Genomic DNA, 56546 nt, shown 5'->3' with positions numbered 1-56546 from the left:
GGCCTCGGCGAACAGGCGGTTGACCTCGCGGAAGGTGGGCCAGTCCACCGCGTCGTAGTTGTAGCGCTCGGGGAAGGAGTGCAGGATGGGCCACAGCGCTTCCTTGGACGTGACGTGATAGAAGCTGCGCACCTGTTGCGCGGTCAGCGCCAGTCGCGAGACGCTGTAGCTGCCATAGGAGTCGGTGATGTTCACCACGCGCTCGAAGGGCTCGCGGGCTTCGGCCTTGCCCTTGCGATCGCCCGAGCGGCTTTCCACCTGCTTCCAGGCCACCCAGGCGCCGTGCTCCACCGCGCCGAAGAAGCTCTTGAGGGTCGGCACGATGCCGTTGGGGCTGGCGTGCTCCCGGTAGACCACCTGGCCGTTTTCCACGTGCTCTTCGTAGGGCTGGCGGTGGTACACGATCACCAGGTCGGAGAGTGGGGTTTGCTTGTCCATGTAGGGGGTCCTTTCTTTTCTTGAGATTCAGGCTTCGGTCGCCGAGCGGGTCGGCCGCGTCGCGAAGCCGTGGTGGCACACCGCATCGAGGATGCCGGCGGCGCCAGGGAAGGGGCTGCGGTAGGTGCGGGGCAAGGGCCTGGCGCGCAGGCGGCTCAGCAGCGCGGCTTCGGCGTTGCCGACCGCCACGCCGCGCAGGCCCGTTTCGAACAGCGACAGGTCGTTGAGGGTGTCGCCCGCGACCAGCACCTGGTCTGGTGCCAGGCGCAGGTGCGCGATGAGCTGGCGCAGCGTCGGACCCTTGGAGACGCCCCGCGGCAGCACGTCCAGGAAGGTGTCGGCCGACAGGAGGCCGTCGTAGCCGGCGGCCCTGATCTTGGCGAGCGTGCCCGACGAGAGCGTCGCCGGTTCGTACCAGTAGCTCAGGCGGTGGCGAAACGGTGTGTCCTGCTCGCGCAGGCCCGGCTCGTTCGCCAGCAGGGCGCGCAGGGCCGAGCGCGCGTGCTCGTCGGAGGGGGCGCCACGCCGCCAGCGCGCGGCGATCTCGCGCTCCAGCTCGGGCAGGGGCTCGATGTCGGAGCCGCCCGCGATGGTGGTGCCCACGTCGCCGATCACGTAGTCCGGCCGGGGCACGGGAACGCCCGCGACCTGCTGCCTCACGAGCCCGCGCACGAAGGGCAGGTCGCGCCCGGTCACGAAGATGAGGGTGAGGCACGCCGATTGCCGCTCGCGCACGGCGTGCAGCCAGCGGTACAGCGCTGCGCGCTCGGCCTCGCTGCCGCCGAGAAAGGTGCCGTCCAGATCGGTGGCGAGCACGAGCGGGCGCTCGAGGGCGAAGTGCGGGGCGGCGGGGGTGTCGGCCGGCGTGATCAGGCCGGCGGCGGTTCGGGCAATCGCTTGGGTCATGGGCTGCAGGTTCCGGATGCGAATGCGCCAGCGCCCGGGCGCTGCGACAAGGCAGGTCCGGGGGGGCGACGTCGGGGGGCTGGGCAGGCGAGCGCTGTCGTGCGCTCGGGTCACGAGGCGCTCAGCAGAGCGGAGGCTCGGATCGGCGGTTGGTGGCGTAGCGCAGCACGGCGAAGTGCTCGCCGGGCAGGGGTGGCGTCAGCGTGCTGCTGCTGGCGCGAACCATGCCCCGTGCGATGGCCCCACCCAGGCGCGTGTTCATGCGCGCGCTGTACCGCGCCGGCGGACGCGGCGTGTCGATGTGCGGTGGAGGAAAGGGCGTGGCTTGCATGAGGGGGCGGTGACGCCGGTGCGCCGCCAGCGAATCACCGGGGCCGGTGACTTGAATCAAGGGGTATCTTACCCGGGCCCCGTTTTTGCCCGGCTGCCGGCGGGACAGGCCGGCGCGTCACGCGCCTCAGGGGGCCGCCTCGTGGCCATCGCCATCGTCCATGTCCCATTCGAACGCGCAGCGCTGGCAGCACACCGGCACCAGGTGAGGGCGCTGCTCGCGGTCGCGGCGCGCCGGGCGCTCCGACAGGCGCAACTGGCCATAGGCGTGGCAGCGCGGGCAATTGGCCTGGTTGGCCAGTTCCTCCGCGTGCATCAGCAGATAGACGTAGCGGTTGAGTGCCCAGAGCGTGACGCCGCCCGTGAGCACCACGAAGGCGGTGTTCAGCAGCTTCTCGCTCGCGCTGGCGCCGTTGAAGGCTTCGAAGCTGGCCAGCATGGCCACCGCCGCCACCACCGCCAGCGCCATGTGGGCGTGGCTGGACAGCAGCTCGCGCTCGTACCACTTGCGAAAACCCAGGCGCCGGATGCCCTCGGCGAGCGGCGGGTTCAAGGGATTGGGTGAGGACATGGCGGCCTCCGGCGGTGGGGGCAGCCATGGTGGCACCGACGCGCCCGGCGGCCAACGCCGTCCGGAAATCCTGCGTGCGCCGCTCGGGCAATCCGGCGGGCGATCGACCCGCGCAGCGGCGCAGTGTGGGATCGGTCAGTGCTGCGCCACCTGCTGCAGGGGAAAGGCCGGCGCCTTGCCCGCCCGATCGACGCCCGCGTACACCGTCAGGTGCGGGTAGGGGATCTCGATGCCTTCGGCGTCGAAGGCGGACTTCAGGCGCCGCATGTACTCGCGGCGCACGCCCCACTGTTCCAGCGGCTGGGTGCGGAAGCGGCAGCGGATGATCACGGCCGAGTCGGCCCACTGGTCGACACCGGCGATGTCGAGGTCGTCGAGGATGCGCGGGCCGAAGCTCTCGTCCTGGCGCAACTGCTGGCCCACGCGGCGCATGACGGCCATCACCTCGTCCACGTCCTCGCGGTAGGCCACGCCGATGTCCATCACCGCCTGGCTGAAGCCGCGCGACATGTTGATGACCGTGGTGATCTCGCCGTTGGGCACGTAGTGGACGTTGCCGTCGTAGTCGCGCAGTTGCACGTAGCGCAGCGTCACCTCTTCCACCGCGCCGGCGTGCTCGCCGAGCTTGACCACATCGCCTTGGCGGATCTGGTTCTCCAGCAGGAGGAAGAAGCCGGTGATGACGTCCTTCACCAGGCTCTGCGCGCCGAAGCCGACGGCCAGACCGACCACACCCGCGGCGCCCAGAATGGGCGCGACCGACACGCCGAGTTCACCCAGCACCAGCATGCCGGCGATGAGGCTGACCACCACGGCGATCAGGTAGCGGATCACGCGGCCCAGGGTTTCGGCGCGTTTGGCGGCCTCGCGGTCGTCGAAGCGGCTGGCGATGCGCATGCGCAGGCTGCGCACGGCGCGCTGCAGGATGCCGATGGCGATCCAGGCGCCGATCAGGATGAGCACGATGCGCAGGCCGGTGGTGGCGAGGGTGCCGAGCCCTTCCCACCAACCGGTGGCGATGGCGATGAAGTTGTCGTTCATGCGGGTTTCTCCATTTCCTGTGTGTCCTGCAAGGCGCGCAGAAAGCTCTCGCGCCACCAGTGCACGTCCTGCGCGCGCAGCCGCGCCAGCAGGGCCTGGTGGCGCTGCTGGCGCTCGGCCAGGGGCATCTGCAGCGCGCGCTGGATGGTTTCGGCCGTGCGGGCCGTGTCGTAGGGGTTGACCAGCAGCGCCTCGCTCATCTGCTCGGCGGCACCCGCGAAACGCGAGAGCACCAGCACGCCCGGGTCGTCCGGGTCCTGCGCGGCCACGTACTCCTTGGCCACCAGGTTCATGCCGTCGCGCAGCGGCGTGACCAGCGCCACCGAGGCAGCCCGGTACAGGCCCGGCAGGCGCTTGCGCGCCACGTTGCGGTGGATGTAGCGCAGCGGCATCCAGTCGAGTTCGCCATGCTCGCCGTTGATGGCGCCCGAGAGGCTTTCCAGCTCCGCGCGCAGCGCGGCGTAGGCGTCCACCGACTCGCGGCTGGGCGAGGCGATCTGGATCAGCGTGGCGCTGCCCTGGTTCTCGGGGTAGTTCTGCAGCAGCGTGCGAAAGGCCTTGAGCCGCTGCGGCAGGCCCTTGGAGTAGTCCAGGCGCTCCACGCCCACCAGCAGCCGGCGGCGCGCGTAGTCGCTCCGCAGCTGCGCGAGCATGTCGCGCGCCTCCTTGCCTTCGGCCAGGGACTGGAACTCCTCCACATCGATGCCGATGGGAAAGGCGCGCACCTGCAAGGTCTTGCCGAAGGCGTGCCAGCCGTGCTGGCCCACCCACTGCGCCTGCAGCTCGTCGCTGGCGTAGCGCTCGAAATGCGTCACGTCGGCCTGGCTCTGAAAGCCGACGAGGTCGTAGGCAAAGAGCGAGCGCATGAGCCAGTCGTGCTCGGGCAGCGCGGCCAGCAGCAGGGGCGGTGGCAGCGGCACGTGCAGGAAGAAGCCGATGCGCTGGGCGCAGCCCATGGCGCGCAGCTCGGCCGCGAGCGGAAAGAGGTGGTAGTCGTGCACCCAGACGATGTCGTCGGGCCGCAGCAGCGCCTTGAGTTTCTGCGCGAACAACTGGTTCACGCGCCGGTAGCCGGCAATGCCGCCGCTGTCGAAGTCGGCCAGATCGAGCCGGTAGTGCAACACCGGCCACAGCACGCCGCTGCTGTAGTTCAGGTAGTAGCTGTCGTGGTCCTCGCGGCTGAGGTCCAGGGTGACCAGCTGCACCGCGCCGGCCTGCTGGTGGTTCACCTCGCCCTGGCCCGGTGTGCCGTCCTCGACGATGCGTCCGCTCCAGCCGAACCACAGTCCGCCGCTGGCTTCCAGCGCCTGGCCCAGCGCCACGGCCAGTCCGCCCGCCGCGGTCTTGCGAGGGTCGGCGATGCGGTTGGAGACCACAACCAGTCGGCTCATACGACGGAGTCCCAGTGGGCCGAGAGTCGCACGGCGGCGTTGATCAGGCCCACCATGGAATAGGTCTGCGGGAAATTGCCCCACATCTCGCCGGTGGTGGCGTGCGTGTCCTCCGACAGCAGACCGAGCGGGTTGCGCACCGCGAGCATGGCCTCGAAGACCTCGCGCGCTTCGCGCACGCGCCCGGTGCGCGCCAGCGCGTCGATGCGCCAGAAGGTGCAGATGTTGAAGGCCACCTCGGGCTTGCCGAAGTCGTCGGCGCTCTCGTAGCGGCGCATGTAGGGGCCGTCGCACAGGTGCGCTTCCAACGCCCGCAGCGTGGTCACGAAGCGCGGGTCCTTCGGGTCGATGAAGCCGATCTCGGCCATCAGCAGCACGCTGGCGTCCAGGTCGCGGCCGCCGAAGCTTTCGGCGAAGGCCTGGCGTTCCTCGCTCCAGGCTTCCTTCAGGATGCGCTCGCGCATGCCGCTGGCGTGTTCGCCCCAGTACGCCGCGCGCTCCGGCAGGTGCAGGGTGCGCGCGATCTTGGCCAGGCGGTCGCAGGCCGCCCAGCTCATCAGGGCGGAGGACGTGTGCACGCGCATGCGGGTGCGCAGCTCCCACATGCCCGCATCGGGCTGGTCGAAGACGCGCCGCGCTTCTTCTCCCATGGCCTCCAGCCGCTCGAACTCGGCCCGGCCGGGTGGGTGCAGCAGGCGGTGGTCGTGAAAGGCCTGGGAGGCGGCGAGAACGATGTTGCCGTACACGTCGTGCTGGAACTGTTCGTGCGCCTGGTTGCCCGCGCGCACCGGACCCATGCCGCGGTAGCCCGGCAGGGACGGAACCACGCGCTCCGGCAAATGGCGTTCCAGCCCCACGCCCAGCAGGGGCTGCAGATGCCCGCTGCCGCCGCGCGCGCTGCCGACCACGGCGTCCTGCAGCCAGCGCAGGTAGTCCTCCATGGTGCCGATCTCGGACAGGCTGTTGAGCGCGCGCACCACGAAGAAGGCGTCGCGCAGCCAGCAGTAGCGGTAGTCCCAGTTGCGCCCGGTGTGCGGCGCCTCGGGGATGCTGGTGGTCATGGCGGCGACGATGGCGCCGGTGTCCTCGAACAGCGAGAGCTTGAGCGTGATGGCCGCGCGGATGACCGCGTCCTGCCACTCCAGCGGCAGCGCCAGGCGCTGGCTCCAGGTGCGCCAGTAGGCGCGGGTTTCCTGCTCGAAATGGCGCGCCACGTCGCTCACGCTGCCGGCGATGGTTTCGTCCGGGCCGAGCAGGAAGTTGTGCTCGTGCACCAGCAGGAAGGGCTCGCCCGAGAGCACGTGGCTGATGGGCGCGTCGGTGTACAGCCGCAGCGTGAGGTGATCACCCACGTAGCGCACGTGGTTGCTGCCCGAGGTGATGGTCGGCGCCTGCGAACCCCATTCGAAGCGCGGCGCCAGGTGCACGCGGATGCGCGGCGTGCCCTTGAGCGCGCGCACGCGCCGCGTGATCTGCATCGGCCGGAAGAAGCGTCCACGGGAGGCGAAGCGCGGCGCGAAGTCGGTGACCTGCAGGCCCTGGCCGTGGCGGTCCCACAGCTCGGTCACGAGCACGGCGGTGTTGGGTTCGTAGCGCTGGCGCGTCTCGGCCAGGTCCTCGACTTCGATGGCCCAGGAGCCGCTGGCGCCATCGGCGCCGCCCAGCAGGGAGCAGAACACCGGGTCGGCGTCGAAGCGCGGCATGCAGCTCCACACGATGCGCGCGCGCGAGTCGATCAGCGCGCTGATCGTGCAGTTGCCGATCACGCCCATGTGCAGAGAGGCCGGCTCGGGTGATGCAAATCCGTCGGCGGGGGTCATGGCTTCACCTCTTCGGTTTGTTGTCGCAACCAATCGCGCAGCGCCTGCGGGCTGTCGCAGCGCAGGCGCGCGGCGCTCTGGCCATCGCCCACCTTCACGCCTTCGCCGCCGTGCGATTGCACGACCGCGAAACCGTCCTCGTCCGTCACGTCGTCGCCCGCGAACACGGGCCGGCGGCCCACGAACGGCGGCTCGCGCATGAAGCACTCGATGGCTGCGCCCTTGCTGGTGTGCGCGGCCTTCACCTCGACCACCGCCTTGCCGTGCAACAGGCGCAGGCCGGGGTGCTCGGCCACGGCCTGTTCCAACAGATCCACGCAGGCCGGGCCCAGTTCGGGCGCCAGGCGGTAGTGCAAGGCCAGGGCGGTCTGCTTGACCTCCAGCAGCAGCGCCGGGTAGCGGGCGGCGAAGGGCTGCACCGCCATCACCACCGGGCCCAGGTCGGGCGTCACGGCGAGACGGTCGATGCCGTCGGCGCCGACGCGCAGCGCGCCGTGCTCGAAGGCGCCGGGCCAGTGTTGCACCGGCAGCCAGCGCTGCAGGTCACCGCGCGCGCGACCCGTGATCAACGCGAGCGCACCACCCAGCCGCTCGTGCAGGGCGTCGAGCAGGTTCGGCAAATCGGGAGGGATCCGCACCGCATCGGGGCGGCTGGCCAGCTCGGCCAGGGTGCCGTCGAAGTCCAGAAACAGTGCCGACCCGTGGGCCGACAGAGTGGGCAGCGTCGTCATCAGCCCAACACCGTACCGCAGGCAGGGTCTTCGGGGCAAGCCGCGCGCCCCTTTGCCCCCGCCCGACGGTGTGGGACTGGCCCCGGGCTTGACGAGCGCGCCGTCAGTCGTTCCATATGTCGCAGTGCAGCAGATGCTGCAAGCGCGCGGTGTGCAGGCGCTCACCTATCTGCTCGCCCCGCGCGCCATCGGCCTGGGCCTGGCGCACCGCGCCGGCGGAATCGAAGTCCAGCAGGGCCTGCAGCGCCCGCTCCAGGCGCCGGGTGCTGCGGCGCACCGCCGCGCCGCCGTCGGCGTGGTTCAAGGCTTCGCCCTCGATCACCCGGAGCATGTCGCGGCAGCGCGCGGGTTTGCGCAGGGCGTCGCAGCGTTGCAGGCGCCGCAGTGCCTCGGCGGCGTCCAGCGCCTCGGGCGCGGGCCAGTCGGCGCGCTCGCGCTGCGCGACCTGCGCCAGTTCCTGCAGGGCGTTGGGCACGCGCCAGTGCGCGCCCAGGAGCTGCTGCGCCGCCCCGTCCAGCGCGCCCACGAGCCAGGCCCAGCGCACCGGCAGCGGGGCAGCGGTGAACAGCGCCTGGGCGCCCGCTTCGCCGGGCAGGCTGGAGGGGAGGGCATCCGCCTGCGCACGAACGGCCGGCGGCAGCAGACGGGCCAGGGCGCCGCAGTCGCGCAGCGTCTCGACCATGCGGCCCGGCCGCGCTTCCTGAAGGCCGCGCGAGAGTTCCTGCCACACGCGCTCGGGCACCAGGTGGTCGACCTCGCCGCGCTCGACCATGGCGCGCATCAGCGCCTCGGTCTCGGGCGCGATGCCGAAGCCCGGCCAGCGCGCGCGAAAGCGCGCCAGCCGCAGGATGCGCACCGGGTCCTCGGCGAAGGCCTCGGTGACGTGGCGCAGCGTGCGCGCGCGCAGGTCGGCCAGGCCGCCCCAGGGGTCGATCAGCGGGGCGCTTTCGGGGTGGCCGGCGTCCTCGGCGGCCACGGCCATGGCGTTGATGGTGAGGTCGCGGCGGGCCAGGTCCTGCTCGAGCGTGACGTCGGGCGCGGCGTGGAAGGCGAAGCCGTGGTAGCCGGGCGCGGTCTTGCGCTCGGTGCGCGCCAGCGCGTACTCCTCGTGCGTCTGCGGGTGCAGGAAGACCGGGAAGTCCCGCCCCACGGGCTCGTAGCCTGCTGCCACCATGGCTTCGGGCGTGGCGCCGACGACGACCCAGTCGCGGTCGGCCTGCGCGGGAGGCGGCAAGCCCAGTTCACGCGCCATCAGGGCGTCGCGCACCGCGCCGCCCACCAGATAGATCTGCATTTGGCGAGTGTAGGTGGCGGGGGGCGCCCGCCGCGCCGCGCGGGCGGCTGTTTCGTATCAGCGTGTCGCGGGGCGCAGGCGGTAGGGCTCGTCGAAGTCGATGAAGTCGCGCTCCGCGAGCGCGTCGCCGATCCAGGCCTTCACGCCGGGCAGCGCGAGCACACGATCGACGTAGGCGCGCACCGTGTCGGATACCGGCAATCCGTAGGTGCGAATGCGCGTGCACACCGGCGCGAAGAAGGCATCGGCGATGGTGAAACCGCCGAAGAGCAGGCCGTCGGCGGGCTGCGTGGCGAGCAGCTCGCCCCACATGGCCTCGATGCGGGCAACGTCGGCGCGCAGCCCGGCCTGGTCGCGCCAGAGCAGGGCGCCGGTGTCGGACAGCGAGGCCTCGATGTTCATGGGGCAGTGGTTGCGCAGGGCCGAGAAACCGCTGTGCATTTCGGCGCAAACGCTGCGCGCGCGGGCGCGCTGGCGGGCGTCGGCGGGCCAGAGCCCTTTGTCCGGGAAACGCTCGGCCAGGTACTCGGCGATGGCCAGGGAGTCCCATACCGCGAAGCCCTCGTCGACCAGGGCCGGCACCTTGCCGAGGGGGTTGACGGCCTTGGCCCTTCGCTTGAACTCCGAGTCGGCCTCGAACGAGTCGAAGCGGATCAGGACTTCGTCAAAGGGAATGCCCGCCTGGCGCATGAGCACCCATGGACGCATGGACCAGGACGAGTAATTCTTGTTGCCGATGAACAGTTGCAGGGGCATGCGGGTCTCCGTGAGAAGACCGCATCCTAGGGCCGCGCGGCGCCGCCATCGATGCGAAAAAAAGGCCCGATGGATGCGGGCCGGTCATGAATGCCCTGGGCGGGTCGCTCAGGCGTATTTTTCAAGGATGCGCGTGGAGCGCTCCACGTCGCGCATGGCCGAGCCTTCCACGTCGGATTCGGCCACGGCTTCCATCAGCGAACAGGCCATCATGCGATAGAAGGCCTTGTCCATGGCCTTGCGGGCGGCGGCCATCTGCTGGGCCACCTCCTCGCAGGAGCGCTCGGTCTGCACCATGTCGATGAGCCCGCGGATTTGCCCCTCGATGCGCTTGAGGCGGTTGACCACGTCGCGCTGGCTCTCGTTGCGCGGCAGGCTGGCGTGGCGGGAAGGTTGCGAAAAGCCGTCGTGCTGGTTCATGGTCCACCTATCAGTGAAAGGTACTCATTTCTGAGGCGCGAGTGTGCCCCGAAACACCACGCCCCGTACAGTTCGGCGGGTGCGATTGTGATCAAGATCCGATCAACGTCGTGCCTGCTTCCGCAAATGCAGTAGGCGGGTGCGCGCATTGCGCTCGCCCAGGTAGGTCGGCGCAATGGCATGAACGCTGGAGGGCGTGATGCCCAGGCTGTCCAAGCCGGGGAGGGTGCCGCTGGCCACGTTGGGCACCGACAGCGAGGCGACGTTGTCGCGGCTCATGAGCGGTTCGCCGGGGAGCAGCTCCAGCAGGGCGGCCTGCCAGCGGCCCACCGCCAGCGGCAGGCCGATCACGGGGCGCTCGGCGCCGCTGAGCCGTCCCGCCAGCTGCACCAGTTCGCGCAGGCTGAGCACCTCGGGCCCCGCGCACTCGATGGTGCGGCCGATGCTTGAGCGCCCGGTGGCGCCGCCGTCCAGGCAGACCGCGATCGCCTCGGCCACGTCTTCCACCCACACGGGTTGCAGGCGCGTGTCGGCGCCGGCCAGAGGCATCACGGGCGAGAACCGCTGCAGCCGGGCGAACAGGTTGAGGAAGTGGTCGCCCCGGCCAAAGACGACGCCGGGGCGCAGCAGGGTGAGTGCCAGGCCCGTGGCGCGCAGCACCTCTTCGCCGCGCGCCTTGCTCCGCTGGTAAAGGGAGGGGCCGTCAGCGGAAGCGCCCAGCGCGCTCACGTGCACCAGCCGGCAGGCCGCGTCGGCCAGGCAGGCCTCGGCGATGGCCAGGGGCAGCTCCACGTGCACGCGCTCGAAGGCCTCTTCATTGCCGTGCAGGATGGCCACCAGGTTGACCACCGCGTCCTGCCCTTCCATGAGGCGCAGCAACTGGCGCGTGTCGTGCACGTCGGCCTCCACCACCGTCACCCGCGGCAGGGGCAGCACGGCGTTGGCCTTGGTGAGCTGGCGCGTGGGCACCGTGATGTGCCAGCCGCGCCGCTGCAGCTTTTCACAGACGTGGCGGCCGACGAAGCCGGTGCCGCCGAGCACGAGGACCTTCTTCATGACGCACCTCCTGGAGCGCTGGCTCCCTAGGGTAGTTCGGTGTTTTCGGCCGGCGCAGCCACGCTGCGCGGGCCCACGCTGCCCAGCCGCTGGCGCAGCGACTGCGGCGCGCCGCTCATGAGCGCCGCGTAGTTCACGGTGTTGGTCAGCACGCGCTGCACGTAGTCGCGCGTTTCCTCGAAGGGGATGTTCTCGGCCCAGATCTCGCCCGGCAGCACGGGCCCGTTGCGCCAGGCACGGGCGCGCGAAGGGCCGGCGTTGTAGGCCGCGGCGGCCAGTGGCAGCGAGCCCTCGAAGTCGTCGAGCGCGAACTTGAGGTAGGCGGTGCCGATCTGGATGTTGGTGTCGCGCTCGTTGATGTGGTGGGGGCGGAAGTCGCTCAGACCGATCTTGCGCGCGGTCCAGCGCGCGGTCGCGGGCATCACCTGCATGAGGCCGGAGGCTCCCACGTGCGAGCGCGCCTCCACCACGAAGCGGCTTTCCTGGCGGATGAGGCCATAGACGTAGGCCGGGTCGAGGCCGATGTCGCGCGTGCGCGCCACCACCTGCTCACGGTGCGGGGTGGGGAAGCGTTGCTGCATGTCGATGGCCTCGCGCGTGCGTTGGCTGGTGTTGATGCATCGGTCCCACAACTGCTCGCGGCAGGCCAGGTCGGCGGCGGCGAGCAGCTCGCGGTCGGGCATGCCACCGGGCGTGTGCAGCGCCACCTGGTAGTTCCACTCGCGCACGCCTTCGCCGCGCAGGCCAAGTCGCATGGCCGCGAGCGCGCGCCGCAGGCCGGGGTTCTGCTCGGCGGCGCGGCGCTCCTCGGCCGTCAGTGGCGCAGGCGGCGTGGGCGCCACGATCGGCAGGCCCAGCGACTCCATGGCCAGCATGCCGTGGAAGTCGCGCGGCGAGGCGATGGCCTCGTAGATCTCGCGCGCCTGGGCGCGCGCCACGGCGGCGTCGGGTTCCTGCAGGGCCTCGATCGAGCGCGCGCGCCAGTAGGTCCAGCCGATCTCGCTGCGCTGCGCGGGGCTCATGGCGTAGATGGCGTCGCGCACCGCGTCCCAGCGGCCCAGGCGCAGGCCGGCGCGCGCCATCCAGCCCAGGTGGTCGTCGGTCATGAAGCGCAGCTCGCCCTTGGCGAAGTACGACAGCGCATCGGACTGCAGGCGCTGTGCGGACCGCTTGCCGATCACACCCCAGAGCCAGCCGCGCTCTTCGGCCGTGAGTTGTGCGCGCCACTTGAGGCTGTCGAGCTCGTCGGCCGCCAGCGCCGGGTCTTGCGAGGCCAGGCGGATGATGGCAAGCGTGACCAGTTCCTTGGTGCGCGGGCGGATGGCGGTGATCTTGTCGTCGAGGTACTTCGCGGGGTTGGCCGCGATGGCGTCCACCGTGGGCACGGCTTCGGGCTGCACCAGCCCCACGGCCTGGCTGGCTGCGCGGCCCCGCCCGACTTCCATCATCAGGCGCGCGCGCTGCCAGGCCACGGCGGGACGCAGGTGGCCGCTGGCCAGCAGGGCCTGCGCGGCGGTGGCGCAGCCGTCGTCCACGTCGCGCTGCGCCAGCCAGAGTTCGCGCACGCGTTCGGCCGCCACCTCGGGCGGCAGACGGCTGCCGGCGGCGTCCAGCATGACCGTGTAACAGGTGATCTGTCGGTCGTCGTTCATGCGGAACAGGGGCCGCTCGGCCTCGAAGCGCGCCCAGTCGCGGTTCTTGCCGAGCTGCAGCAGCCAGTCGTTGCGCAGGCGGTCTTCCCAGTAGCTGCCGGCCATGGCGTCGAGCGAGGCGCGGATCTCGGTGGCGGGTGCCGTGTCCAGGCGCGCGCGCATTTCCCAGTAGCGCGCCAGCGGTTCCAGCACGTGGCCGCGCGCAGCGGGCAGCAGTCGGGTGAGTTCGCTGGTCTGTCCGCGGCGGTAGGCCTCGCTCATGGACAGCAGCGTCTGGTCGGACGCGGTGTTCTGCGCCCACACCAGGGAAGGCAGCAGCAGCGCCGCCATAATGAGCCGCGCCCCGGGAGCGGGGCGGGCCGCGAAACGCGCCAAGCAGCGCTTGCGAAATCCCTGCATATCGACCTTCGTGACGTACAGCCGATTATGGACAGCAACGACGGCCAGAGTTCCCCTTCACCCACGAACAGGACAGCCGGCGGTTCGCCGGGCGAGCAGAAGGCGCAGTGGCGCAAGGCGCTGGTGGACAAGCGCCAGCGCCTGTCCGATCGCCTGTGGCGAAACGATCAGTTGCAACGGGTGATGCGCGTGTGGCTGGTGAACCGGCCCGACACCATCATTGGCGCCTACTGGCCCATCAAGGGCGAGTTCGACCCGCTGCCCGCGCTGTTCCGCTGGCAGGAGGCCGGGCTGGAGGAAGACGCGCAGGGCCAGCAGCAACACCGCCGCATCGGCCTGCCGGTGGTGAACAAGATCGACAAGACCCTGACCTTCTACACCTGGTATCCCGGCTGCCCGATGGAGGAGGACGCCTACGGCATTCCGAAACCGAAGGACACCGAGATCGTGCACCCCACGCTGATCTTCGTGCCCTGCGTGGGCTACGGGCCCGGTGGTTACCGGCTGGGCTACGGCGGGGGCTTCTACGACCGCACCCTGGCCACGCTGCGCCCCAAGCCCTTCACCGTGGGCCTGGGCTATGACTTCGCCTTCCTGCCCATGCTGCGGCCCGAGCCGCACGACGTGCCGCTGGACGCGGTGCTGTGCGACACCGGGGTTGCCTGGCCAGTGGAATGAGGCCCCCACGCTCCGCCGCTCAGGGGTGCTCCGCGCTGGCGTGCACCTCGCTGATGCGCCGCTCGCGCCGGATCAGGTAGAGCCCGCTGCCCACCACGACGGCGGCGCCCAGCCAGGTGTGCGGCCCCGGCAGCGCCTGCCAGATCAGCCAGTCCAGCCCCAGGCCCCAGGCGAGCGCGCTGTATTCGAACGGCGCCACGATGGACGCCTGGCCGTGGCGGAAGGCCTCGGTGATGGCGAGCTGGCCACAGAAGCCTGTAATGGCCAGCGCCAGCAGCAGCGGCAGGTCGGTGCGCTCGATGGGCAGCCAGTTCGGCAGCGCAAGCAGACCCGCGCCCACGGCCATGGACAGCATCATGGTGAGGATGAGCGACTCGCTGGTGTCGGTGCGGCTGGCCAGACGGCCCGCCACCGCGGCCACGGCGTAGCACAAGGCCGCGCCCAGAATGGCCAGGCCGCCAGCGGTGGCAACGCCGGACTGCAGATCGGCGCCACTGGGGCGCAGCGCGATGAGCACGCCCCCGAAGCCCACCGCAATGGCCCACCAGTGCGCGGCCGGCACGCGCTCCTTCAGCACCGGCACCGACAGCGCCGTGATCAGCAGCGGCGCGATGAAGAACAGCGTGTACGCGGCCGACAGGGGCAGCGTGCGCACGCCCATGGTGAACAACGTGAGCATGACGATGCCCAGCGCGCCGCGCAGCGCGTGCAGCGGCCAGCGCGCGCGCAGCACCGTGTGCCAGGTGCCGCGCCAGGCGATGTAGACCAGCACCAAGGGCAGCGCGGTGAGGCCGCGCAGTGCCGCGATCTGCAGCGCCGGGTAGCGCGTCGCCAGCGTCTTGAGCACCGCGTCCATGAGCGCGAAGAAGCCCACGGCGATGAGCATGGCGACGATGCTGCGGAGGTTGCCGCTGTGTTGAAGCGCCTTCATGTTCAATCGATCTGATCCAAGGTGTCGGGGTCCGGTACGTCGCCGATGGCCTCGCGCGTGGCGGCGGCCTGCCCCAGCAGCCAGTCGGCGAAGGCCTTCACCTCGGGCCGGTGCTCGCTGCGCGGCGCCATCACCAGCCAGTACACCAGCGGGGAGTCGATGCGCGCGTGGGGCAGGGGCTCCACCAGCGCGCCGCTGGCCAGGTTTTCGGCCACCAGCGGCAGGCGCGCCAGCGCCACGCCCTGGCCGATGACGGCGGCCTGCACGATCTGCTGCGCGTAGTTGAAGTACAGCCAGCGTTGGGGGTTCAGGCGCGGCTTGCTGCTGGCCGCCTTGCGCCCGCGTGGGGCGGTCTCGGGGCCCGCGAAGTGCTCGAGCCAGCGCTGCCAGGTGAGCCACTCCAGGTGGCGCGTGCGGTGCGCGTCGCCCGCCTCGATGAGCGAACAGCCCGCCAGGTCTTCGATGCGCTGGATCGGGTGGCTCTGCAGCAGCCAGGGGCTGGCCACGGGCGTGAGCTTCTCGCCGAACAGGCGGATGGCGCCAGGCGGCACCGCCTGTGGCACGGCATAGCGCAGCGCCATGTCCACGTCGGCCGTGGCCAGGTCCACCGCCGAGTCGGTGGCGTCGATGCGGATGTCGATGTCGGGGTGGTCGCGCTGGAAGGCCTCCAGGCGCGGGATCAGCCACATCGACGCGAACGAGGCCCAGGTGGTGATGGCCACGCTCTTGCGCCCCGCGCTCTGGCGGATCTGGCGCACCGTGTTGTCCACGCGCTCCAGCGCCGTGCCGGCGGCGCGCAGCAGCATGGAGCCCGCGCTGGTGAGTTCCACCGCGCGCGTGTGGCGCAGGAACAGCGAGGCGCCCACCTCGTCCTCCAGCGACTGGATCTGCCGGCTCACCGCGCTCTGGGTGAGCGACAGCTCCTCGGCCGCGGCGCGGAAGTTCAGGTGCCGCGCCACCGCTTCGAAGGCGCGCAGGTGGCCCATGCCGATGGGCCGGGTGCGGGGGTGGCGGGGTGTCAGGCTCATGACGATTGATGCGGTGGACGAATCAATAGCTTAGCCGGCTTTCATTGGACGTGTTGCGCTCCAGGCCCGACGATGACATCCGCGTCACTACCCCCTGGTGCATGGAGAAACCCCATGGAAACCCGTTCCGAATCGGCATCAACCTCGCATCGTCGCGGCTTCGTCGTCGGCGCCCACCGGGCCATCAGCCTGCGTCCCGCCGAAGACAGCCGCCTGATCGTCACCACCGGCCGCGCCTGGGTCACGCTCAACCTGCCGCACCAGCCCGACGGACTGGGCGACCACGTGCTGGGCACCGGCGAATCGCTGTTCGTGCCGGCCGGCGCGCACCTCGTGATGGAGCCCTGGACCCGAGGCGAGGCGCTGCGCTTCGACTGGTGCGTCATCCCGCAGGCGGACGCCCGCCCGCAGCGCTTCTCGCGCGAAGTGGTCGCGCCCTCGCGCGAACTCGCCACCGCGCTGGGTCAGGCCACGCTGGCTTTCGGGCGCCTGCTGCGCGGCGTGCTTGGTTACACCGAGTTCCTCGTCGCCGGCCGCGGCCGCGTGCTCTCGCGTTTCGAGTCAAACCCGCCTTGAGGTTTTCTTCGGGGCCTTCTTGCGCGGCGCGCGTGCGGCCACCGCGGCCTGTAGCGCCAGCCGCGCCCAAGGCTGCATGAGCGCGGGCGACTCCATCGCCTCCTCGGGCGCCGTGAAGTAGTTCAAGCGCATCGCCTTGCCCTTGGCTTCGTAGATGAAGGGGCGGCAACCCGCCGCCAGCCACTGCGGCTCGGTCTCGGCATTGGCTTTCAGGTACAGCGTGTTCCAGGCGATCAGCCCCAGGTTCATGCCGTCCACCGACAGCCCCCACCCCCCGAACATGCGCCTTGCCACCACGTGGCCCCGCGGCGACAGCAGTTCGCAGGCGTGTTCGACGAGAGGGTCGGGAGCGGCGGGCATGGGCGGAGGAAGAGGTGGGAGGCAGAATCCTGACATGGCCAGGCCCAAATCCGCTACCCACGATTTGAAACGCGACGAGATCCTCGACGTCGCCGCTCAGTGCTTCGCCCGCCAGAGCTTTCCGGCCGCGAGCATGAACGACATCGCCAAGGCCTGCGGCACCAGCAAGGCGCGGCTCTACCACTACTACGAGAGCAAGGAAGCGATCCTGTTCGACCTGCTGGACCGCTACACCCAGCGCCTGCTCGCCCTCATCGGCGAGGCCGAGGGCCGGGCGCAGCGCAAGAACCTGTCGGAGCGCGACGCGCTGAGCGAACTGGTGCGCGCCTTCCTGGCCGAATACGAAACCAGCGCCACGCGCCACGCGGCCCTGGTGTCCGACACCAAGTTCCTCGGCCCGGCACAGCGCGAGCAGGTGGTCAACCGCCAGCGCGACGTGGTGGCCGCCTTCACCCGCTTCATCAAGCGCGCCTACCCCGAGCGCGTGACCCCCACCAACCAGGCCGCGCTGACCATGATGCTGTTCGGCATGATCAACTGGACCTTCATCTGGCTCCGCCCGGGCGGGCCCATGAGCTACGCCAGCTTCGCCGAAGAGGTGGTGGCGGTGCTGGAAGGCGGCCTGGCCGGCCGTCGCCCCGAGTGAGTTGAAGGGGATTTCAGGCGTTTACGTATATGAAATGAATTTCGTTTAGTTAAAATTCTTGCTTCCCCACCGGAGACAGACCCCCATGAGCAAAGCCTTCGCTTCCCAAGCCGACCTGCAGGACAAGAAGATCACCTTCGAACAGCTCAGCCCGCACTGCTGGGCCTACACCGCCGAAGGCGACCCGAACTCGGGCGTGATCATTGGCGAGAAGTTCATCATGGTCAGCGACGCCACGGCCACGCCCGCCATGGCGCAGGACCTCATCGCGCGCATCCGCGAGGTCAGCGACAAGCCCATCAAGTACGTGCTGCTCACCCACTACCACGCCGTGCGCGTGCTGGGCGCCAGCGCCTACGTGGCCGAAGGCGCCACCGAGGTCATCGCCAGCCGCGGCACCTACGAGCTCATCGTCGAGCGCGGGGCCGAGGACATGCAGAGCGAAATGGAGCGCTTCCCGCGCCTGTTCCGCGGCGCCGACAGCGTGCCCGGCCTGACCTGGCCGACGATGGTCATCGGCGACGGCAAGCCCGGCCGCCAGGGCTCGCTCACCGTGGACCTGGGTGGCGTGAAGGTCGAGATCTGGCACCCCGGCCAGGGCCACACGCGCGGCGACACCATCGCCTGGGTGGAAGACGAGAAGGTGCTGTTCAGTGGCGACCTCGTCGAGTACGAGGCCGGCGTCTACACCGGCGACGCCCAGCTCGAGGAATGGCCCGCCACGCTCGAAGCCCTGCGCGCGCTGAACGCCGAAGCCATCGTGCCCGGCCGCGGCGAAGCCATGAAGGGCAGCGCCGACGTGAACAAGGCGCTGGACTACACCAAGCGCTGGGTCACCACCCTGTTCCAGGCCGGCAAGGAAGCCGTGGCCGGCAACATGGACCTCAAGGCCGCCATGGCCCACACCCGCAAGAGCATGGACCCGGTCTTCGGCCACGTCTTCATCTACGAACACTGCCTGCCCTTCGACGTGAGCCGCGCCTACGACGAAGCCAAGGGCATCAAGAACCCGCGCATCTGGACGGCCGAGCGCGACAAGGAGATGTGGGCCGCCTTGCAGGCCTGAACGCGAAGCGGGCAGGCCTACAAAGCGCACAGCGCGCTGCAGGCCTGAACGCGAAGCGGGCAGGCCTACAAAGCGCCCAGCGCGCTGCAGGCCTGAACGCGCCGCCCGTCTTCGGGCGTCGCCCTTCCGTAAGCCGCCTTCGGGCGGCTTTTTGCTGGCCACCGCTACGATGCGCGCCTGATGCCCTCTACCGATCCCCTGATCCACGCCGCCGCCGACTGGGCCGTCATCGTCGTCTTCGGCGTGGTCTACCTGGGCATGTTCCTCGGCGGCCTGCCGCGTCTGCGGCTCGACCGCTCGGGCGTGGCGCTGCTGGGCGCCGTGGCCGTGATCGCCATCTCGGGCATGGGCGTGGTCGAGGCGGCCGAGGCCGTCGACTTGCCCACCATCCTGCTGCTGTTCGCCTTCATGGTCATCTCGGCGCAAATGCGCCTGGGCGGCTTCTACGCCGCCGTCACGCGCCGCGTGGGCGAACTGCCACTGCCGGACGCCGCCCTGCTGGCCGCGCTGATCGCCGTGGCCGCCGTGCTGTCGGCGGTGTTTTCCAACGACGTCGTCTGCCTGGCCATGACGCCCATCGTGGCGCGCCTGTGCCTGCGCCGCGGCGCCAACCCCTTGCCCTTCCTCATCGGCCTGGCCTGCGCGGCCAACATCGGCTCGGCCGCCACGCTCATCGGCAACCCGCAGAACATGCTGATCGGCTCGGTCATGCGGCTCGACTTCGCCGGCTACGCGCGCGCGGCCCTGGTGCCGGTGCTCATCAGCCTGGTGCTGCTGTGGGGCTGGCTGGTGTGCGTGCCGCACGCGGCGGTGGAGCCGTACCCGGCCAGCGACCGGCGCTCGAACGACCCGCCGCTGGACCTGTGGCAAACCACCAAGGGCCTGGTGGTGGCGGGCGGGCTGATGGGCCTGTTCCTGTTCCGCGACGGCCCGCACGAGGTGATGGCGCTGGTGGGCGCGGCCCTGCTGCTGCTCAGCCGGCGGCTGGCCTCGGCCGAGTTCATGAAGCTGGTGGACTGGCCGCTGCTGATCCTGTTCATGGGCCTGTTCGTGGTGAACCACGCCTTCGAGCAGACCGGCCTGGCGACCGGGGCCGTGGCCTGGCTGGCCGCGCAAGGCGTGCACCTGGTGGAGCCAGGCCCGCTGATGGTGGTGGGCGTGGTGTTGTCCAACCTGGTGTCCAACGTGCCGGCGGTGATGCTGCTGCTGCCGCACCTGTCGGGCGAGCCGGGCGCGGGCGTGCTGCTGGCGCTGGTCACCACCTTTGCGGGCAACCTGCTGCTGGTGGGCTCCATCGCCAACCTCATCGTGGCCGATCTGGCGCGCGCCCAGGGCATCGTCATCGACTGGAAGCGCCACGCCACCGTGGGCGTGCCGGTCACGCTGCTGTCGCTGGGCGTGATCTGGATCTGGCTGCGTTGGGGCGGCTGATTCTTCAGTGCACCGAGGCCAGAAACTGCTGGAGTTCTGGCGTGGCCGGATGGCCGAACAGCTGCTCCGGCGGCCCCATCTCGTGCACGCGTCCCTGGTGCATGAAGATCACCCGGTCGCTCACCTTGCGCGCGAAGTTCATCTCGTGCGTCACCATCAGCAGGGTCATGCCCTCATTGGCCAGTGACTCCACCACCTGCAGCACCTCGCCCACCAGTTCGGGGTCCAGGGCGGACGTGATCTCGTCGCACAGGAGCACGCTGGGCTGCATCGCCAGGGCGCGCGCGATGGCCACGCGCTGTTGCTGGCCGCCCGAGAGTTGATCGGGGTAGGCGTCGAACTTGTCGGCCAGGCCCACGCGCGCCAGCAACTGCTTCGCGCGTTCGATGTTCGGGGCCTCCTGCGCCTTCTTCACCAGCGCGGGCGCCAGCATCACGTTGCGGCCCACGCTCAGGTGCGGGAACAGGTTGAAGTTCTGGAAGATCATGCCCACGTGCTGGCGCAACTCGCGCATGGCGGCGGCGTCCTGGTGGCGCAGCGGCTGACCGTCCACCGTCAGCGAGCCCGACTGGAACACCTCCAGCCCGTTGATGCAGCGCAGCAGCGTGCTCTTGCCCGAGCCGCTCTTGCCGATGATGGCGATCACCTCGCCGCGCTTGACTTTCAGGTCGATGCCCTTGAGCACCTCGTTGGCGCCATAGGCCTTGCGCAGCGCGCCGATGTCGACGATGGCGTGGGGTTCAGCGGCGGACATTCAGTTTCCTTTCGAGCGCACGCGCATACAGGCTCACGGGGAAGCACAGCGCGAAGTACATCAGCGCCACGCAGCTGTAGACGAGGAAGGGCGCGAAGGTGGCGTTGGTGATCATGGTGCCGGCCTTGGTGAGTTCGACGAAGCCGATCACCGAGGCCAGCGCCGTGCCCTTGATGACCTGCACGAGGAAGCCCACGGTGGGCGCGATGGCGATGCGCCGCGCCTGCGGCAGGATCACGTGGCGCAACTGCTCGCCAAAACTCAGCGCCAGGCTTTGCGCGGCCTCCCACTGGCCCTTGGGCACGGCCTCCACGCAGCCGCGCCAGATCTCCACAAGGAAGGCGCTGGTGTACAGCGTGAGCGCGAGCGAGGCCGCGACCCAGGCCGAGGTGTCGAAGCCGAACAGCGCCAGGCCGAAGTAGGCGAGGAACAGTTGCATCAGCAGCGGCGTGCCCTGGAAGAGCTGCACATAGCCCTTGACGAAGGCCGTGGCGCCAGGCCAGCGCGCGGTGCGCGCCACCAGCAGCAAGAGGCCCACGAGGCCACCGCCGACGAAGGCGATCAGGGAGAGCACGACGGTCCAGCGCGCGGCCAGCAGCAGGTTGCGCACGATGTCCCAGAGGGAAAAGTCAACCACGGCGGCCACCCCCGAAGATGAAGCGCGGCCCCAGCCAGTTGAGCAAGGCGCGCACGCCCATGGACAACAGCAGGTACAGCGCGGTGGCCACGATGAAGGCCTCGAAGGCGCGGAAGTTGCGGCTCTGGATCAGGTTGGCCGCGTAGCTCAGCTCCTCGGTGGCGATCTGCCCGCACACGGCCGAGCCCAGCATCACGATGATGATCTGGCTGGTGAGCGCGGGCCAGACCTTGCGCAGCGCCGGCGGCAGCACCACGTGCACGAAGGTCTGCGCGCGCGAGAGCGCCAGGCTGGCCGCGGCCTCGAACTGGCCGCGTGGCGTGGCCTCCACGCCGGCGCGCACGATCTCGGCCGCGTAGGCGCCGAGGTTGATCACCATGGCGATCACCGAGGCGAGTTCCGGCGTGAGCTTCACGCCCGCCGCCGGCAGGCCGAAGAACACGAAGAACAGTTGCACGATGAAGGGCGTGTTGCGGATCAGTTCCACGTAGGCGGCCGCGAGCCAGCCCAGCGCCGCCGGCCCTTCGGTGCGCGCCCAGGCGCAGGCCACGCCCAGCGCCACGCCCAGCACGGCCGATACGGCGGTGAGGCCGAGCGTCCAGGCCATGCCCTTGACCAGCAGCGGCCACTGCGCAAGCACGGCCCAGAAGTCGAGTTCGATGCCCATGGTGGCGAGGCCTCGGTGGTGGTGTCAGGCGCTCACTCGGGCAGCGTGCCGGCGGGGCGGCCCAGCCACTTCTTCGCCAGCGCGTCGAGCTCGCCCGCCTTCTTGGCCGCGAGCACGATCTCGTTCACCTTGGTGCGCAGCGCGTCCTCGCCCTTGGCCACGCCGATGAAGTTGGGGCTGTCTTTCAGCAGCAGCTTGTACTCGGCGCCCAGGGCCGGGTTGCGCTTGATCATGTTGTCGGCCACGGACACACCGGTGGCGATGAACTGCGTCTGCCCCGACACAAAGGCCGAGACCGTGGCGTTGTTGTCCTCGAAGCGCTTGATGTCGGTGTTGGCCGGTGCCACCTTGCTCAGTTCCTGGTCTTCGATGGCGCCGCGCGTGACGGCGATGCTCTTGCCGCCCAGGCCGTTGAAGTCGGCCAGCGCCGCGCCCTTGGGCCCGTATACGGCCTGGAAGAAGGGCGAGTAGGCGACGGTGAAGTCGATCACCTTCTCGCGCTCCGGGTTCTTGCCCAGGGTGGAGATCACCAGGTCGGCCTTCTTGGTCTGCAGGTAGGGAATGCGGTTGGCGCTGGTCACCGGCACCAGCTCCACCTTCACGCCGAGCTTGCTGGCGATCAGGTTGGCGGTGTCCACGTCCAGGCCCTGCGGTTTCAGGTCGATGCCGACGAAGCCGTAGGGCGGGAAGTCGGTGGGCACGGCAATCTTGATCAGCTTGGCCTTCATCACGCCGTCGAGTGCCGCCTGTGCCTGCGCGTGGCCGGCGGCGACGGTGGCGGCCAGGGCCGCGGAGAGGAGGACGAGGCGGCGTTTCGTGAAATTCATAACAAGGCTCCTAGGTAGGTTTCGCGGTCGGGTGAGGGGGGTTTGCGGGGCTTGCGCGTGCCGGTGGCGGGCGGTGCGGATTCGCCGACGGGGGCCAGCGCTTCGCGCAGATCGGCCAGCGGGTCGGCCGGCGCGCCCAGGCGCAGCGCGGCCTGCACCTGGCCGATGTGCGTTTCCATCAGACGCTCGGCGGCGGCCACGTCGCCGCGTTCCAGGGCCTCGACGATCTGCACGTGGTCGGCACAGGACTGCACGGCGTCGTGCGTGCTCTGGTAGAGCATGGCGATGAGGGTGGTGCGCGCGGTGAAGTCGCGCAGGGTCTCTGCCAGCAACTGGTTGCCCAGGCACTCGGCCAGGCACACGTGGAAATCGCCCAGCAGGTAGCTGCGCTGGCCCACGTCATCGCCCTGCAGGGCGGCCTGCTCCTGGCGAATGTGCTGGCGCAGGCGCTTGAGCGCGGCCTTGTCCACGCGCCCGTTGCTGCGGATCAGGCCGGTCTCGATCACGCGGCGCGCCTCGAAGGCCTCGCGCGCCTCGGCATGCGAGGGTTGCACCACGTACCAGCCGCGGCGCGAACTCACGGTGACGATGCCGCGCGCGGCCAGGCGCACCAGGGCCTCGCGCACCAGGGTGCGGCTGCAGTCGAACAGCATCGACAGGTTCTGTTCGCCCAGGCGCGTGCCGGGTGCCAGGCGCTGCGCCAGGATGGCGGCGACGATGCGTTGGGCGATGTCGGTTGGGCTGACCATGGCCGGTGCACATGCCAGATCCGTGCCATGGCCATATCAGTCTTGTATGCAAGGCTGGTGCACCGACGATGTGCACGCGCGTGTCATGGCGGTGCGCGGCGCGCACCAGAAGGTGATGGCCCGAGGCTCAGCGCTGCGCGCTGAGTGTTTCCATGTCGCGCTGGTAGCCCTGCAGCTCGCGCACGGCATATTGGCGCTGCGCGGGCGTGGTGCTGTTGTGCAAGGCGGCGAACTGCGCGCAGCCGTGGCGCACACTGGCCTCGCTCTGCGCCTGGTAACCCGGCGTGGGCGAGCGCTGCAGCCGCTCCAGATGGGCGCGCAGGGCGACCCGGGCCTGCGCGGGCTCGGCCTGGACGCGGCGCAGGGTCTGCAGCAGGTCGGCCTGGCGGCGCTGGCGCTCGGCCTGCGTGCGCTGCGGCTCCCAGGGCGATTCGCTCAGCCAGCGCCGCAGCAGCTCACGCTGCGGCGCGCTGAGCGTGCCGTAGAAGCGCTCGCTGCGCGACACCGCGGTGTCGAGCCGCCGCTGCAGGCGCTGTTCGGGCGTGCCGCGCAGGAAGTCGCGCTCGAACTCCTCGTTGCTGCGCGCCTGGCGGCGCTGCAGCTGCTCCAGTTGCGCGGGGCTCAGCCCGGGCGCCAGGCGCGCGAAGGGATCGATCAGGCGCTCGCCCGCGGCATTCAGGCGCGCCCGCACCACCTCGAACTGCGCACAGGCCTCGTCGGCCGTGAGGTCGCGCGTCGCCATGCCCTGCCATTGGCGCAACAGGTCCGCCACGGCGGGCAGCTCCTCGCGCCGGTGCCAGGCGAAGAAGGCGTCGATGTCGCCACGCACCTGCTCGGACTGCGCGTCGTCGAAGTCGAAGTGGCTGTCCAGCCACCAGTAGCTGAACTGGGGCGCCTGGTTGTAGGCGAAGCGCGCGGCGGTGCAGGCGGCCAGCAGCGCCGCCAGGGCGAGCACCAGCAAGGCGCGGGCGATAATCCGCCGCGTTCCGGCGCCGCCCCCCTGGCCGCGCTCGGTGTACGCGAAAGAGGTGTTCATGTCGTTACCGGTGGATGTGGTGGTGATGGCCGCGGGCAAGGGCACCCGCATGAAGAGCCAGCGGCCCAAAGTGTTGCACCGTCTGGGCGGCCGCGCGCTGGCGCAGCACGTGATCGATTGCGCCGCGGGGTTATCGGCCCGCTCGGTGGTGGTCATCACGGGGCACGGCGCGGCGCAGGTGGAAGTCGGGCTGAAGGCACCCGCCACCACGGCGCTGCGCTTCGTGCGCCAGGAGCCGCAACTGGGCACCGGTCACGCCGTGCAGCAGGCGGTGCCCGTGCTGGCCGACAACGGCCTAACCCTGGTGCTCTCGGGCGACGTGCCGCTCACGCGCCCCGACACCCTGCAGGCGCTCATCGACCTGAGCGCGGGCGAGCACCTGGCCCTGCTCACGCTGGACCTGCCCGACCCCACGGGCTATGGCCGCGTGGTGCGAGACGACGGTGGCGCCGTGCGCGCCATCGTCGAGCACAAGGACGCGAGTGAGGCGCAGCGCGGCATCACCGAGATCTACAGCGGCATCATGGCCGTTCCCACGCGCCTGCTGCGTGGCTGGCTCGCGCGCCTGGACAACCGCAACGCCCAGGCCGAGTACTACCTGACCGACGTGGTGAAGTTCGCCGTGGCCGATGGCTGCGCCGTCAGGGCCCACCGCATCGGCGACGCCGTGCAGGTGGCCGGCGTCAACAGCCCGCAGCAACTGGCCGAACTCGAGCGCGCCTACCAACTGCGGCTGGCGAACCAATTCATGGTGGACGGCGTGCGCCTGGCCGACCCGGCGCGCTTCGACGTGCGCGGCGAACTGGTCTGCGGTCAGGATGTCGAGATCGACGTCAACTGTGTCTTCGAGGGCCGCGTCGAGCTCGGCGATGGCGTGCGCATCGGCGCGAACTGCGTCATCGCCAACGCACGCATCGAAGCCGGCGCGGTGATCCACCCCTTCACCCACGTCGACGGTGAAGCGGCCGGCGTGCGCGTGGGCGCCGGTGCGCTGGTGGGCCCCTTCGCGCGCCTTCGCCCCGGCGCCGACCTGGGCGCCGAGGTGCACATCGGCAACTTCGTCGAGGTGAAGAACAGCACGATGGGCGCGGGCGCCAAGGCCAATCACCTGGCCTACCTGGGCGACGCCACCGTGGGCGAGCGCGTCAACTACGGCGCCGGCAGCATCACCGCCAACTACGATGGCGCCAACAAGCACCGCACCGTGATCGAGGCCGACGTGCACGTGGGCAGCAACTGCGTGCTGGTGGCGCCGGTCACCATCGGCGCGGGCGGCACCGTGGGCGCAGGCTCCACCATCACCAAGAGCACCGAGCCTGGCGCCCTGGCCGTGGCACGGGGACGCCAGGCCAGCATCGCGGGCTGGCAGCGGCCGCAGAAGGTGAAGAAGGCGCCTTGAGTGCGCCATATCTCTCACAGGGATAAACCAACTTTATTTCTGTGAAAGATAAACCTTGAATATCCATCAGGCTGATAAACTGGGGGTATCTGCATGACAGGTATCTGCCCATGTCGCTTTCCCAGCCCTTGTCCACGGCCCCCCAACTCGGGCAGTTGCTCAGGTCCGCGCGCAAGCTCAAGGGCCTGACGCAGGCCCAGGTGGCGGAACGACTGAACCTCAGCCAAAGCCGCGTTTCCACGCTCGAACTCGACCCCTCCAGCCTGAGCGCGTTGCAACTCATGGCCTGGTGCTCGATCGTGGGCCTGGAGTTGCTGGTGGGGGAGAAACCCGGCGCGGCGAGCGGCGACGGATCGGTGTGGTGATGGGCCGTCGTTCGCACACCCAGTCCCTTTCCATCTGGGCCAACGGCCTGCGCGTGGGCACGTGGTCGGTCGACGGCCGAGGCCTGCATGCCCTCAGATACGACCCCGACTGGGTCCAATCCCCTTCAGGACGTCCCCTGTCCTTGTCTCTGCCGTTCCTGCGGGGCGATCAGCCGCACACCGGCAGGACCGTGCGCAACTACTTCGACAACCTCCTTCCGGACAGCGAGGACATCCGCAAGCGTCTGGCGACCCGTTTCAGGACGGGGGGTGTGGATACCTTCGATCTGCTCAAGGCCATCGGTCGCGACTGCGTGGGTGCGGTCCAGTTGCTGGGCGAGGACGAGGTGCCGCAAGACACCGGCAGCGTCCGGGGCGTGCCGATGTCCGATCAGGGGATCGAGGCGCTGCTGTTGGCCGCCGTGTCTTCTTCACCGGTGGCGCGGCATCAGGACCTGGAGCCTGAGCTGCGCATCTCGCTGGCCGGCACGCAGGACAAGACGGCCTTGCTGCGTTGGGAGGGCCGATGGATGCTGCCTCGGGGATCCACGCCGACGACCCACATCCTCAAGCCGTCCCTGGGCCACGTCGGGTCGAGAAAGGTCGACTTCACGCGATCCGTCGACAACGAGTGGCTCTGCCTTCGCCTGCTGCGCGCCTTTGGCCTGCCGGCCGCGGTGGCCCGCATCGAAACCTTCGAATCCCAACGCGTGCTCGCTGTGGAGCGCTTCGATCGGCGCGCGAGTGCCGATGGCCGTCAACTGCTGCGTCTGCCACAAGAGGACTTTTGCCAGGTCGAAGGGCGCTCGTCGCTGGAGAAGTACGAAAGCGAGGGGGGCCCCGGACTGGTCGACATCGCACGCACGCTGCACGGTTCGATCGATGCGCGGGAAGACTTGCGCACCCTGCTGAAGGCCCAACTGCTGTTCTGGATGTTGCGCGCGCCCGATCAGCATGCCAAGAACTTCAGCCTCTTTCTGCTGCCCCGGGGCCGTTACCGGCTCACGCCGCTGTACGACGTGCTCTCGGCCTGGCCGGTGATGGGAGACGGCGCCAACCAATGGCACCGGCGGGACGTGAAGCTGGCCATGGCCCTGCAGGGCAAGAGCAAACATGACGGGATGGACCACATCCTGCGTCGGCACTTCAACAGCACGGCGCGCCAGCTTGGGTTTGGCAAGGACATGGAGCCTGTCATCGAGGAAGTCCTCGACCGGGTGCCGGGGGCCATCGATGAAACGCAAACGGACCTGCCGCCGGACCTGTCGCCGCCCGTGGTGGCCTGCATCTTCGAGGGTTTGCGTGTCAGCGCCGACGCCTTGCGTCAGCAGCCGCCCGATTGAAGCAGCGAGGGCTCAGCGCCCGCCCCGCACGTCGAAGGAACTGCCGTCGTAGCGGCTGTCGGGGCTGCTGCCGTTGCGGCGCTTCTGCTCGCGCGGCTTGAGCTCGTCTTCCAGGTCCATCAGGCCGCTCAGGCCCAGCACCTCGGAGTCGCGGTAGCCCGAGCGCGCGTACTGGTGGTCGAAACCCGACATCTGCGTTTCGAGTTGCTGCATGACGCTGTCGCGGTCGTCGGCGGGCTTGGCCGCCGGGGCCTTGGGCTTGGGCAGTTCCACCAGGTTGAGCTGCTCGCGGAATTCGGCCGGCGAGGGCATGCGGTGGATGCCGTTCTTCAGGAACACGAAGCGCACGCCGGCGGTCTTGAGAATGCGGTTCTTCACCTTCACGCGCTGGGCCTTGGCCTCGGCGTTGCTCAGGTGGTACTGCTCGATGTCGAAGGCGAAGATGGGGCGGCCGTCAGGGGCGCAGACCACGAAATCCACGCGGTGCTCGCGCAGGCGGTCCTTGGCGGCCTTCTTGCTCGCGGCCCGGCGCACCGACAGCATCTGGGCGAGGTTGATGTTGGGCAGCACCACCTGGCCAGGAAAGGTGTCCTGCAGGTAGTCGAGCATGGCCACCTGCTCGGTCGAGAGGATGCGCTCGGGCGCGAAGCGGTCGTCCCGCCCGTCGTCTTGCGATCGCATGAACCGCAGGTAGAGCCAGACACACAGCACCAGCACCACCGCGGCGATCACCGATCCGATCACCATCATGTCCATGAAACCTCCTGGAGAGCTGCCGCTTTTTTGAGCAAGCGGGCGATTGTATGAGGTTGTAACAGGCTCGGGGGCCCGTCAATACCGCGTCTCCCCAACGTTTGCAGAAGTGTGCGTTTTGCAATTCTGCGAAGGGGCTATTTAAGCCATTCGGTCACTGCGATCGACTGAGCGGCAGGCTGGGATGGAACTTGGCGCAACGGGTGCTGAAGAAGCCCTTGACGTTTCGCACGTTCGCGTCGCCGGTGAAGAGGCGCTGGGTGAGCGCGAGGTAGTCGGGCATGTCGGTGCAGCGCACGATCAGCACGAAATCGGGCCCGGGACTCACGCGGTAGCACTGCTGCACGCGCGGCTCGGCCACGGCGCGCGCCTCGAAGGCGTCCAGCGCGTCGGCGCCCTGGCGCTCCAGGCCGATCTCGACCACCGCGGTGAGGCCGTGGCCCAGCAGCGGCGCCAAGCGGTCGGCGTCCAGGAGCGCCACCTCGCGCGCGATGAATCCGCGCTCGCGCAGGCGCTTGACGCGGCGCAGGCAGGTGGGCGGCGAGAGGTGGGCGCGCTCGGCCAGGGCCTGGTTGCTGAGCGAGGCGTCCTCTTGCAGCAGATCGAGCAGGCGCAGATCGATGGCATCCAGTTCGAAAGATTCCATGAATCGATCTTACGTGAAATATTCAGTCAAATCGCAAGAAACATGATTAAAAAGATCAGATTTCGTTGAATTTTGACCATTCATTTCATCCTGGCTTCACTAGCATTCGCCCACTTTCACATTTCAGGAGCAATCACATGTGCGGCATCGTGGCGGGGGTTTCGGGGCGCGACATCGTGCCCGTGCTGGTTCAGGGCCTGCAGCGGCTGGAGTACCGCGGCTATGACTCCTGCGGCGTGGCCGTGCACAGCGACGGCCTCAAGCGCGCGCGCAGCACGGCCCGCGTGGCCGAACTGGGCCAGCAGGTGCAGGCCGAACACATCGCCAGCGGCACCGGCATCGCGCACACGCGCTGGGCCACGCACGGTGCGCCAGCGGTGCACAACGCACACCCGCACTTCAGCCACGGACCGGGGGCGCAGAGCGGTTCGGCCGGGCGCGTGGCGCTTGTGCACAACGGCATCATCGAAAACCACGACGAGTTGCGCGCCGCCTTGCAGGCCAAGGGCTACGTGTTCGAGAGCCAGACCGACACCGAAGTCATCGCCCACCTCATCGATTCGCTCTACGAGGGCGATGTCTTCGCGGCCCTCACCGCCGCCGTGGCGCAACTGCATGGCGCCTATGCGTTGGCGGTCTTCCACAAGGACGAACCGCACCGCGTGGTGGGCGCGCGCGCGGGCTCGCCACTGGTGCTGGGCGTGGGCGCAGAGGGCGGCGAGCACTTCCTGGCCAGCGACGCCATGGCGCTGGCGGGCGTGACCGACCAGATCGTGTACCTGGAAGAGGGTGACCTGGTGGACCTGCAGATGGGCCGCTACTGGATCACCGACGCCGGCGGCCGTTCGCTCGACGCCGCGCAGCGCCCTGTGCGCACCGTGCACGCGCACAGCGGCGCAGCCGAACTGGGCCCCTACCGCCACTACATGCAGAAGGAGATCTTCGAGCAGCCGCGCGCCATCGCCGACACGCTCGAAGGCGTGGCCGGCGTCACGCCGGAGCTCTTCGGCGACGGCGCGCACCGCGTGTTCAAGAACGTGGACCGCGTGCTCATCCTGGCCTGCGGCACCAGTTACTACAGCGGTTGCACGGCCAAGTACTGGCTGGAATCCATCGCGAAGATTCCCACGCAGGTGGAGGTGGCCAGCGAGTACCGCTACCGCACCAGCGTGCCCGATCCGCGCACGCTGGTGGTGACGATCAGCCAGAGCGGCGAGACCGCCGACACCCTGGCCGCGCTGCGCCACGCGCAAAGCCTGGGCATGCAGGAAACGCTGACCATCTGCAACGTCTCCACCAGCGCCATGGTGCGCGAGTGCAAGCTGGCCTACATCACGCGCGCGGGCGTCGAGATCGGCGTGGCCTCCACCAAGGCCTTCACCACCCAGCTCGCGGGCCTGTTCCTGCTGACGCTGGCGCTGGCCCAGGTGCGCGGGCACCTGAGCGAAGAAGAAGAGGGTGAGCACCTCAAGCGCATGCGTCACCTGCCCGTGGCCCTGCAGGCTGTGCTCGCGCTGGAGCCGCAGGTCATCAGCTGGGCCGAGGACTTCGCGCGCATGGACAACGCGCTGTTCCTCGGACGCGGATTGCACTACCCGATCGCTCTGGAGGGCGCGCTGAAGCTGAAGGAAATCAGCTACATCCACGCCGAGGCCTACCCGGCGGGCGAACTCAAGCACGGCCCGCTGGCCCTGGTGACGGCCGCCATGCCGGTGGTGACCGTGGCGCCCAACGACACCCTGCTGGAAAAGCTCAAAAGCAACATGCAGGAGGTGCGAGCCCGCGGCGGCGTGCTCTACGTGCTCGCCGACGCCGACACGCGCATCGCCAGCAGCGAGGGCATCCACGTCATCCGCATGCCCGAGCACTACGGTGCGCTCTCGCCCATCCTGCACGTGGTGCCGCTGCAATTGCTGGCGTACCACACGGCGCTGGCCAAGGGCACGGACGTCGACAAGCCGAGGAACCTGGCGAAGAGCGTGACGGTGGAGTGAGGGCCCGGGTCGCCGCTCACGCGTGCGGTCCGGAAACAGAAACTGAAATCTGCACCCTACCGTTCGCGAAATGGAGGGGCGTTGTCCCTCTGTAAGAGCCGAGTTCTTCGGCGCCCGCATCCTTGTAGAACGGAGCTGGCTACCCCCGTCCGAGTCCTTCAAATCTTCGTAACAAAACCGTAACAGAGCTTCGCGACCTTGGCATCAGTAGGAGCGTCAGAGCTGACGTGCCACCCGGGTGGGCAGGTCGCCCTCCAAGACGACGGCTCGCGAACGAACGCTTTTCCAGTAACGGCCTGCACTAGTCTCGGAGCGATGACCCGGCAGAACGCGTGGGAAGTACGCCTGAAAATTGCCGTGCCTCGTGTTCCAACACGAGGGGGCTAGGTGTTCGTTGACGGTGACCGCGGGGGGGGGGGTGCTGTTTCAAGCTTTCTCATCGCCATTGAGGATTCTCATTTCCCATGAGAAAGCGTGAAGCAGCGAGCCCCGAGCTACTTTAGGCGTTCCCAGTTGCTCCCATCGGGACTGATGACGGAGGCTTAGGGCGGTGTCAACTCAATCGGCAGCAGCCCGGTGTGGCGCATCGCGAGGTTCCACCGGTTTGAAGTCCCCTTGCGTTGAACTCGGTTCACCCATCAGTGAAGGGGTTGGCCCCCGTGTTGGGACCGGCTCCCCTCGCCAACGCCGCAGCAGGTAAATCAATAACGTAGCTGCACCCTCGACGTCGCTTACGGGCCTGCGACGCAACCAGATATCAGTCTGCAAGCCAAAAAGTACAACGTCGTTTCAAGCGCGCACGTTTTTGATTTCAAAAAGGAGCTTTTTGAGATGAGCCCGCTTCGCAGCCGACGCGCTGCACCAGGCCGGCGACCATCCGGGCTGACCTCTCTGTCACAGATGCGCAGAACTGACCCGACGCGTGGGGCCGCAGAGCGTGGTCGCGCGCCTATTGGGCTTCTCCTTTCAAGAGAAAGCGTATTTGACATTCTTGAGGCATATTGCGAATAATGGTATCTCTTAAATTGCACAGGACACTGACACTGTTTGCCCCTATAACAGAAATCATTATTGACAATACGGACGGCTATTGCTATAATGGTTACTGTTATGCCCGCCAAGGCGCCTACCCTTTACCCCTCGCAGTCGCGAATGACGGTCGCGCTGGGGCAGCGCCTGCGCGAAGCTCGCCTGCGTAGGCGGTTCACGGTCACGCAGGTGGCCGAGCGCGCCTCAGTGTCCCGGCCCACGCTCAACAAGGTCGAGCAAGGCGACCCCGCCGTGACGCTGGGCACCTACTTGCGCGTGCTGGCTGTGCTCGGGCTGGAACATGACCTGGACCAGGTAGCGGCGCACGACCCGGTGGGCCGTCGGCTGCAAGACGCTGAGCTGAACGTGCCTCGGCGCGCGCCCAAGCGCAAGAAACTCGACAGCCCGTCGGCCCCTCCTTCCGAAGGCGAAACGCCATGAGCCCCGCCGTCAAGAAGTCCGGCGCTCGCGCGAGGCATGCGCCCGAGGCCGCCCCCGCAACCCCTGAGGGCCTCGAAGTCTGGCTCGATGACCCGACGTTCGGCCCGCTCACTCACCTGGGCCGGCTGCACCGCTCGGGCCTGGAATCGGTCCGCTTCGAGTATTCGCCCCTGTGGCTGAAGAACGGGGCTGCTTTCGCGCTCGACCCGGAGCTGTCGCTGGCCAGTGGCAACTTCTATCCGAAGGACTCGAACTTCGGCATCTTCATGGACAGCTGCCCCGACCGCTGGGGCCAGACGCTGATGAAGCGCCGAGAACTGGTCGAGGCCAAGCAGCAAGCGCGCACCCGCCGCGAGATGCGCCCGTGGGACTTCTTCTTGGGCGTGCAGGACGTGACCCGCATGGGCGCCCTGCGTTTCTCCGCACTGCAAAGCGACAAGCAGCTCAAGCAAGGCCTTGCGCCGGAATTGCTCGAAGGCCAGGCCCTGGCCAATCAGGCGCTCGCAGCGCCAGCGCTGACCCACATCGGCGAGCTACAAGAGGTGGCGCTGGAGCTCACGCGCAAGAAGGTCGACGACCTCGACTTGCTGCAGCAGTGGCTGAAAGTGCTGGTGGCGCCCGGCGCGTCCCTGGGCGGCGCACGACCCAAGGCGAATCTGCAAGACGGCCTCGGGCAGCTGTGGATTGCCAAGTTCCCCGGTGCCGACGATGAACACGATTGGGCCCTGCGCGAGATGTTGGTGCACCAGCTGGCCGCAGAGTACGGGCTCAACGTTGCCCCGGCACGCCTGGAGCGAATCGGGCACGGCTTTCACACCTTCGTCACCCGACGCTTCGACCGCCACGCTGGCCGGCGACGGTTCTTCACCTCCGCGATGGCGGTGCTGGGCCGCAGCGACAGCGAAGAAGCGTCGTACCTGGACTTGGCGGAGTTCATCGCGTCCAAGCAAGGCGTCGAGGGCCGCATCGAAGCGGACCTGCGCGAGCTGTTTCGGCGGGTGTTGTTCAACGTGGCCGTCTCGAACCGGGATGACCACCTGCGCAACCACGGCTTCATGCGCGAGGCCACCGGTTGGCGCCTGGCGCCCGCCTACGACATGAACCCGTCGACCAAGAAAGACGGTCACGTGCTAGCGCTGGACGATGCCAGCACGGAGCCCGACCTGGACACAGTTGTGGCCACGGCGGAGCTCTATCGCGTCACGCCGAAGCAGGCGCAAGAGGACCTGGCCCGGCTAAGTCAGGTCATCGGCACCTGGCAAAACAAGGCGCAGCTGCTGGGACTCTCAGGGGAAGACCGGGCAGAGCTGAAGGACTGCTTCCTAGTCTGAGGCCAAGGGGCCCAGCGTCTGGGCGGCCTGAGAGTCCGTCGGCGGCGTTAGCTTGCAGCCGTTGGCAGGGTTAGCTCGCGAGGTTGGTAGTGGAAGCCAGTTTCGACACCCCGTGAAAACGTGTAGGGGCGGTGGTCCGCGTAACTACACTAGGCCCATGATGGGTGGGAGTCGGAGGGCTTGCGCGAGGCGCTAACACAGAGCTCAAACTGTCAGTCGCATCAGGGAGGCGTGCGTGGGTCGCATATCGCAGTTCAACTTTCTTGAAACCGTTTTTCCGCCGTTTACGAACCGCAACGTGAAGCTGTTGGTCGACAAGGCAAATCAGCACATCGCTAAACACCTCAGAGCCAGCAAGTTCTACATGATTGGTGCCCGAGCTGAGGCAAGCTTTGTCAACTACCGTGTGGACGGGGACAAGGCCTTAATCCACGTTGATGTGGAGGTGGGCGACGAAGTCGTCGATTCAGGTGTCATTCACGTGAGCAAATTCAAGGAAATCTCGAAGAACCCTGAGCTGCAGCTGACGCGCGAAGCAGTGTTGATGGGGGGGACCAAGAAGGGCACACATGTGAAGGTTTGGCTCACACCCGACTCGGTGTATTGGGAGGCAGCACGCGGTAGGACGTACCTTGAAGGCTTCAAGAGGCACGACCTTGTATGTTCCTACGACCTTCTATATGTCGGCATTGCAACGAAGCAGGACAGTTACCAAAGACTCATCAAGGACGCGCACCATGGCCGTTTGAAGGTGCTATCTGAGGAGCAGGCGAGAAAGACCGGTGCTCATCCGTCCGACGAAATCATTCTCTTCCTATTTGATATCGACCAGTTGGGGATTCAGACCATCAGCGCGGAGGACCCAGACATCAACCTCTTTCGAGGTTCAGAGCAGGCCCGGGTCGTTGCAGATGCAGAGAAGGCGTTTGTCAAACTGCTAGACCCTGGGTACAACACTGTCAAGTTTCGAAACTATCCCAAGGGCGAGGATGGCCTGTACGGCTTGGGCTTGACGAACTACGCCTACATGTTGAATGAGAATATTCGTTTCAACACCGCGCAGAGCATGTTCAAAGGTGCCTACAGCGAAGCAGGATTCGATAATCGTCAAGACACAATAGTTGTCGAAGGCGACAACGTTGAATTGATATTTGCAAAGGCTGGAGAGTAGTCAGAGGCTGCTGACTACAGCCTGCGACAGGACCAACCGCGTGTAGGGCATCCGGGAGCGCCGAAGCAGCTCTACCTCGAACAATCGAATCCACTCGGCGTTCGAGAAACCGGAGCAGCCCGGCCTGAGCATCGGGCCGTAGGGCCCAGTTCCAGTCAGCAGGTAGTCCCGTGCATTCACGATGTGTGAGGTGCTCATGGCTCCCAGGCGCACGGCTGTTCCGTCGGCGCACTCCCATTTGGGTGTCAGCATCTCGTGCCCTACCTGCTCAGCTGGTTGACCCAGGCAGACGCCGCGCATGTAGCACCCGTGCGAGCGACTCGCGTGTGATAACGAGTTCGACCAGGTCCCCGGGATTCAGCGCACTCCACTCGCCTTCAAACACTTTGCGGCGCACGGCGAACTGGTGCTCTCGGGCGTCCTCGGCCAACAGGAAGTCAGGGTCTATGTGCTGACCAATCACGGTGGCCACAATGGTCAGGGTGGGCTTCTCTTGCATGGGCATCATTTCGGAGGTTTCGGTTTAGGAACGCGGTGTCGGCACCTAAAGTCACGGCGCTTTAGAAGCGACGAGGCGTTTTAGGGCGGCGGCAATCCGCTCGGGCATGCCGGGCGCGGCGATGCCCAGGCGCTCGTCGGTGAGCAGCACTTGGTCGCGTACTTCAGGGGGCCACCCTTCGTCCGTGTCATCAAGGGCCAGCCAGCCGCGTGGCCGCCGGCGCGCCACGTCCTCTAGCACCTGCGTCCCTCGGGGCTTTGCCACGAACGCCTGTTCGTTCATCTCGCTGTGAAAAGTCGCACCCAGCACCCGGTCCCGCAGCCCTGCCGGCAAACGCTTAGCAGCACCATCGCAGCCATACGTACGGACCCAGCTTGTGCTCAGCACGATGAAGACTTCGGGGTACGGCGACAGCAGTTCGTCCAGCAGCGCGGCGTGCTCGAACAGGGTGAAGTGCGGCGGACCGGCGTAGGCTCCGCGCCGCGGGTGCCATAAGACGTTCTCGTGGTGGAGCACGCCGTCGAAGTCGAGATAGAGAGCGAGTTCGCCGCCACCCTTCGGCAGGCGAGACCCAGGATGTAGCCTGAGGCCAGTGTCGGTGCTGCTCAACCAGGCCGTAATGGCGGCTTGGGTTTTCGGTGCGGAAATCCCCAGCTGCGGGTCGCACAGCAGCACGTTGAGGCGGCCCGAGGTGAATTCACGACTGTCGTCGTCAAGGACGAGGTGCGCTGTGACCGCGCCTTTGTTGGCTTGCAGGACTGTCTCGATGGCGATTTCCCGAGGCATCCTTGGCGCGCTGCCAAGAATGCGACCGGAGAGCGGGCCCAGCAGTGCATGCAGCTCGGCATCGGTGTACGCGTACCGCCAGGTCGAATGCACGACGATGCTCACATCGGGCGCGTTGACCAAGAGTGCCTCGAGTGTGGGGAGCCACCGCATCCAGCCCGCCGGGTCAGCGCTCTCCGCTACTGGGTGCAGCACCCCGTCTATGTCCAGAAAAATGATTCGCACGATGGGCCTTTCAGACATGGCTCCGCCCGCGCGGCGCCTTCTGTGCCGCGAAAAGCGAAAGGGTTGATGAGGGTCGCGTTGGGCGCCGGGGCGTCAGTGGCGCAATCGCCTGACCGGCCCGACAACCACGCCCAGGACTTCGAGGGCGGAACGCGGGCGGATGCACTCGTATGCGGGGATGGCGGGTTCCAGATACCAGCGGCCCTGCGCGTCCATCCGCAAGGTCTTGACCGTGAGCTCGTTGTCGACACAGGCGAGCACGATGTCACCCGGCTTGGTCGGCGTGTTGTGCTCCACCGCCAGGACGTCGCCTTCGACGATGCCGGCATCCCGCATGGAGTCGCCCTTCACCCTGTGCATGGTGGTGCGGTTGGGCTCGTCGATGACGTAGTCGTCGACCGTGATGAGCTCAGGCTCCTCCTGCGAGGCGGGCTGGGCCAGGCCGGCGCGAACGAAGCCAAACACGGGGCGCGCGAAGAAGCGCTTGGTCGGTGCGATTCGGCAGTCGACCTTGGTGAGGTAGCCTGCCTCGCACAAGCGCTCGGCCAGGGCGTGGACGCTCGACGTAGAGGCCAGGCCCACGATTTCGGTGAGCTTGGCCATGGGTGGGAAGGCGGCCTCCAGCTTCCAGTGGGTCCGAAGCCTCGCCAAGTACTGCTCGTCCTGCATTTCGCTCTCCGAATGTTCATTCGATGAAAGAACTGTATGGGCGTCCAGTATTGGCGCGCAAGCACCGCCAAATACCCCTCTTCATGTGAGGTATTTAGTTTTAACAACTAGTGCATCTATGCAGCACTGGTGGTGTCTGAGTATCGGCGGGGTCCCGGGACGAAGCGCTCGAAGGCTGGCCACACCCGGAGCACGGCGAGTCGCAACTCACTATGACCTCGCGGACATAGCCGGTGGCTGCGAGCAATTCACCTACAAAAAGCAAAAAACGCATTTCGATAGGTGAATCCAAGAATTTCAAAGGCTTACGCGCGCCACGGGGCTAGAAATCGCGGTGTCGGAAGAGTGAGCTTTCACGGGGCTTCGACGCGCGGGAGCGCCTGCTGACAACCGCTAGCAGCTGGTTTTTTCACGTCTTGTCATCAGAAATGAAAATTATCAAAACCGATGACAAAACTTGAAAAGGCACCACCGCTCGTGCCCGTTTGGGCCCTTGGCTACTGTCAGGATTGCCTCTGTCGATGGCGGCTTGGCCAACTCGCTTGGTGATGAACTGCGCACTGACCTCGTCACCTTGCGCCAGGTCAGGAGGCAAGTGCTAGAGATTCGACCGAAGTGCTGTATGGTTTTGTAAGGGAGGCCGAACGGTTCGCCGGCTTGGCCAGGTTCTTCCAATTTGGCCAGCAGGCCCGGGGGTGTTGCGGATGGCACGCAAGCGCAAGGGGGACTCGGTAAGCGTCCTCGGGGTGGTCTTGGTTGGCCTGGTGGCACTGGTGGCGTCGGTACCCGTCGAGGTGTGGCTCTTTGTCGGTGGGGTGGTCCTTGCCTTCTTTGCCTACCGCTACTTCAAGGCAAAGCCCAGTAGCGAGCCACCCGAGACGCAGCCAATGCCTCAATCGAAAGCCACGCCACGACCCCGTGCCCGCGCGCTGAAGTCTTCTGACATGGACGAGCCGGTATCGGTCACCAGCACAGCTGCTGCATCGCCAAGCACTGACACCAGCGAGTACCGCCTTCCTGCAGCCCCGAAGGGGTTCGGCAACGCGACGTGGCTTGGTGCTGGCCAGCCGGTGAATGTTGCAGGCTTCTCCATACCGGGCGGCCTGATTTACGTGGGCACACGCCTGAAGACGCCTTCTGGCGACAACGACCCGTGCCTCATCGACCCCTCACTGAGTGTGTCCAAGAGCGGTGACTATACCGAGCGGCAAATGGGCTACTGGCCCAGCTACGGCGCCATCTCGAGCAGCGCGCGCGGCGCTTACCTGAAGTGGCTCGCGGGCGGCCGACAGGACCCCTCCGCCGACATCGGCTATGTGTTCCTGTTCTTCTACGGGCTGGAGCGACGCGCCATTCTTGATGCCTCTTCAGATGCTGCGGCTCGGGCCGAATGGCCGGTCATCGCGGAAGAACTGCGACGCCTACTTGACATCTACGGGCAAAAGTCAGGTTCGTTCCGGCGCTACGCCGTTGAACTGCTCAACTGGGTCTCTACCGTCGAGCACCCTGAGCGCTTGTACGAGAAGGCGGTTCCGAGCTTTCCCCGCTCCCTCGAGCTACCGCTGTACGTCCGTCATGCACTAGGTATTGCAGCCGTGGACGGTGTGCCGGTTCCAGCAGGACTTGCGCTTGCCTGGGCGCGTCTTGAGCCAGGTGTCGTGCTGCGCACCCCCGCGATTCGGTGTCCCGAACAGTTCGATGCCCTGTTCGTGCAGAAGTACGAGCAGCAGTTCGGCGCGGGCATGGTATTGCCACGTAATCGCACCAAGCTCAAGCTGGTATATCGCCCGGCATCAGCGGGCTTCCGTGGTTACAACGACCTAAGGCTCACCTTCGGGGAGGTGCCCGACGTGTCGGTACTCACGGGACCGGTGAAGAAGCTGCAGGACCTGGTCGATGCCACTTCGAAGGAGCTCGAGTCCTACAGCCGCTTCGTTGGCAAGAGTGTCACCGGAAAGAACTCGCTCGAAGGGCTGCTGCAGCTACCGCCCACGTTGTGGCCAGAACAGGCGCAGAAGGCATTGCAGCAGCTCAAAGCCCGGATGGGTGAAGGCATGGTCGCAATGCCGTTCCAGGACCTGCTGAACGCCCTGGGTGCTACGACGGCGTTCACCAAGGACAAGACGCTCTCGCTGGCTCGCACGCTGGAGTCTGCCAACGTGGGCTTCGAGCCGGACGTCCTGGCCGGGGCGAAGACGCCCAAGCCCGAGGAAAAGGTGGTTCTCTTCGCGTTGCCGCCGTCCGAGCAGCTGTCACGCACGAACGGGCCGTACCTAGCGGCGGCGCTGACGCTACAACTCGCATCGGCGGTTGCGACCTCCGACGGGGAGTTCGGCATCAAGGAGATGGGCCACCTTCGAGAGACTGTGCTCTCCTGGACGCACCTCACCCCAGGCCAGAAGCGACGACTGCTGGCGCACCTGCGCTTGCTGATGCAGGCGCCAGCGTCCCTGACTGCATTGAAGAAGAAGTTCGAACCCCTCGAACTCAACGTCAGGGAGACCATTGCTGCGTTCATGGCAACGGTTGCCCAGTCAGACGGTGAGGTGTCTCCTGGAGAAGTAAAGATGCTCGAGAAGGTCTACAAGGCCCTGGGCGTCGACTCAAAGAAGGTGTTCTCCGACGTCCACGCTGTCGCTGCGGGCACGAAGCCGACCGCGGCGGCCGTCGCCAAGGTCGAGGAGTCCGGCTTCAAGCTCGACCCGGCCCGTATCGCCGCGCTCCAGAAGGACACCGAGAAGGTCTCTGCGCTCCTCGCGAACATCTTCACCGACACCGACGAACCTGCTGTGGCAGTGGCCGAGCCCGTCGAGGCGGAAACCGAGGCCGAGCCAAGCGAAGCCTCTGCGGGTCTGCTGGGCCTGGACGAAGCCCACACCTCACTTGCCCGGATGATGCTCTCGCGCCCCGAGTGGAGCCGTGCCGAGCTGCTGGACGTGGCCGCCGACCTTGACCTCATGCTGGACGGCGCTCTGGAGCACATCAACGAGGCGGCGTTTGAGGCGCATGACATGGCGCTGTTCGAGGGCGAAGACCCTGTGACGGTGAACACTGAGATTCTGGACAAGGTGGAAGCATGACGACAACGATTCGCCCCAGGGACCGCGACGCGGTCATTCAGTCGCTGCGCGCCGGGGTGGTGCCTCGCACGGGCCAGCACCTGGTGCAGGTCGGTCGAACACGGGAAATCGAGACCCTGCTCACCGACATCGAGCGCATTGCGGACGGTGGCTCGGCCTTTCGGGTGGTCGTGGGCGAGTACGGCGCCGGCAAGACCTTCTTCCTGAACCTGGTGCGCGCGGTGGGCATGGAGAAGAAGCTGGTCGTGGCCAGCGCGGACCTGAACCCGGACCGGCGCCTGCACGCCAGTGGCGGCCAGGCGCGCTCGCTCTACGCCGAGCTGATGCGTAACCTCTCGACCCGCACCAAGCCGGAGGGCGGCGCCGTGAGCGGCATCGTCGAGAAGTTCATCGCAACGGCGAAGACCGAAGCCAAGGCATCTGGTCAGACCACCGAGGCCGTCTTGCGTCAGAAGCTCGACCACCTGACCGAATTGGTGAACGGCTACGACTTTGCCGACGTCATCGCCGCGTACTGCCGTGGCTTCGAAGAAGGCAATGAGCAGCTCAAGTCGGATGCGGTCCGCTGGCTGCGTGGTGAGTTCTCGACCAAGACCGACGCGAAGCAGGCGCTCGGTGTGCGGACCATCGTTGACGATGCCGCTGTCTACGACCAGCTGAAGCTGATGGCGCGCTTTGTCCGGCTGGCCGGGTTCTCCGGGCTGCTGGTGAGCCTGGATGAGTTGGTGAACCTCTACAAGCTGGCCAACACCCAGGCACGCAACGCGAACTACGAGCAGATTCTGCGCATCCTCAACGACTCCCTCCAGGGCACCGCTGTGGGCCTTGGCTTCGTGCTGGGTGGCACGCCCGAGTTCCTGCTGGACACGCGAAGGGGGCTCTACAGCTACCCCGCTCTGCAAAGCCGCCTGGCACAGAACACCTTCGCCTCCGGGGGACTGGTCGACTTCAGCGGGCCAGTCGTTCGCTTGTCCAGCCTGACCCCAGAGGACTTCTACGTGCTCCTGCAGAAGATTCGCCATGTGAACGCCAGTGGCGACCCGGTCAAGTACCTGCTGCCCGACCAAGGCATCTACAGTTTCATGGAGCACTGCTCCAAACGCATCGGTGACACCTACTTCCGTACACCCAGGACGACCATCACGGCCTTCATCAACCTGTTGGCTGTGCTGGAGCAAAACGCCGGGACTACCTGGCAGGAGCTGCTCGGGGGGCTGGAGGTGCTTCCTGACAACGGCGCCACCGGGGACCAGGTCGTCGAGGCCGAAGGAGACGATGAGTTCGCCTCGTTCAAGATGTGATGTAGATGGCTGAGACCCAGTCATCTGCATTCCACCTCCTCGATGAGCGCATCCAGCGCTTCATCTGGGCCGAGGGCTGGGAGTCCCTGCGAGACGCGCAAGAGGCTGTCATTCCCCTCATCGTGCCCGGCGACAAGGACGTCATCGTGGCTGCGGCCACCGCCGCAGGCAAGACCGAGGCCGCCTTCCTACCGGCACTGACCCACCTGTTGCAGCGGGAGAAGCCTGGGCTCATCGTCTACATCAGCCCCTTGAAGGCGCTCATCAACGACCAGTTCGGGCGATTGGACCGCCTCTGTGAGCAGCTCGAGGTTCCGGTTTGGCCGTGGCACGGAGACATCTCGTCTTCCAGCAAGACGCGGTTCTTGACCAAGCGCCAGGGCGTCCTGCTCATCACGCCAGAGTCGCTGGAAGCGCTACTCTGCAACCGCGGTACCGCTTTGAGCGCCGTCTTCGGCGAGGCGGCATTCTTTGTCGTCGATGAGCTGCACGCGTTCATCGGCAGCGAGAGAGGCAAGCAGCTGCAGTCGCTCATGCACAGAGTCCAGGTAGCCATAGAGCGCACGGTGCCACGCGTCGGGCTGTCAGCCACACTTGGGGACATGCGCCTCGCGGCCGACTTTCTGCGGCCCAGTGCGGGGGAGTGGGTTCAGATAGTTGAGTCCAAGGCTTCAGTTGCCGAGCTCAAGGTCCTGGTGAAGGGCTATGAGGAGCCCTCGGTGGTCCTGAGAGAAGGTGATGACGAGGTAGAGAGCGAAGACTCTGAGCCCACAACACCTGGCCTCATCGCAGCCCACCTGTTCAAGGTGCTGCGCGGCTCAAACAATCTCGTGTTCCCGAACTCTCGGCGCGAGGTAGAGCGCTACACGCACCTGCTCAACGAGATGTGCCTGAAGGAGCAGGTGCCCAACGAGTTCTGGCCGCACCACGGCAGCCTGTCCAAGGAGATTCGCACCGAGACCGAAGCGGCGCTAAAGCAGAAGGAGCAGCCGGCGTCGGCCATTTGCACCAACACGCTGGAGCTCGGCATCGACATCGGCGCAGTCAAAAGCGTCGTGCAAATTGGACCGCCTCCGCAGGTGGCCAGCTTGCGCCAACGGCTTGGGCGCTCTGGGCGCCGAAAGGGTGAGCCCGCCATCTTGCGCGGCTACTGCATCGAGGACGCCTTGGACCCCAGGTCGTCCCTGGACAGTCTGCTTCGCCTGGGCACTGTCCAGATGGCGGCCATGGTGTCGCTTCTCCTGCAGAAGTGGTTCGAGCCGCCGCGCGCTCACGGTGCCCACTTGTCAACGCTGGTGCAACAGGTCCTTTCGGTGGTTGCCCAGCGAGGAGGCGCGACCATCGGTCAGCTTTACGCGCTCCTGTGCGCACCCGGCACACCCTTTCAGGGGCTCTCCAAGGAGGAATTCGCGCAGCTGGTGCGGCAGCTAGGTGCCAAGGAGCTGCTGACCCAGGACTCGTCTGGACTGCTTCTGCATGGCAGGCTGGGCGAGAAGTTCGTGAACCACTACTCCTTCTATGCCGCGTTCGCTGCGGACGAGGAGTTCCGCATCGTCAGCGCGGGGCGCATGTTGGGCACGCTGCCGGTCTCTCAGATGCTCACCACCGGGCAGCGCATCCTATTTGCCGGAAAGACCTGGCTCGTGGAGAGCGTTGATGAGCCCCAGAAGACGATTTTTGTGGTCCGTGCTGGCGGCGGCGTTCCCCCGCTGTTCAACGGCGGGGCTGGCCGGGTTCACACGCGCGTAAGGCAGGAGATGCGCCGGCTGTTGGAGTCCAACGAGTCGCTGCCTTTCCTCGATGAGGTGGCTCAGCGCTTTCTCTCTGAGGGTCGCCAGCAGTACGCTGACCGAGCGCTTTCCACGGAGTTCGTGCTGAATCAGGGGCGAGAACTCATGCTTCTGACCTGGCTGGGGGACTCAGCCAATGAAGCGATTGCCGCACTGCTGATTCGACGGGGGTTTGTGGCCAGCCCGGCTGGCCCAGGAGTTGAAGTACGCCTAGATGGCCGCTCCGCGCAGGATGTCTTGGATGCGCTGAGCGACGCGGCTGTCGACGAACCCCCGTCGCTGGACATGCTGCTCCAAGACGTCAGCAACCTTCAGCGGGAGAAATGGGACTGGGCGCTGCCGGATGGTCTGCTTCGCAAGGCGTACGCGAGCCTGAACCTAGACTTGGACGAAGGCCTTGCTTGGGCTAGAGCCAGCACCGCGGAGTGAGCACTCCGCTAATGTTGCTCACCACCGCAGGCCGGGAGCGGACCTATGTTGGACCGACGTGAGTGCTCTACAGTCGGGCCAAGCGCAACATAAAGGGAGGCTAGCTGGTAATGTGGGCCGACAACGAAACGACTATTGACTACCTGAACTTTGGAGTCGTTGCAGACGCGTGCGCCAAGCTCCTGCAGCAGGCTCAGGGGGTGCCACTCTCTGTAGGCGTGTCCGGTGGCTGGGGTGTCGGCAAGACCTCACTGGTCCGGATGATTGAAGGCCGACTGAAGCAGGCTGACTCGCCAGGGAAGAACACCTATGTCGTTGTCACCTTCAACCCATGGCTCTATCAGGACTTCGAGGGCGCCCGCAGCGCATTGCTCCAACTCGTCGGCGATGAGGTTCTGCGGCTCGCCGCAAAGGATGAGGCCCTACTGAAGAAGGCGAAGAGGCTGCTAAAGCGAATCAACCTCCTCCGTCTGGCCCAACTGGGTGGAGAAGCGGCAGCGACGCTGTATACGGGCGTCCCCGTAGGCAGCATCGGCGCCGCCGTCATGAAGGTTGGAGGGTTTTTCGGACTCGGCGGAGGCGACGGTGAGCCCGGCGACGGCGAGGGCGAGAAGGGCAAGGACGACAAGGGGGCTGCTGACGGTCTGCTAAAGCCGGCCGAGCCCGTCTCGCTGCCCAGCGAGATTCAAGCGTTCCGCAACGCGCTCGAAGAGCTGCTCGAGGAGCTAAAGGTCACGCTGGTCGTGTTCGTGGACGACCTGGACCGCTGCCTGCCCAAGACTGCCATCTCCACGCTCGAGTCGATTCGGCTCCTTCTCTTCCTCAAGCGGAGTGCTTTCGTTGTCGCGGCTGACAACGAGTTCATCCGTGGGGCGGTGCGGGTGCACTTCGAGGGCACCAGTATCTCGGGTGAAGTTGCGACGAACTACTTCGACAAGCTCATCCAGGTGCCGCTTCATGTTCCGCGACTCGGCATCAACGAAGCCAAGGCGTACCTGGCACTGCTGCTGATGGAACGCGCCCACTCCGACGGCGACTTCGACAAGACCGGTTTCGAGGCTGCGAGGGAAGCCATTCCAAAGCGCCTGCAGACGAGTTGGAAGGGCGACGCTGTAACTTCGGAGTTCTTGCAGAGCCTCGTCGGCTTGGGCAACACACGCATGCTCGAGTTGATGAAGTTGGCCGAAGGCTTGGCTCCGCTGCTCACCCAGTCGAGCGCTGTCAATGCGAACCCTCGGCTCATGAAGCGGTTCCTCAACACGGTCTACCTTCGGTCAGCGTTGGCCACACCGCAAGGCATCGACCTTGACATCCCGTCCCTTGCAAAATGGCACCTCGTGGAGCGATGCGACGAGACGCTCGCAAATGCGCTGGCGGCAAGGGTGACCTCGGCCGCCGATGGGCGAGTGCCGGTCCTGCATGAGGCAGAAGCGGCTGCAGCAAGCGGCGCGGTGCTTCCCGAGCCGTTCAAGGATGACCGTTTCACGCGCGAATGGCTGCAGCTGCAGCCGCCGCTGGGCGAAACCGACCTTCGCCCTCTGCTGCACTTGAGCAGAGACACGGCGACTCGGGACTTTGGCGCCGACAACATGACTACCGAAGGGCGCGCCTTGCGAGACGCCTTGGTCAGCGCGACAGCGTCGAATGCGCCGCTGACCGAAGCCATCAGGGCCGCTGGAGCGATTCAGGCCGGCATGGCGATGGCCAAGGCATGGCAGCTCAAGGCGGCCAAGCGCACCTGGCGCTCAGGCGAAGATGTCGTCCCGCTCCTTGAGCCCTGCAAGGTCTACCCGGAGCTGGCCGCCCAAGCTTCTGCGCTTCTCGCCGAAGCACCGGTCGGCAAGGTTGGGCCCGGCATCATCCCGCCGCTATATGCACAGCTTTGGGCGCGGCCCATCGTTGACAAGTGGGAAGCGGACTCGTCAACTGAGCGGCCCACGAAGGCTGCCATCGTGCAGGCGAAGAAGGGAGCCCGGTAGTGGGAACTTCTACTTCAAGCTCGGGCGGTAAGGCGGGCTCACCATTCGACCCAGAGTGGCTATCGTCTGACACCTCGGGCGCGGGAGTTGCAGGCGACGACGGTCATGCCGAGCCTGGCCAAGATGGGGGCGACGAATCCGGCGAGGCATCCGACGCGGGCATTGCCGACATCCAAGCGGGTAAGGCTGCAGCCGTCGACGGGGCGCTCGCGCCTAGTCGCAGGTTTGCCGACGCTCGCACCAAGATGTCGACCTTCCTCGGGGGTGGCGGGAGTGAGTCGCTCCGCTCTGCGGCCAAAAGTATGGTCACAAAGGGCATGGGTGGTTCGCGCCGCGCCGCCTCGACCATGCGAGGCACTGCCCAAGGCGCGGGCGCGCTCGGCCAGTTCTTGGCGTCTGCCCGCGACCGTTCAGACCCTCGCGTTGCCAACTGGGTTGACCGAACTCGGCAGGCGAACCTCGCTGCCGACGACCTCATCTTGGAACTGGTCAAGGAGGTCATGCCCGATACCGGCAGCGTGGACGACGAGTCATTGCGCAATGCCGCTGCTGAAGCGCTGGGCCTGCTCTATGAGCTCAACCCCGACATTGATATCTTTAATCTCAGCGATGCGCAAATTCACGACGTAATGGCCATCACGATTGCCAACGATGTTTGCAACCGCATGGACCTGCAGCTCGGTCAGGCATACGAGAAGCTGAAGTACGACGCACAACAGATTCAGGTTTATCGGAAGGACGTGAAGGAGTACGTTCAATCGGAAGTTCGGGTCGTGATGGAACGACTCGGTACAACGGGGCTCGACCCCAAGCGTCTCGCTCGAGACGTACTGCAGTCGGCGATGGAGGTGTTTGCATCATGATGAAAGTGCTATGCACGTCCGTTGACCATTTGCCATCCACGCTCGCCGAGGAAGAACGCGCCTTCACGCTTTTTAGGAGCGCTAAGCGCGCTGGCATCGGCACCGTAGCCCAAGGTTGGCGCGGGTCCTTAAAGCGAAAGGGGTTCGCACCGACCGTGCAGGCCTGGGACTTCGTGCAGTTCTGCCTGTCGGTTTGCGCGGCCGACCTCTGTTGCCCGCGGAACACGAGCGCGGACGGCTGGACGCGAATGATTGAGCTCACGGTCGCGCTGAATGAGCCGTTGCGTTGGGCACCCTGGAAGGCGCATGCCGAGCGACTGCTGAAGGTTCTGACCGGTGACTACTGGACGCTGAATTTCGTTGACGGGGGAGTCACCCCGCCCAATGGCAAACCTCAACCTTGGGCGCAGGACTGCGTATGTCTGCTATCGGGCGGCCTTGACAGCCTCATCGGCGGCATCAATCTGGTGACAGAGGGGCGTCAGCCGGTCTTCGTGTCGCAGCTGGCGCACGAGGACTCAGACCGCCAGCGGCGATACGCGGCTCTGCTTGGGGGCGGCGCTACCCACATGCAGTGGAGCCACGGTATCAGCTTCTCAGGCAACCGTGAGGCCTCGACGCGGGGCCGGTCGTTGGCGTTCTATGGGTTTGCGGTTATGGCTGCCTCAAGGATTGCTGGCGCCCCAGTGCAGGTCTTCATCCCCGAGAACGGATTCATCTGCATCAACCCTCCACTGGTTCCCGGCCGGGTAGCCAGCCTCAGCACACGGACAACACACCCGTTGTTCATTGCTGAGTTGCAAGAGCTCCTCGAAGGCCTGGGCATCGCAGTACGGCTTGAGTTGCCCTATCGATTCAAGACGAAGGGCGAGATGCTTCGCGAGTGCGCGGACCAGGCCCTGCTCGAGTCGGTCGCCTCCGACTCAACGAGCTGTGGTCGGTTCCGGACGTACAACCGCACCCACTGCGGCCGTTGCGTGCCTTGCCTGATTCGCAGGGCGGCGTTCTTGGCATGGGGACCAGGGCGCGACACGACAAGGTACGCGTACCCATCCGTGGTTGGCTCCGACAAGTCCAGCGGCCCGGACGACCCTATGGCCGCGGCGCTGGCTGTGCTCTCGGTCCGGGAAAAGGGGCTGGACCGCTTCTTGGGCGCCACCCTTGCCTTTGCGTCGCCCGCCGAGCGAGCCGGGTATCGGCAGGTCCTTCAATCGGGGTTCAACGAGCTTGAGGCGCTGCTCCAGGCAGATGGGCTGCTGTGATGGACTTCCACTGCCACCTAGACCTCTACCCTGGGGCACGGGAGGTCTACCGCGAAGCGGCCAAGCGCAATGAGTTCACTTGGTTGGTGACCACAAGCCCTAAGGCGTTCGCAGCCACGTCGCGTGCGCTAGAGCCTTTGCCGACAGTGCTCATGACACCGGGGTTGCATCCGGAGATTGCACACGAGCGTGCAGCAGAGCTGGACTTGCTGTTGGAGCAGATTGCCGGGGCGAAGGCAGTTGGTGAAGTAGGCCTGGACGGGTCCCCTCGGTTTCGGGCTCACTACCAGGTTCAGCGCCGCATCTTCAGCGCAGTCATTGCGCGCTGCGTCGAGGTGGGCGGTCGCACGCTCAGTATTCACTCCCGCCGCGCTGTCAGGGATGTGCTGGGAGAGTTGGGGCGGAACCCGAACTTTGGGACAGCGGTGTTGCACTGGTTCTCGGGGACCCCTGCTGAGCTAAGGGCGGCTGCGGCTCTCGGTTGTTGGTTCAGCATCGGCCCGGCGATGTTCGACTCTGCAAGCGGCAAAGCTTTGGCCGCCGCGATGCCCCGCGACCGAGTCGTGCCTGAGAGCGACGGCCCCTTTGCGAAGATTGAAGGCAAGCCGGTGATGCCTTGGAGCGAGAGTCAGACGGCCGAGGGGTTGGCGCCTCTGTGGCGTCTATCGACCGAGGAGACTACTAGTGCGCTCGCTCAGAACGGGCGCGCGCTTCTCAAGCTGATAGGGTGGTAGCGTTACCAGGGTTTGATGCGCTTGCCGAAGTCGCGTCCAGCTTCTATGCCGCGGCCGCTCTGATTCGACATAAGCTTTTATTACAAATGAGTGTGGTTGTCAGCTCAATAGCACTCAACAAGACGCAATAGAACGCCTGCACTCGATTGCCTTCAGGGAGTCAACTTCAGCATGCACGTCACCTTTGGCCTATTCCTGGACGCCCGCCAGGGCCCGTCACCGACGAACTTCTTCAACAGCCCTCTTGTCGGTCGGCTGGGCTTCCTCTCCCTGCTGGAAACCTACCTTGGCTTGTCGGCACCCGAGGCCTCGTTCGCGAAGCGAGTAGCGGTCTACTCCGGCCTCCTTCGCGCGCACGACAATGGCTCCCGCTTCTACAGCGAGTCCCTGCAGGCAGACAGCATCGGTACCGCCGCACGCCTCCTGGCCTGGCGAGACGAGTGGCGCCTCGGCGGCTGGGACGGCAGTGCAAAGCCTACGCATCCAGCGCGGATTCAGGAGCTTTCCGCCATCGAGACGGCCGCTGCCGGCAAGCTCCCGCCCGGGGAGGCCGAGCGCTTGCACCTGGTAGTGCAAGCCCTTCGCGAGTCCGGCCCTGGCCCCATCAAGTCGGTTCACCTCGTTGACCCGCCCGAAGACTTCCCTCTCCTTTGGCGGCAAGTGCTCGACCTCCTGCCTGCCGTTGAGGTCCGTCTCCCCGAACCACAGGGCACAGGGTATCTCCGCGCGGTGCAGGAGCAGGCGCTGGCCGTTCTGGCCGGCCACCCTGCTGGCAAGTTGGGCGCGCCGCCCGACGGCAGCGTCCTGTTGGTGCACGCCCTCGCGGCCACAACCGCGGCGCACTGGCTGAGCGCCCATAACTCGTACGAGCCGGGCGACCGGCTGGTCCTTGCCGAGGACGCCGGAGATGGCCTCGACGTGACCCTGTCCGCAACTGGCGGGGTCAACTGTGGGTTCGAACACCCGAGCCAGCTCCGCCCTGCCCTTCAGGCACTACCTCTTGCCCTCGAGCTGTGCTGGACGCCCCTCGACATCAACCGGCTGCTGGACTTCCTCACCCACCCGGTGGGCCCGTTCAGCCGCCGCGCGAGGAGCACCCTCGCCCGCGCTGTGTCTAAACAGCCCGGGATTGGCGGGGAGGCATGGACCGCAGCCAAGGCCAAGCTCGCCACGGGAGAGGACGCCCAGGAAGTCGCCGACGAAATTGCCTTCTGGCTGGAATCCGAGCGCTGGACGCGCACCAACGGAGTGCCCGTCGACGTACTCATCGCCCGGGTTGACCGACTGAAAGAAGCGATGCGGCGGCGTCTCACAGGTGAGTCCGCTGATGTGGCGATTTTCCTGGCTGCGCATCGCCAGTGCGCAGCCGTCCAGGACGCGCTGACCGAACTCGCCAGCCAGGGTCTGGCGACGGTGCTGCCTCGGCAAGTCGAGCAGCTGGTCGCGCACGCCACGCCTGCAGGGGCGACCAACCCTGCCGCGGTTTCGCATGTCGGCTGCATGCGTTCTGCCAGCACTCCAGCCGCCTGTGTCGAAGCCGCCGACGAAGTGGTCTGGTGGATGCCGTCCACCCCCGCACTGCCGTCGCCGCTTCCTTGGTCGCTATCCGAAGTTGAAGCTCTCACCCAGCTGGGTGTCCAGCTGCGAGACCCGGCACGCGAGCTGGTATCGCTGGCAGCGCAGTGGCTTCGCCCGCTGCTTGCAGCGCGCAAGCGCTTTGTCCTCGTCTGCCCGCCCCCTGGCGCCGAGGTACATCCGATTCGTCTGCTGCTCAAGAAGCTACTGCCCGCAATCGAAAACACCGCCATCGACCTTGATGCGGCGATAGGTTCCACTTTCATCGCTTCCACAGCCGCAGCACTGGCACCACAGCCTTTGCCGAGGCCACCTCGACTCGTTCAACTCCCGCAGCCCGTAAAGCTCAGTGACTCCGCGCAGTCGTTCACCACACTCAACGAACTCTTCAACGACCCTGCCCTTTTCGTGCTCAAGCGAGTGGCGGACCTGGAGCCCACCTCGGCCCTGACCGTGGAGGAAGACAACCGCCTGCTCGGCATCCTTGCGCACCGTGTGTTCGAGAAACTCTTCGAGCACGCGGCCGCGCTGACTTGGTCGAACCCCGATGCTGTCGCCCGGTTCCGCGCCGAGGCCGACACCCTCCTGCAGACAGAAGGTGCCGTCCTGCTGATGCAGGGCGCGGGCGTCAGCCAGCAGCACTTCCGAAAGGTCTGCGAGGGCGCCATATGCAGCCTGCTCGACCATCTGAGGTCGGCCGGGGCTACTCAAGTTCAGACCGAGGTCGCGTTCTCTGGAACCCTGGGTGCAGTACCGCTGGCCGGCAAGATTGACCTGCTGGTCACGCTCGATGACAAGCGAACCGTCGCCCTCGACATGAAGTGGCGGAGCGACAACTACTACGCTGGGCTGCTTCGCTCGGGCGAGCACCTGCAACTCGCGCTCTACTCCAGTCTCGTCGAGCAAAAGAACGGTGCCGCACCTGCCGCGCTCGGCTATTTCATCTTGGAGAGCGGTGCGCTCTACATCACAGCAGCAGACATCTTCCCGAAGGCGCAGGTCAGGCGGCCGCCAGAAGGGGTAACCGTCGCCACCCTGCTGGACCAGGCACGCGCGACTTGGAACTGGCGTAAGCAACAGCTGGACGACGGGGTCATCGATGTAGTTCCGGTAGACCCACCAGATGACTTCAAGGGGCCCGACGGAACACTTCCAGTAAAGGGCCCCAACAGCCGCTTCGACGGAGACCACCTCGTCTTGCTCGGAGGCTGGGAACAATGAACAACATCGAGTTCATCAGCGCAGGCGCTGGCAGCGGCAAGACCTACAAGCTGACCGAGACCCTCGCCCAAGCGCTCGAGTCTGGTGCGGCACGCCCTCACGCCATTCTGGCCACAACCTTTACGGTGAAGGCCGCCACCGAACTGCGAGAGCGCGCCCGTTCCTGGCTTCTTGAGAAGGGACGCATCGACCTGGCCACCGCCATTGGCCAAGCCCGGCTGGGCACCGTCAATAGCGTTTGCGGCCAGATGCTTAAGCGGTTCTGCTTCGAGCTGGGCCTGTCGCCTGACCAGACCGTCCTGGGTGAAGGGCAATCCAAGCGACTGCTCAAATCCACCCTGGCCGAGTCCATGGATGCCGCCGCGCAAGCGGAACTGGTGGGGCTGACCGAGCGGTTCGGAATCGAGCAGGCGGACTGGTCCAAGACCGTCGAGGCTGTCGTCAAGGCCGCGCTCGACAATGACATTGCGCCTGCGGCGCTTCGCGCGATGGGCGCGCAGAACGCGGACGCGATGCTTGCGAACTGGCCTGCTCCGAGTACAGGCCCAGACCCCACCGCAGTGCTGAGCGCCGCGCTTAGCAAGGCGCACCAGGAAGTTGCCGCTTTCGTCGAGCAGCGAATGGCTGCAGGCGAACAAGTGCCCCAGAACCTTACAAAGGGCCTGGACGCGCTGCAGAAGCTGGAGCGCGCATTCCGTGAGGACCGCTGGTGCTGGCCCGACTGGATAGGCGCGGCAGGTATCGACGTTGGCGCCAAGGCCAAGAACATCGTGGAGCAAGTCAAGGCCGCCGCTCAAGCCCACGAGTCTCATCCCGCCTTTCATGCCGAGGTCCGCCAGTACCTGGAGCTGGTGTTCAACCTGGCCGCCGACGTTCTCGACGCCTACGAGCAGGCCAAGAAAGCACTGGGTGCCGTCGACTTCAGCGACCAGGAGGTCCTGCTGCTGCGGGCGTTGAGGACAAAGCCCAGCGTCCGCGAGGCCCTGGCGGCCGAGCTGGACCTCGTCATGGTCGACGAGTTCCAGGACACCAGCCCCCTTCAGTTGGCGCTTTTCGTGGAGTTGGCCAAGCTAGCCAAGCGGTCAGTGTGGGTCGGCGACCCCAAGCAGGCCATCTATGGGTTCCGCGGCACGGACGCGAGCCTCATCGCTGGCGTCCTGGGCGCCATCAAGGATTGGGGTGGAACCATTGGGAAGGCCCTCGACACCTCCAGGCGTTCCGTCGAGGGTCTCGTTGCGCTCACCAACGGCGTGTTCGGGTCTGCGTTCGAGCCCGAACTGACGCCAGCGCAGGTTCAGCTGCAACCGCTGCGAAAGGACATCCCGGACCAAGCAGTACTCCTGAATTGGAGCTTCGAGAGCAGCCGAAACGACTCGGACTACCTGGGGCTTGGACAAGCCGTCCGCGAACTGCTGGCTTCCGGGGTAATGGTCGAAGACAAGGACACCAAGCAGCTGCGACCGATTCAAGCCGGCGATGTCGGGGTGCTGTGCCGTTACAACGACCAAGTCGAGTTTGCCGTCACGTCGCTCACCCGCTGGGGAATCCCTTCAGCCAGCCCACGCTCCGGCCTGCTGGGGACTGCCGAGGCCACCTACGTGATGGCATGCCTGCGGCGCCTGAACGACCCGACCGACACGGTCGCGACGGCGCTGGTTCTCACCCTGGCCGAAGGTATGCCGGTCGAGACATGGCTTCAAGACCGGCTGCAGCACCTTGCCACCGCGGGAGCCAAATCCCATGAGTGGAAGACGACCGGCGACAACGCCCATCCGCTGCTGGCCCGATTGGAAGAGCTGCGTCCAACGCTCAACGCCTTGACTCCCCAGGAAGCCCTCCGACTTGCCGCTGCTGAGTCCCAGGTCGCGCGCCTGGTCGGCCAATGGTCGGCCTCTCCTCACGAGAGCCGCAATCGGCTGGCCAACGTCGAAGCGCTGGTCGAGTTCGGCAAGACTTTCGAGGACGAGTGCGTTGCCGCGAAGCGGCCGGCAACCGTCAGCGGCATGCTGCGCTGGCTGGACGAACTCGCCAGCGCAGAAGACGACAACCGGGCGACCTCGGCAGACAACTCGGTCACGGTCCTGACCTACCACGGTGCCAAGGGCCTGGAGTGGCCCGTCGTCGTGCTGACAAGCCTCGATGCGACGGCGCGCAGCTCACTCTGGGGCGTCCGCGCCAGGACAGTCGACGCCTTCGACCCACAGCAGCCGCTGGCCAACCGCTTCGTCCACTGCTGGCTGAAGACCTGGGGCAAGCGGTCCCAGCCCCAAGCGGCCCTGAATGCGGAAGGTAGCGACATTGGCAAAGCCATGCAGGCCGAAGCCCTGGCGGAGAACAGGCGCCTGCTCTACGTCGGCCTGACCCGCGCGCGCGACATGAACGTGGCCGTGTCCTTCGTTCGTTCGCGAGGACCTGGGCGTGCCTGGGTTGGCGAGATTCAAGGCGCAACCGAGCTGTTGTTCGGCGACTCGGGCGCCGTGGCGCTACCTTGCGGCCGGCAGCTCTCCCGCCTGACAAAGTCATGGAGCAAGGACGAATGCGCTGTCGAGCCACCGGCCAAAGCGCCCGAGACGTGCCACTGGTTCACCCCGCGGCCACGGATGCAAGGCGAACCCCTATGGCATCGTCCAAGCGCCGCCTCGGGCGGGGCCTTCAAGGTCGCTGAGACAGACGCCGTCGGTGTGCGGCTGAGCCTGGCGGGCAAGCCGGACATGGCGTCGCTGGGCACGGCGCTCCACCTGTGCATCGCGCGCGCCGGAGTGCTTGGCGGCGTTTCAGCCCCGGATGTCGAACGCATCTTGAAGACCTGGACCGTCGCTCACTGCGTGGACAAGGATGCTGTTTGCGCCCAGGTCGCTGCATTCCAGGCGTGGATTGGTGCTCGCTGGCCCGGTTGCCCGGTCCATGTCGAAGTTCCCGTGGAGGCCGATGGCCCGAACGGGACCCGCATCCGTGGCCGCATTGACTTGCTGGTCGAAGCGCACGACGGGTGGGTCCTCCTGGACCACAAGTCGAACCCCGGTGGGGCTGCCCGAGACGAGGACTTGGTGGCTGAGCATGGTCCTCAGCTCGAGTCCTACGGCCACGCCCTCCTAGCCGCGACCGGCAAGCCCGTGAGCCAGCGGTGGCTCTACCTGCCGGTGGCTGCACGAGCCGTTCGCTTGGCTTGACGGTCTCGTACAGAGCTACTTGCCATCCTGCCTTTGTGGACTGCAACCTACCTCTGATTTGACCAGCCTATGAGCAGTGACCGAACTGCGTTCTGGAGCATTCAGCCGGGAAGTCCCAATCCCAGGCAGCAGTTGAGCGAGCTCGTCCTGGCGTGGGGGAAGGACGTTCACACCGGAGAGGCACGGTACATCTTCGAGCTCGATGAAACGCATCGCGGCTCGAAATGCAACTGCGTCTGCTACTGCTGCGGCGAGCCGCTGACGGCCGTGAATGCCGCCAAAGCCGAGTGGAGGAAGCGACCGCACTTCAGGCACCCCGACGGCACTGACCGGCACTCCTGCCTCGTGTTGACAGCCCGCGCCGCGGCTCTCGAACTGCTAGAGATGCAGGACCGCGTAGTGCTCCCCGCTCGACGAGTGTCTGCCCAGGTTGTCGGGTTGAGCGGTGCCGCGTACTCCGCATGGATTTCTCAGCCGGCGGAGGCGGTGAACATACGGAGCTTCAAGCCACTTGACCAAGTACGCGCCCTGTTGACGCTCGAGGACGGCAGGACTGTCGTCGTTCAGCTCACGGGCTCCCTGTCTGAAGAACTCGACGGCGCCTTACATCCTGTCGTCCAGGTCGTGATGGACGACCCCACCCTGGCCGCGCTAGACCCCAACGAGCTCAAGGGGCGACTGCATCTCTTGGTGGAGGCCGGGAGTTGGCATGGGCAGCACTGGTCGGACGCCTCCCTGGCCGAGCAAGCGCATGCGCTCGCCACCGCAAAGGCTGTTGCCGCTCTTGACTGGCTTCCTGACGAAGCGTTGCAGGACCTTGGCCCAACAGCCGGCAGGGAGTCGTTGCTGCATTGGCTAACGAAGGACGTCCTCAGGCGAGAGGAGCGCCTGCGCGTACCGGAACTTGTTCTCCGAGAGCATCTCGGCGGCGCCGGCTCAAAGCTGCACCATGAAGTTGCTCGGCGCGACGAGAGCCTGCTTGAGCTCTCGAACGTCCGGCTGGAAGAGAAGGTCGGCCAGATTCGTCCCGACCTCATCGCGCAGTTTGTTGACCCCGTAGACGGCGCGCGGGGGACCTTGCTCATAGAGGTCACGGTCACTAACGCAATCACGGCCGAGCGACTTGACCGAATCCGCGCGGAAGGCTTCGCGGCTCTCGAAATCAATGTCGGGAGTCTCGGGGGAACGCTGTCCCGAGCCGAGTTCACAGCTTTGGTGGTTCATGAACTGGCCGCGAAGCGGTGGCTTGCCCATCCTTGGCTCGACGAAAAAGCGGCGACCAGAGCAGCGCAGCTGGAGCTAGAACTTCAGGCTGATGAGCAGGAATTGGCGCGGCTGCGGAGCGAGTACCTGGCGGCTGTGAAGAGTCTCGCTGCTCTTCGTGCAGAGGATGCCCAAACCCAAGAAGCCAGGCAACTCCAGGAGTCGACTTGCGAGCACATCGCACAGCTTGGGAAAGAGCTTGCGTTGTACGGCCTGGTTCAAGGAGATGACCCAGTCCTGTACGCGTGGCAAGGAAGCGTCCTCGACCGGCTGCTCTCGATTCAGGAGAACGCGGCCTGGGGGTATCGCGTAGAGACGCTGTGGCAGGTGTTGAACACAGCCCTTGTAGAGAAGGCAGAGGACAAGCTTTGTTGGCACACCCTCTACCTCATGGCGCTCAGGGCGTACAAGCCGACCTTGGAACCCCAGCACCGTGCGCGCGTCACCCAGTGGCGTGAGAAGGTTCGGCAAGACCTTGAAAGCTGCAGTCAGCGAGGTGTCGAGTCGGTGTACAAACGGAGCCGACGTTTCGACCCGCTCTTGGGTTTTCTATTCCCTGAGATGCGGGAGTTACTGGCTCGCCCTCTGCCTGGCGAAGGGACGGGCAGGCGTCCTGGTCGTGCACCCTCACAACCCCGAGACGTAAACCGGAGGCCAACGAACAGCAGTGCGCCGATGCACTGGAGCCGCGAGCCAGACTGGCTAAAGGGTGCAGAACTCGAGGACTGGAAGCGAAAGAATCCTGAGGCGGCAGTGGCTTGGGACGACTGGCTCAAGCGCAGAGCACGCTGATACCACCCGACTTTCGCAGCCCATGAAATGTGTCCTGGCCGGGGTAAAGTGACACAGCCAGGCGAGTTGAGGGGGAGCCGAGTCTTCGAGCCGGCTGCAAATGCAACGCAATAGTCTTGTGATGGCAAAGCACAATAGTCTTGCAATCGCAAAGCACAATAGTCTTGCAATCGTAGCGGGCTACGCTAGCCCGGATATTTCACGCATGTAGCCAACGGCGTGCGCAGCGGGGCATCGCGGCGCGG

At 66.6% G+C, this 56546-nt stretch carries 49 protein-coding genes (1 of these 49 running past the window's edge); 22 read left to right on the top strand and 27 right to left on the bottom strand.

Features of this window, described 5'->3' with window-relative positions:
• From ggpS to GTO19_RS02945, 13 genes are all read right to left on the bottom strand, one after another.
• Positions 1-438 carry the 5' portion of a glucosylglycerol-phosphate synthase gene (gene ggpS / locus GTO19_RS03005; protein WP_291018399.1) on the bottom strand. Its footprint begins 1164 nt before the window's first position, so 438 of the gene's 1602 nt are visible here — the first part of the coding sequence; it begins with the start codon at positions 436-438; the stop codon falls past the left edge of the window.
• 27 nt (positions 439-465) lie between these two features.
• Positions 466-1344 carry an HAD-IIB family hydrolase gene (locus GTO19_RS03000; RefSeq protein ID WP_291018396.1) on the bottom strand — a complete coding sequence of 293 codons (879 nt, stop codon included), beginning with the start codon at positions 1342-1344 and terminating at the stop codon, positions 466-468.
• A 121-nt stretch (positions 1345-1465) separates the two neighbouring features.
• On the bottom strand, positions 1466-1606 hold the full coding sequence (locus tag GTO19_RS02995; RefSeq protein ID WP_291025844.1) for a hypothetical protein: 141 nt from the start codon (positions 1604-1606) through the stop codon (positions 1466-1468).
• A 195-nt stretch (positions 1607-1801) separates the two neighbouring features.
• A complete protein-coding gene (locus tag GTO19_RS02990) occupies positions 1802-2245 on the bottom strand; it encodes a hypothetical protein (RefSeq protein WP_291018392.1) in 444 nt (147 codons plus the stop codon).
• Positions 2246-2380: 135 nt separating this feature from the next.
• Complete coding sequence (locus tag GTO19_RS02985) at positions 2381-3286, bottom strand: mechanosensitive ion channel family protein (RefSeq protein WP_291018389.1); 906 nt, start codon at positions 3284-3286, stop codon at positions 2381-2383.
• A complete protein-coding gene (otsA, locus tag GTO19_RS02980) occupies positions 3283-4677 on the bottom strand; it encodes an alpha,alpha-trehalose-phosphate synthase (UDP-forming) (protein WP_291018386.1) in 1395 nt (464 codons plus the stop codon). The genes GTO19_RS02985 and otsA overlap by 4 nt, the downstream gene beginning before the upstream one ends.
• Positions 4674-6497 carry a glycoside hydrolase family 15 protein gene (locus tag GTO19_RS02975; protein ID WP_291018383.1) on the bottom strand — a complete coding sequence of 608 codons (1824 nt, stop codon included), beginning with the start codon at positions 6495-6497 and terminating at the stop codon, positions 4674-4676. Before GTO19_RS02975 ends, otsA begins: the two co-directional genes overlap by 4 nt.
• Positions 6494-7228: a trehalose-phosphatase gene (gene otsB / locus GTO19_RS02970; RefSeq protein ID WP_291018381.1), complete on the bottom strand. Its 735-nt coding sequence runs from the start codon at positions 7226-7228 to the stop codon at positions 6494-6496. The genes GTO19_RS02975 and otsB overlap by 4 nt, the downstream gene beginning before the upstream one ends.
• 103 nt (positions 7229-7331) lie before the next feature.
• Positions 7332-8522, bottom strand: a complete 1191-nt coding sequence (locus GTO19_RS02965; protein ID WP_291018379.1) for a multifunctional CCA tRNA nucleotidyl transferase/2'3'-cyclic phosphodiesterase/2'nucleotidase/phosphatase — start codon at positions 8520-8522, stop codon at positions 7332-7334.
• Between the two features lie 57 nt (positions 8523-8579).
• Entirely contained in the window at positions 8580-9278 is a 699-nt protein-coding gene (locus GTO19_RS02960; RefSeq protein WP_291018377.1) for a glutathione S-transferase family protein, read from the bottom strand.
• A 108-nt stretch (positions 9279-9386) separates the two neighbouring features.
• Positions 9387-9698 (bottom strand): metal-sensitive transcriptional regulator, encoded by a 312-nt coding sequence (locus GTO19_RS02955; protein WP_291018375.1) that lies wholly within the window; start codon positions 9696-9698, stop codon positions 9387-9389.
• A 102-nt stretch (positions 9699-9800) separates the two neighbouring features.
• Positions 9801-10754 carry a complex I NDUFA9 subunit family protein gene (locus tag GTO19_RS02950; RefSeq protein WP_291018372.1) on the bottom strand — a complete coding sequence of 318 codons (954 nt, stop codon included), beginning with the start codon at positions 10752-10754 and terminating at the stop codon, positions 9801-9803.
• Between the two features lie 26 nt (positions 10755-10780).
• Positions 10781-12736, bottom strand: a complete 1956-nt coding sequence (locus GTO19_RS02945; RefSeq protein ID WP_291018369.1) for a lytic transglycosylase domain-containing protein — start codon at positions 12734-12736, stop codon at positions 10781-10783.
• Between the two features lie 96 nt (positions 12737-12832).
• On the opposite strand from GTO19_RS02945, the gene GTO19_RS02940 reads away from it, so the two are divergent.
• On the top strand, positions 12833-13483 hold the full coding sequence (locus GTO19_RS02940; protein WP_291018366.1) for a 5-formyltetrahydrofolate cyclo-ligase: 651 nt from the start codon (positions 12833-12835) through the stop codon (positions 13481-13483).
• 19 nt (positions 13484-13502) lie between these two features.
• On the opposite strand, the gene GTO19_RS02935 is transcribed toward GTO19_RS02940, so the two are convergent.
• Positions 13503-14414 carry a DMT family transporter gene (locus GTO19_RS02935; protein ID WP_291018364.1) on the bottom strand — a complete coding sequence of 304 codons (912 nt, stop codon included), beginning with the start codon at positions 14412-14414 and terminating at the stop codon, positions 13503-13505.
• A 2-nt stretch (positions 14415-14416) separates the two neighbouring features.
• Positions 14417-15442, bottom strand: coding sequence for a LysR substrate-binding domain-containing protein (locus GTO19_RS02930; RefSeq protein ID WP_291018362.1), 1026 nt, complete (start codon positions 15440-15442; stop codon positions 14417-14419).
• A 114-nt stretch (positions 15443-15556) separates the two neighbouring features.
• On the opposite strand from GTO19_RS02930, the gene GTO19_RS02925 reads away from it, so the two are divergent.
• Complete coding sequence (locus tag GTO19_RS02925; protein WP_291018360.1) at positions 15557-16018, top strand: DUF2917 domain-containing protein; 462 nt, start codon at positions 15557-15559, stop codon at positions 16016-16018.
• Here GTO19_RS02925 and GTO19_RS02920 read toward each other — a convergent pair.
• Positions 16004-16378 (bottom strand): TfoX/Sxy family protein, encoded by a 375-nt coding sequence (locus tag GTO19_RS02920; protein WP_291018359.1) that lies wholly within the window; start codon positions 16376-16378, stop codon positions 16004-16006. The two genes, GTO19_RS02925 and GTO19_RS02920, sit on opposite strands and share 15 nt — an antisense overlap.
• A 34-nt stretch (positions 16379-16412) precedes the next feature.
• On the opposite strand from GTO19_RS02920, the gene GTO19_RS02915 reads away from it, so the two are divergent.
• The 3 genes from GTO19_RS02915 (at position 16413) to GTO19_RS02905 (ending at position 19521) form a co-directional block, all read left to right on the top strand.
• On the top strand, positions 16413-17024 hold the full coding sequence (locus GTO19_RS02915; protein WP_291018357.1) for a TetR/AcrR family transcriptional regulator: 612 nt from the start codon (positions 16413-16415) through the stop codon (positions 17022-17024).
• An 85-nt stretch (positions 17025-17109) separates the two neighbouring features.
• Positions 17110-18090 carry an MBL fold metallo-hydrolase gene (locus tag GTO19_RS02910; RefSeq protein ID WP_291018354.1) on the top strand — a complete coding sequence of 327 codons (981 nt, stop codon included), beginning with the start codon at positions 17110-17112 and terminating at the stop codon, positions 18088-18090.
• 180 nt (positions 18091-18270) lie between these two features.
• Positions 18271-19521 (top strand): SLC13 family permease, encoded by a 1251-nt coding sequence (locus tag GTO19_RS02905; RefSeq protein WP_291018351.1) that lies wholly within the window; start codon positions 18271-18273, stop codon positions 19519-19521.
• Between the two features lie 4 nt (positions 19522-19525).
• Here GTO19_RS02905 and GTO19_RS02900 read toward each other — a convergent pair whose 3' ends face one another.
• The 6 genes from GTO19_RS02900 to GTO19_RS02875 all read right to left on the bottom strand — a co-directional run bounded on the left by GTO19_RS02900 (position 19526) and on the right by GTO19_RS02875 (position 24191).
• Complete coding sequence (locus GTO19_RS02900) at positions 19526-20275, bottom strand: amino acid ABC transporter ATP-binding protein (protein ID WP_291018347.1); 750 nt, start codon at positions 20273-20275, stop codon at positions 19526-19528.
• Positions 20262-20912 carry an amino acid ABC transporter permease gene (locus GTO19_RS02895; RefSeq protein ID WP_291018344.1) on the bottom strand — a complete coding sequence of 217 codons (651 nt, stop codon included), beginning with the start codon at positions 20910-20912 and terminating at the stop codon, positions 20262-20264. Before GTO19_RS02895 ends, GTO19_RS02900 begins: the two co-directional genes overlap by 14 nt.
• A complete protein-coding gene (locus GTO19_RS02890) occupies positions 20905-21579 on the bottom strand; it encodes an amino acid ABC transporter permease (protein WP_291018342.1) in 675 nt (224 codons plus the stop codon). Before GTO19_RS02890 ends, GTO19_RS02895 begins: the two co-directional genes overlap by 8 nt.
• A gap of 32 nt (positions 21580-21611) precedes the next feature.
• Entirely contained in the window at positions 21612-22406 is a 795-nt protein-coding gene (locus GTO19_RS02885) for a transporter substrate-binding domain-containing protein (RefSeq protein WP_291018340.1), read from the bottom strand.
• Positions 22403-23155, bottom strand: coding sequence for a GntR family transcriptional regulator (locus GTO19_RS02880; protein WP_291018338.1), 753 nt, complete (start codon positions 23153-23155; stop codon positions 22403-22405). The genes GTO19_RS02885 and GTO19_RS02880 overlap by 4 nt, the downstream gene beginning before the upstream one ends.
• 127 nt (positions 23156-23282) lie before the next feature.
• The gene (locus GTO19_RS02875) at positions 23283-24191 is read right to left on the bottom strand and encodes a DUF6279 family lipoprotein (protein WP_291018336.1); all 909 of its coding nucleotides are present in this window, start codon (positions 24189-24191) and stop codon (positions 23283-23285) included.
• Between GTO19_RS02875 and glmU the strand changes: the two genes are divergently transcribed.
• The 3 genes from glmU to GTO19_RS02860 all read left to right on the top strand — a co-directional run bounded on the left by glmU (position 24190) and on the right by GTO19_RS02860 (position 27298).
• Positions 24190-25590, top strand: a complete 1401-nt coding sequence (glmU, locus tag GTO19_RS02870) for a bifunctional UDP-N-acetylglucosamine diphosphorylase/glucosamine-1-phosphate N-acetyltransferase GlmU (protein WP_291018334.1) — start codon at positions 24190-24192, stop codon at positions 25588-25590. The two genes, GTO19_RS02875 and glmU, sit on opposite strands and share 2 nt — an antisense overlap.
• 110 nt (positions 25591-25700) lie before the next feature.
• Positions 25701-25955, top strand: a complete 255-nt coding sequence (locus GTO19_RS02865; protein ID WP_291018332.1) for a helix-turn-helix transcriptional regulator — start codon at positions 25701-25703, stop codon at positions 25953-25955.
• Complete coding sequence (locus GTO19_RS02860) at positions 25955-27298, top strand: type II toxin-antitoxin system HipA family toxin (RefSeq protein ID WP_291025845.1); 1344 nt, start codon at positions 25955-25957, stop codon at positions 27296-27298. Before GTO19_RS02865 ends, GTO19_RS02860 begins: the two co-directional genes overlap by 1 nt.
• A 12-nt stretch (positions 27299-27310) precedes the next feature.
• Here GTO19_RS02860 and GTO19_RS02855 read toward each other — a convergent pair whose 3' ends face one another.
• Positions 27311-28054, bottom strand: coding sequence for a DUF2726 domain-containing protein (locus tag GTO19_RS02855; RefSeq protein ID WP_291018327.1), 744 nt, complete (start codon positions 28052-28054; stop codon positions 27311-27313).
• A 151-nt stretch (positions 28055-28205) separates the two neighbouring features.
• The gene (locus tag GTO19_RS02850) at positions 28206-28697 is read right to left on the bottom strand and encodes an Lrp/AsnC family transcriptional regulator (protein WP_291018325.1); all 492 of its coding nucleotides are present in this window, start codon (positions 28695-28697) and stop codon (positions 28206-28208) included.
• Between the two features lie 137 nt (positions 28698-28834).
• On the opposite strand from GTO19_RS02850, the gene glmS reads away from it, so the two are divergent.
• From glmS to GTO19_RS02830, 4 genes are all read left to right on the top strand, one after another.
• Entirely contained in the window at positions 28835-30691 is a 1857-nt protein-coding gene (gene glmS, locus GTO19_RS02845) for a glutamine--fructose-6-phosphate transaminase (isomerizing) (RefSeq protein ID WP_291018323.1), read from the top strand.
• Positions 30692-31843: 1152 nt separating this feature from the next.
• Complete coding sequence (locus GTO19_RS02840; RefSeq protein ID WP_291018321.1) at positions 31844-32161, top strand: helix-turn-helix domain-containing protein; 318 nt, start codon at positions 31844-31846, stop codon at positions 32159-32161.
• Positions 32158-33492, top strand: coding sequence for a type II toxin-antitoxin system HipA family toxin (locus tag GTO19_RS02835; protein ID WP_291018318.1), 1335 nt, complete (start codon positions 32158-32160; stop codon positions 33490-33492). The genes GTO19_RS02840 and GTO19_RS02835 overlap by 4 nt, the downstream gene beginning before the upstream one ends.
• A gap of 298 nt (positions 33493-33790) precedes the next feature.
• Entirely contained in the window at positions 33791-34663 is an 873-nt protein-coding gene (locus tag GTO19_RS02830) for a hypothetical protein (protein WP_291018316.1), read from the top strand.
• A gap of 268 nt (positions 34664-34931) precedes the next feature.
• Here the strand turns inward: GTO19_RS02830 and GTO19_RS02825 are convergent, their stop codons facing one another.
• The 3 genes from GTO19_RS02825 to GTO19_RS02815 form a co-directional block, all read right to left on the bottom strand.
• Complete coding sequence (locus GTO19_RS02825; RefSeq protein ID WP_291018313.1) at positions 34932-35162, bottom strand: hypothetical protein; 231 nt, start codon at positions 35160-35162, stop codon at positions 34932-34934.
• 51 nt (positions 35163-35213) lie between these two features.
• Entirely contained in the window at positions 35214-36191 is a 978-nt protein-coding gene (locus tag GTO19_RS02820) for an HAD domain-containing protein (protein WP_291018310.1), read from the bottom strand.
• A 75-nt stretch (positions 36192-36266) separates the two neighbouring features.
• Entirely contained in the window at positions 36267-36842 is a 576-nt protein-coding gene (locus tag GTO19_RS02815; protein ID WP_291018307.1) for a S24 family peptidase, read from the bottom strand.
• A 704-nt stretch (positions 36843-37546) separates the two neighbouring features.
• Between GTO19_RS02815 and GTO19_RS02810 the strand changes: the two genes are divergently transcribed.
• From GTO19_RS02810 to GTO19_RS02765, 10 genes are all read left to right on the top strand, one after another.
• Positions 37547-39922, top strand: coding sequence for a TerB N-terminal domain-containing protein (locus GTO19_RS02810; RefSeq protein WP_291018304.1), 2376 nt, complete (start codon positions 37547-37549; stop codon positions 39920-39922).
• Positions 39919-41223, top strand: a complete 1305-nt coding sequence (locus GTO19_RS02805; RefSeq protein WP_291018302.1) for an ATP-binding protein — start codon at positions 39919-39921, stop codon at positions 41221-41223. The genes GTO19_RS02810 and GTO19_RS02805 overlap by 4 nt, the downstream gene beginning before the upstream one ends.
• A 5-nt stretch (positions 41224-41228) precedes the next feature.
• Positions 41229-43442, top strand: a complete 2214-nt coding sequence (locus tag GTO19_RS02800) for a DEAD/DEAH box helicase (protein ID WP_291018299.1) — start codon at positions 41229-41231, stop codon at positions 43440-43442.
• A gap of 110 nt (positions 43443-43552) precedes the next feature.
• Positions 43553-45421, top strand: coding sequence for a P-loop NTPase fold protein (locus GTO19_RS02795; RefSeq protein WP_291018296.1), 1869 nt, complete (start codon positions 43553-43555; stop codon positions 45419-45421).
• Positions 45422-45666: 245 nt separating this feature from the next.
• On the top strand, positions 45667-46284 hold the full coding sequence (gene qatB / locus GTO19_RS02790; protein ID WP_291018293.1) for a Qat anti-phage system associated protein QatB: 618 nt from the start codon (positions 45667-45669) through the stop codon (positions 46282-46284).
• Positions 46281-47546, top strand: a complete 1266-nt coding sequence (gene qatC / locus GTO19_RS02785) for a Qat anti-phage system QueC-like protein QatC (RefSeq protein WP_291018291.1) — start codon at positions 46281-46283, stop codon at positions 47544-47546. The genes qatB and qatC overlap by 4 nt, the downstream gene beginning before the upstream one ends.
• Positions 47546-48280, top strand: coding sequence for a Qat anti-phage system TatD family nuclease QatD (gene qatD, locus GTO19_RS02780; RefSeq protein WP_291018288.1), 735 nt, complete (start codon positions 47546-47548; stop codon positions 48278-48280). The genes qatC and qatD overlap by 1 nt, the downstream gene beginning before the upstream one ends.
• 171 nt (positions 48281-48451) lie before the next feature.
• Positions 48452-51076 (top strand): PD-(D/E)XK nuclease family protein, encoded by a 2625-nt coding sequence (locus GTO19_RS02775; protein ID WP_291018286.1) that lies wholly within the window; start codon positions 48452-48454, stop codon positions 51074-51076.
• The gene (locus GTO19_RS02770; protein WP_291018284.1) at positions 51073-54246 is read left to right on the top strand and encodes an exodeoxyribonuclease V subunit beta; all 3174 of its coding nucleotides are present in this window, start codon (positions 51073-51075) and stop codon (positions 54244-54246) included. Before GTO19_RS02775 ends, GTO19_RS02770 begins: the two co-directional genes overlap by 4 nt.
• A 132-nt stretch (positions 54247-54378) precedes the next feature.
• Positions 54379-56301 carry a hypothetical protein gene (locus tag GTO19_RS02765; RefSeq protein WP_291018282.1) on the top strand — a complete coding sequence of 641 codons (1923 nt, stop codon included), beginning with the start codon at positions 54379-54381 and terminating at the stop codon, positions 56299-56301.
• The last annotated feature ends 245 nt before the right edge of the window (positions 56302-56546 follow it).

Origin of the sequence: Hydrogenophaga sp., assembly GCF_011772445.1 — a bacterium.
Taxonomy (GTDB): domain Bacteria; phylum Pseudomonadota; class Gammaproteobacteria; order Burkholderiales; family Burkholderiaceae_C; genus Hydrogenophaga.
The sequence above is the reverse complement of the archived record's forward strand: the minus strand, read 5'-3'. Positions and strand labels throughout refer to the sequence as shown.

Excerpts from the sequence above, each read along its gene's own strand:
- GTO19_RS03000 (WP_291018396.1), bottom strand. The coding sequence starts at position 1,344 with ATGACCCAAGCGATTGCCCGAACCGCCGCCGGCCTGATCACGCCGGCC.
- GTO19_RS02995 (WP_291025844.1), bottom strand. The coding sequence starts at position 1,606 with ATGAACACGCGCCTGGGTGGGGCCATCGCACGGGGCATGGTTCGCGCC.
- GTO19_RS02990 (WP_291018392.1), bottom strand. The coding sequence starts at position 2,245 with ATGTCCTCACCCAATCCCTTGAACCCGCCGCTCGCCGAGGGCATCCGG.
- GTO19_RS02985 (WP_291018389.1), bottom strand. The coding sequence starts at position 3,286 with ATGAACGACAACTTCATCGCCATCGCCACCGGTTGGTGGGAAGGGCTC.
- otsA (WP_291018386.1), bottom strand. The coding sequence starts at position 4,677 with ATGAGCCGACTGGTTGTGGTCTCCAACCGCATCGCCGACCCTCGCAAG.
- GTO19_RS02975 (WP_291018383.1), bottom strand. The coding sequence starts at position 6,497 with ATGACCCCCGCCGACGGATTTGCATCACCCGAGCCGGCCTCTCTGCAC.
- otsB (WP_291018381.1), bottom strand. The coding sequence starts at position 7,228 with ATGACGACGCTGCCCACTCTGTCGGCCCACGGGTCGGCACTGTTTCTG.
- GTO19_RS02965 (WP_291018379.1), bottom strand. The coding sequence starts at position 8,522 with ATGCAGATCTATCTGGTGGGCGGCGCGGTGCGCGACGCCCTGATGGCG.
- GTO19_RS02960 (WP_291018377.1), bottom strand. The coding sequence starts at position 9,278 with ATGCCCCTGCAACTGTTCATCGGCAACAAGAATTACTCGTCCTGGTCC.
- GTO19_RS02955 (WP_291018375.1), bottom strand. The coding sequence starts at position 9,698 with ATGAACCAGCACGACGGCTTTTCGCAACCTTCCCGCCACGCCAGCCTG.
- GTO19_RS02950 (WP_291018372.1), bottom strand. The coding sequence starts at position 10,754 with ATGAAGAAGGTCCTCGTGCTCGGCGGCACCGGCTTCGTCGGCCGCCAC.
- GTO19_RS02945 (WP_291018369.1), bottom strand. The coding sequence starts at position 12,736 with ATGGCGGCGCTGCTGCTGCCTTCCCTGGTGTGGGCGCAGAACACCGCG.
- GTO19_RS02940 (WP_291018366.1), top strand. The coding sequence starts at position 12,833 with ATGGACAGCAACGACGGCCAGAGTTCCCCTTCACCCACGAACAGGACA.
- GTO19_RS02935 (WP_291018364.1), bottom strand. The coding sequence starts at position 14,414 with ATGAAGGCGCTTCAACACAGCGGCAACCTCCGCAGCATCGTCGCCATG.
- GTO19_RS02930 (WP_291018362.1), bottom strand. The coding sequence starts at position 15,442 with ATGAGCCTGACACCCCGCCACCCCCGCACCCGGCCCATCGGCATGGGC.
- GTO19_RS02925 (WP_291018360.1), top strand. The coding sequence starts at position 15,557 with ATGGAAACCCGTTCCGAATCGGCATCAACCTCGCATCGTCGCGGCTTC.
- GTO19_RS02920 (WP_291018359.1), bottom strand. The coding sequence starts at position 16,378 with ATGCCCGCCGCTCCCGACCCTCTCGTCGAACACGCCTGCGAACTGCTG.
- GTO19_RS02915 (WP_291018357.1), top strand. The coding sequence starts at position 16,413 with ATGGCCAGGCCCAAATCCGCTACCCACGATTTGAAACGCGACGAGATC.
- GTO19_RS02910 (WP_291018354.1), top strand. The coding sequence starts at position 17,110 with ATGAGCAAAGCCTTCGCTTCCCAAGCCGACCTGCAGGACAAGAAGATC.
- GTO19_RS02905 (WP_291018351.1), top strand. The coding sequence starts at position 18,271 with ATGCCCTCTACCGATCCCCTGATCCACGCCGCCGCCGACTGGGCCGTC.
- GTO19_RS02900 (WP_291018347.1), bottom strand. The coding sequence starts at position 20,275 with ATGTCCGCCGCTGAACCCCACGCCATCGTCGACATCGGCGCGCTGCGC.
- GTO19_RS02890 (WP_291018342.1), bottom strand. The coding sequence starts at position 21,579 with ATGGGCATCGAACTCGACTTCTGGGCCGTGCTTGCGCAGTGGCCGCTG.
- GTO19_RS02885 (WP_291018340.1), bottom strand. The coding sequence starts at position 22,406 with ATGAATTTCACGAAACGCCGCCTCGTCCTCCTCTCCGCGGCCCTGGCC.
- GTO19_RS02880 (WP_291018338.1), bottom strand. The coding sequence starts at position 23,155 with ATGGTCAGCCCAACCGACATCGCCCAACGCATCGTCGCCGCCATCCTG.
- glmU (WP_291018334.1), top strand. The coding sequence starts at position 24,190 with ATGTCGTTACCGGTGGATGTGGTGGTGATGGCCGCGGGCAAGGGCACC.
- GTO19_RS02875 (WP_291018336.1), bottom strand. The coding sequence starts at position 24,191 with ATGAACACCTCTTTCGCGTACACCGAGCGCGGCCAGGGGGGCGGCGCC.
- GTO19_RS02865 (WP_291018332.1), top strand. The coding sequence starts at position 25,701 with ATGTCGCTTTCCCAGCCCTTGTCCACGGCCCCCCAACTCGGGCAGTTG.
- GTO19_RS02860 (WP_291025845.1), top strand. The coding sequence starts at position 25,955 with ATGGGCCGTCGTTCGCACACCCAGTCCCTTTCCATCTGGGCCAACGGC.
- GTO19_RS02855 (WP_291018327.1), bottom strand. The coding sequence starts at position 28,054 with ATGGACATGATGGTGATCGGATCGGTGATCGCCGCGGTGGTGCTGGTG.
- GTO19_RS02850 (WP_291018325.1), bottom strand. The coding sequence starts at position 28,697 with ATGGAATCTTTCGAACTGGATGCCATCGATCTGCGCCTGCTCGATCTG.
- glmS (WP_291018323.1), top strand. The coding sequence starts at position 28,835 with ATGTGCGGCATCGTGGCGGGGGTTTCGGGGCGCGACATCGTGCCCGTG.
- GTO19_RS02840 (WP_291018321.1), top strand. The coding sequence starts at position 31,844 with ATGACGGTCGCGCTGGGGCAGCGCCTGCGCGAAGCTCGCCTGCGTAGG.
- GTO19_RS02835 (WP_291018318.1), top strand. The coding sequence starts at position 32,158 with ATGAGCCCCGCCGTCAAGAAGTCCGGCGCTCGCGCGAGGCATGCGCCC.
- GTO19_RS02825 (WP_291018313.1), bottom strand. The coding sequence starts at position 35,162 with ATGCAAGAGAAGCCCACCCTGACCATTGTGGCCACCGTGATTGGTCAG.
- GTO19_RS02820 (WP_291018310.1), bottom strand. The coding sequence starts at position 36,191 with ATGTCTGAAAGGCCCATCGTGCGAATCATTTTTCTGGACATAGACGGG.
- GTO19_RS02815 (WP_291018307.1), bottom strand. The coding sequence starts at position 36,842 with ATGCAGGACGAGCAGTACTTGGCGAGGCTTCGGACCCACTGGAAGCTG.
- GTO19_RS02810 (WP_291018304.1), top strand. The coding sequence starts at position 37,547 with ATGGCACGCAAGCGCAAGGGGGACTCGGTAAGCGTCCTCGGGGTGGTC.
- GTO19_RS02805 (WP_291018302.1), top strand. The coding sequence starts at position 39,919 with ATGACGACAACGATTCGCCCCAGGGACCGCGACGCGGTCATTCAGTCG.
- GTO19_RS02800 (WP_291018299.1), top strand. The coding sequence starts at position 41,229 with ATGGCTGAGACCCAGTCATCTGCATTCCACCTCCTCGATGAGCGCATC.
- GTO19_RS02795 (WP_291018296.1), top strand. The coding sequence starts at position 43,553 with ATGTGGGCCGACAACGAAACGACTATTGACTACCTGAACTTTGGAGTC.
- qatB (WP_291018293.1), top strand. The coding sequence starts at position 45,667 with ATGTCGACCTTCCTCGGGGGTGGCGGGAGTGAGTCGCTCCGCTCTGCG.
- qatC (WP_291018291.1), top strand. The coding sequence starts at position 46,281 with ATGATGAAAGTGCTATGCACGTCCGTTGACCATTTGCCATCCACGCTC.
- qatD (WP_291018288.1), top strand. The coding sequence starts at position 47,546 with ATGGACTTCCACTGCCACCTAGACCTCTACCCTGGGGCACGGGAGGTC.
- GTO19_RS02775 (WP_291018286.1), top strand. The coding sequence starts at position 48,452 with ATGCACGTCACCTTTGGCCTATTCCTGGACGCCCGCCAGGGCCCGTCA.
- GTO19_RS02770 (WP_291018284.1), top strand. The coding sequence starts at position 51,073 with ATGAACAACATCGAGTTCATCAGCGCAGGCGCTGGCAGCGGCAAGACC.